The sequence below is a fragment of the Streptomyces diacarni genome (assembly GCF_003323715.1).
GTDB classification, from domain to species: domain Bacteria; phylum Actinomycetota; class Actinomycetes; order Streptomycetales; family Streptomycetaceae; genus Streptomyces; species Streptomyces diacarni.
Genome location: NZ_QOIN01000057.1, coordinates 1 through 57671, shown reverse-complemented (window position 1 = coordinate 57671; position 57671 = coordinate 1). Strand labels below are relative to the sequence as shown.

The window sequence follows — 57671 nt, the reverse complement described above, 5'->3', positions numbered from 1 at the left end:
ACCCGCGGAGCCCGACCCGTTGTCGTTGATGCCGGGCCCCTCGGGCACGGAATCCAGGTGGGCGCCGAGCATCACCGTATGGTCCGCGTCACCGCCCCGGGTCTCCGCGAGGACGTTGTGCGTCGTGCGCTGCTCCTGGAACTCGCGCACCTCCAGATTGACGGTGACCCCGCCCTTCCCTGCCTGCCGTGCCAGCGCCTCACCGTCGGCCCGGGTGATGCCGCCGGTCGGGATGCGGGCGTCGTCGGGGCTGCCGAGGGTTCCGTTGAGCGCGCCGTCCTCGTTGTTGTAGATGACGGCACCGACCGCTCCGGCCTCCGCGGCCACCGCCTGCTTCTGCGCGAACGAGCACGAGCCGCGCTGGATCAGCGCGATCCGCCCCTCGAACGTGCCCTGCGCGTAGTCGGCCGCGTCGCAACCGCTGGAGCCGTCCGCGTCCACGGGTACCGCCGCCACGGGCGCCTCCACGCCCCCTTCCGGCGTGCTCTTCGTGTACGTCATCAGCGTGAGCGGGACATCGTGCTGCGCGGGTCCGAGCACCGTCAGTTTCTCGGCGAGGGTCTCGCGGAACGTGAACTCGAACTCCTGGAACGCCACCTTGTAGCCGGCCGCCTTCAGCAGGGCGCCCGCGTACGCGGCCGAACGGTCGTGCCCCCGGGAACCGGCGCCCCAGTTGCCGTCGCTGACCCTCGCGAGCGCGCTGAGGGCCGTCAGGTGCCGGCGCGCCCCCTTCGCACCGGTGCGGTGCACCAGCTTCCTGGCGAGCTTGTCGCCCTCCTTCGCCGCGTCCGAGTGCGGATGCGGACGGGAATGGGGACGCGGGGGCTGGTGCGGGGTGGCACCCGCCGGGGTGGAGGCGAGGAGGAGCGGGGTCGCGAGGGCTGCCGCCGCGACGGCGGCGACCGTGTTACTGGCGCATCTCTTGCGGAAGAGGCCGAGGGACGAGCGGGAACGGAGCGGTACGGACACAGTCGTGGTCCTTTCGGGGAACGGCTGTTCGGCGTGTGGTGCTCCATGTCCGTGGGGCGTCCGGCATACGGACGCGCGGACTCGGTGAGAGGGAAGCTAGCGGGCGCCGGGCCCGGAGGGAACGCCCGTACGGGCACGCGGCGTGTGGGCCCGCCGCGTGGGGGAACACCGCTGGGGCGCCTGGGGCACGCTCCGGCTTTCGAGGCCCGGGGGCACATGGGGAAAGCGCCCCGTACGCACTCCTGCTCCGGGCGCCCGCGGGCCGGGTGCCCGCGGGCCGGCGGGTCGGCTGCGTGCGTGCGGCCCGTGTACCCGCAGACCGGGTGTCTGCGGGCTGGGTGCTCGCGCTCCCGCGTACCTGCGCTCCGGGTACCCGCCGACCGGGCACATGCGCTCCGGGCGCTCGCGTGCCGCGCGCTCATGCACTGAGTGAGCGCGCGCTCGCGTATCGGGTGAGCGCGCGCTCGCGCATCGAGTGGTCGGGAACGGTGGGTGAGGGGGGCGCGTTGGTAGCGTGTAGCGTCCGATACGGCCCGTGTGCTGTCCGCGTCGCCCTCCCCCAGCCCCCGGCCGGGAGGTGCCCCCAACTCGCGCCCCTGATCAGGAGCCCTCCGTGACCAACCTCGCCCTAGGACCCAGCTGGCTGGATCCGGACTTCCTGATCAACACGTTCGGCCCGGTCGGGATCCTGGCGATCGTCTTCGCGGAGTCGGGCCTGCTCATCGGCTTCTTCCTGCCCGGCGACTCGCTGCTGTTCACCACGGGCCTCCTGATCGTGACCGACCAGCTGGACATGCCGCTGTGGCTGATGTGCCTGCTGATCGTGCTGGCCGCGGTGCTCGGTGACCAGGCGGGCTATCTGTTCGGGAAAAAGGTCGGCCCCGCGCTGTTCAGGCGGCCGGATTCCCGGCTGTTCAAGCAGGAGAACGTCGAGAAGGCCCACGAGTTCTTCGAGAAGCACGGCCCCAAGTCGCTGGTGCTGGCTCGTTTCGTGCCGGTCGTCCGCACGTTCACGCCGATCATCGCGGGCGTGAGCGGGATGCGGTACGGGTCGTTCGTCCTCTTCAACGTCATCGGCGGCACCCTGTGGGGAGCCGGCGTGACCCTGCTGGGCGCCGCGCTCGGCCAGATCGACTTCGTCCACGAGCACATCGAGCTGATCCTCGTCGGCATCGTGCTGCTGTCGGTCGTCCCGATCGTGATCGAGTACCTGCGCAACCGCGGTAAGGGCTCCGCGAGGAACGACGCGTCCTCCGCCGCGCCCGCGCCCGACGAGGCGCACCCCCAGACGCCGGGCGCGCCCACCGGTGACCACGGCCACGGTCACGGCCACCCTGGTCCGGGCTACGGTCCCGGCCCCGCTCAGCACCCCGGCAACCACAACGCGCACGGTGCGTACGCGCCGGAGCCGGGCGCTGCCCAGCCGGGTTACGGGGCGGGTCGTCCTGGGGCCGGGCCCCAGGACCCGAACGCTCCCTACGGTCACGGTCCTGGCCGGCCTCAGCAGCCTTACGGTCCGGGCGCGGGCAACCCGCCGGGGGCCTACGGTCCCGGCCCGGGGTACGGCGCGCCCGGCAGCCCTGGCGCCCCGGGGGCTCCCGGAGCGCCTGGTTCCTACGGGCAGCAGGGACACCGTCAGGGCCCCAACGACGAAATCGGCGCGCCCTACGGCGACGGTGCCCCGGTGTACCCGGGCCCGCACGACGGCGCGGCGCCGCAGGACCCGTACGGGCGGGGCGGCACACCCCAGGCCCCCGCCGCCGGTGACCCGTACGGCGGGGACGGCGGACCGCACGGCCCCTCCGCGCCGCCTCAGGACCCGTCGGGACCGCCCCGGGATCCGTCGGCGCCGTCGGAGGACCCGTCGGGTTCGCAGAACCGTCCGGGCCGCGGCCGCCACGCCCGTCGCTAGAAGGTCCGGGCCGGTCTGCCGTTGGAGGGTTCCGGGCCGGCCCGTCGCCTGTCGCCAGGGGTTTCGAGCCGGCCTGCCGCTGTCGCCTCGGGCCACAGCGGTTCGTGTGGTGCGAGCAAAGTACCGGGCCCCGGCACCGCGATCGCGGTGCCGGGGCCCGTGCGCTGTGGGCGTCGCGCGTGCCGGTCAGGCGGGGGGTTCCGCGTAGGACGGCCGGTCCGAAGCGGTCCCGTTCCCCGAGGACTCCTGGGAGGCCGCGGAGGTCGGGGCGGTGTCGGAGGGGGGCTCCTTCGTGGTGGAGGGACTTGCCGGGATGCGTGAGGTCTGGCCGGTGAGCAGGGGGGAGAGTACGGCCAGGATGAGGACGTACCCGGCGATGAAGGGGGCGAGGCGGTCGTCGAGGCCGGCGGCCGCGGCCATGGCCGCGAGGATGAGGGAGAACTCGCCACGGGCCAGCAGCGTGGTGGCGACGTTGGCCGCCGGCCGTGCTCCGAACGCGTAGATGCGGGCGGTGCACACGCCCGAGAGGACGTTCATCGCCAGGGTCAGGGCCACTGCCAGGAGGACGGGCACGAGGACCGTGGGCAGGTCGCCGGGGTCGATGGACAGGCCGAAGCCGAAGAAGAAGATGGCGCCGAAGGCGTCTCTCAGCGGGTGGACGAGTTCGCGGATGCGGTCGCCCGAGGCGGTGTTGCCGAGCATGAGGCCGACCATGAAGGCGCCGATGGCGTCGGCGACGCCGAACTCCTCCGCGACACCCGCGACCAGCACGGCTGCGCCGAGGAAGGAGATGACGAGGAGTTCGTTGTCCCGGGTGGCGAACAGCCTGTTGATCACGCGGTTGCCGAAGCGGGCCGCGAGCCCGAGTACCAGGAGGAAGGCGAACGCCTTGGCGATCTGGAGCAGCGCCGTGCCCGCCTCGTCGGCACCGGTGAGCACGGGCTGGAGCGCCGCCAGGTAGAGGGCGAGGAAGATGTCGTCGACGACGATGATGCCCAGGATGGGTTTGGTCTCGGCATTGCCGAGGCGGCCGAGGTCGACCAGCGTCTTGGTGACGATGGCCGAGGAGGAGATGCCCAGCACTCCGGCGAGTACCAGCGCCTCGGAGGTGCCCCAGCCGAGGGCGAAGCCGAAGCCGAGGCCGGCGCCGACGTTCAGGACGAGGTAGATGCCGCCGGCGAGCGCCATTTTGCGGCCGCCTGCTTTGAGGTCTCCCACGTGGAACTCGAGCCCGAGGTAGAAGAGCAGCAGGACGAGCCCGAGGGTGGAGAGCATTTCCAGCTCGTGCGGGTCGTCGACCAGGACGTAGCCGGGGGTGTGGGGGCCGAGAAGGATCCCGGCGAGGATGAACAGGGGGATCGTCGGCAGTCCGATGCGGTTGCCGAGGCGGGCGAGGACAGCGGCGGCGACGAAGGCGCCGCCCATGGCGAGCAGGGTGTCGGCGTGGCCCATGCTCAGTCCCCCGGGGAGATGAGGGGCGTGCGGGCAACTGCGGGATGGTCGGGCGTCGGCAAGCTGATGGCTCCTCCTGGCGTCCGGCCTCTTGCACATGATCAGGCAAAGAGGTAGTCAAGAAAGCGTTAATAGTTACTTTACCAAACCAATTCCACAGGGTGGCGGGCCGGACGACAGAAGGGCGCGGACCTCCGGTTTCGGAGGCCCGCGCCCGGGGGGAGTCCCTTGCGGCGGGAGAGGGGGAGGAGAGAAGGGAAGAGGAGAGGAGCGGAGGGGAGGGGAGGGGAGGGGAGGGGGGAGCGGCGCGGCAGCGCGCCTGGTTCAGCCGCCGTCCTCCACGCGTTCGCGCCGCCCCTCGCTCCGGCGCGCACTCGGCAGCAGCCGTTTCAGCCACGGCCAGGCGAGGAGGACGACGATGATCGCGTAGACGGTCACCGCGAAGGGCGTGTTGACCAGCCCCGTGACGCTGCCGTCGCTGATCTGCAGCGCCCTGCGCAGCTGTTGCTCGGCGTTGGGGCCGAGGATGACGCCGATGATGGCGGGCAGGACGGGCAGCCCGTAGCGGCGCATCATGAGTCCGATGAGGCCGATGATCAGCAGGATGACGAGGTCGATCGCCTCACCGCCCACCGCGTAGGCGCCGACGGCTGCGAAGAAGAGGATGCCCGCGTACAGGTAGGGCCGCGGGACGCGCAGGAGCTTCGACCAGACGGGGGCGAGCGGCAGGTTGAGGACGAGCAGCATCACCATGCCGACGAACAGCGAGGCGATCAGGCCCCACACCAGCTCGGGTTCGCGTTCGAACAGCAGCGGTCCCGGCTGGATGCCGTACTGCTGGAAGGCGGCGAGCATCACGGCCGCGACGGCCGTGGTGGGCAGGCCGAGTGTCAGCATGGAGACCAGCGTGCCCGCGGCCGAGGCGGAGGCCGCCGACTCGGGTCCGGCGACGCCCTCGATGGCGCCCTTGCCGAACTCCTGCTTGTTCTTCGAGAGGCGCTTCTCGGTGATGTAGGAGAGGAACGTGGGGATCTCCGCGCCGCCTGCCGGGATGGCGCCGAAGGGGAAGCCGATGACGGGCCCGCGCAGCCACGGCTTCCAGGTGCGCCGCAGCTCGTGGCGGCCCAGCCACGGGCGGCCGACGGGGATGGCGCCTTGTCCGCCGCGCCGCAGGTGGGCTGCCACCCACAGGGCCTCTCCGATGGCGAAGAGGCCGACGGCGACGATCACCACGTCGATGCCGTCGGAGAGTTGGAGGCTGCCGAACGTCAGCCGCTGCTGGCCCGTCATCTGGTCGAGGCCGACCAGTCCGATGGTCAGTCCGATCAGCAGGGAGGCGAAGCCGCGCACGCGGGAGGAGCCGAGGACGGAGGTGACGGCGATGAAGGCCAGCACCATGATGGCGAAGTAGTCGGGGGCGCCGATGTCCACGGCCAGGTCCGCGACGGTCGGCGCGAGGACGACCAGCAGGGTCGTACCGATCATGCCGCCCGCGAAGTGGCCGACGGCCGCCGCCGCCAGCGCCTGGGAGCCGCGCCCCGATTTGGCCATCGGATTGCCTTCGATGGCGGCGATCACGGCGGCGCTCTCGCCTGGGGTGTTGAGCAGGATCGACGTGGTCGAGCCGCCGAACATGCCGCCGTAGTAGATGCCGGCGAACATGATGAAGGCGGCTGTCGGATCGAGCCCGTAGGTGACGGGCAGCAGCAGGGCGACGGCCATGGCGGGCCCGATGCCGGGCAGGACGCCGATGGCGGTGCCCAACAGGACGCCGGTGGCGGCCCACAGCAGGTTGAGCGGGGTGAGCGCGGTACCGAAACCGTCGATCAGGGAGCTCGCCGAGCTCGCCGAGAGCATGACATCCATCGGTTACACCACTCCCATCAGCGGTCCGCCCGGCAGTTGCACGCCGAGGAGCGTGTGGAAGACGACGTAGGTGGCCACCGAGAGGCCGGCCGCGATCAGGGGGTCGCGGGTGAGCGTGTGGGTGCGGCTGCCCAGCGCGTACGCCGACCCCCAGAACAGCAGTGCCCCGGACAGGGGGAAGCCGAGCGGGTCGATCAGGGCGGCGAACGCGAGGAAGACGCCCGCGAGCAGGGCCACCGTCCGCCAGTCGCCGGGTTCGCTCAGATCCACGTCCTCGCCGCCCTCGGCCTCGCCGCGCCCGCCGCGCAGCACGTCCACCGCGAGCAGCACGGCGACGACCAGCAGCGCGATCCCGACGATCAGCGGGACGGTGCGAGGGCCGACGGGCCCGCGTACGGAGGCGACGGTCTCCATCGTGACCGCGTCCACCAGCACGAGCACGCCGACGGCCAGCAGCAGGGCGCAGACGCCGAGCTCGGAGTAGGCGCGCAGCCCCGTGGGCCGTTCGGCGGGGGGAGGGGGCGCGGCGGAAGCGTCCGCGGGGGGTGGGGTCTCGGGCGTGCTCACCGGCCCAGCTCCTTCAGTACCGTGTCGACGCGCTCGTCCTCGCTCTTGAGGAAGCGGCCGTACTTCTCACCGGGCAGCCAGGCGTCGTCCCAGCCGTTGGTGCGCAGCGACTCCTTCCACTCCTTCGAGTGGCGCAGTTCGCGCACGAAGCGGATCAGCTTGTCGCGCTGTGCTTCGGACAGGCCGGGCGGGGCCATCAAGCCGCGCCAGTTGGTGAACTCCACGTCGAGACCGGACTCCTTGAGGGTGGGCGCGTCGAAGCCCCTGACCCGCTCGGGGCCGGTGACGGCGAGCAGCCGCAGTTCGCCCGACTCGATCTGGTCCCGGTACTCGCCGAGTCCCGAGACACCGAACTTCACCTTGCCGCCGAGGACGGAGGCCAGCAGCTCGCCACCGCCGTCGAACGGCACGTAGTTCACGGATTTCGGGTCGATGCCGGCGGCGCGGGCCATCAGCATCGGCGCCAGATGGTCCGGGCCGCCCGCGGAGGAGCCGCCGCCCACGGGAAGAGCGCCCGGATCCTTCTTCCAGTCGGCCAGCAGCTGGTCGAACGTCTTGTACTTGGACTTCTTCGGGACGACCACGATGTCCGGCTCCTCCGTCAGCCGCGCGATCGGCGTCGCGTCGGCCAGCGTGGAGGGCGCGTGGTTGGTGTGGACGGCTCCGACGACGCCGAGGCCCATGGACATGGCCAGCTTGCCGTTGCCGCGCTCGTTCACCAGGCGGGACAGGCCCACGGTGCCGCCTGCGCCGGGCAGATTGAACACCTCGATGTTGTGGTTGAGCCCGGCGTCCTCGGCGTTCTTGGCCGCGGTACGGGCCGTGATGTCGTAGCCGCCGCCGGGGGTGTTGGGCACCATGAAGCGCAGACCGGGGATGTTCGTGCCGCCCGAGGTGCCGCTGCCGGTCGTGATCAGCGGCGGTACGAGCAGCACGACCACCGCGGCTGCCAGGGGGGAGAGCAGGGCGCGCGTGCGCACGCGGGGACACCGCCTTTCCGGGGCAGTCCGCAGGGACGGGGGTGACCCGCCGCCGGCCCGGTGCTGAGGGGGACGTCCGGACCGGCGGCGGCGGGGGAAGCCCACATGCTGCCCGCCCGCCACGGCGGTGTCTGCCCTTCGGCGGCAAGAAAAGTATTGGTCGTTGTGGTCGTTGTGGTCGCGACCGCGGGATGTCCGCGGCTGCCCGGTTACCGGCTGACTTGTGCGCCGCAGCAGGCGTCGTCCACCGAGGCGTAGGCGGGCAGCCGGTGCTCCAGCTCCAACTGGCGCAGCAGCCTGCCGACCGGCACGTGCGCGCACACCAGCACGAGCGAGCCGTCCCGGGACAGCGCCCTTCCGCGGGCCCGCATCAGGACGCGGACCACGGAGCAGTCCAGGAACGTCACCTTCCGCATGTCCAGCACGACGCGGGGCGGCCCCGGGGGCCCGAACGCCCGCACCAGGTCGGTCTCCAGCTCGGGCAGCGTGGCGATGTCCAGCTCGCCCCTCGCGCGTACGATCCGGAACCGGGTGGGCTCCGGGGCGTCGGGGCGGGGGACGGCGACCATGAATGACCCCTTCCGCTGCGGGTGGCACGGTGGTGCGACACGACGGCGATTTCCTCGGCGATTCCCTCGTTCGGCCGGGGTCCGGGGCCGAACGAGTGCACTCTAGGCACGCCTCGTGGGGGTTGGGGCGTGAGTGCGGATATCGAACCCTTCAGTGCCTTGATCTCACCCTTACGAGTGACATGGGGGTCGGCGGTTTTCCCTGGGCCCTCCCGCGCCTCCTGCGCCCCGCGCATGTCCCGCACGCGGAAGGGGCAGTGCATGAGGGATGCGACAGGGACGGGAACAGGCGCGGGACGCGCGAGAGGCCGAGGCGCTGGCCGCACACTTCGGACTGGAGCCGCTGCCCCGCGAAGGCGGCCGGTTCCGCCGACTGTGGGCAGGACCGCGGCGCGGCGACGGGCGGCCCGAGGGGTCGGCGATCGTGATGCTGCTGACCGCCGCGCAGGACGACTACTGCGCCCTGCACCGGCTGCCCGACGACGAGATCTGGCACCACTACCTCGGCGACCCCCTCGAACTGCTCCTCCTCGCACCCGACGGCACGGCGCGCAGCCCCGTGCTCGGCCCCGACGTGCTCGGCGCAGGACACCACGTGCAGCTCACCGTGGCGGCCGGGACGTGGATGGGCGCGCAGGTCGCGGCGGGCGGCGCCTGGAGTCTCTTCGGCTGCACCATGGCGCCCGGCTACACGGACGCGGGATACGAACACGGGGACGCGGAAGCGCTCGCCCTGCGGTACCCGGAACATGCCGGGGCCATCCGGAGGCTGGGCCGATGACGCGGCGGGACGAGGCGGCGACGACCGGGCCGCGGACCGACCCGGTATCCGGGCCGGGGACCGACCCGGCCTCCGGACGCCGGGCCGACCCGGCATCCGGGCCGCGGACCGTTCTGGTGACCGGTGCTTCCGGGGGCATCGGGCGCGGGATCGCGCACCGCTTCGCCGCCGCGGGCGCGGCCGTCGCCGTGCACTACCGCGGTGACGAGGCAGGCGCCCGCCGGACGGTGGCGTCCATCGAGGCGGCGGGCGGCGTCGCCCGCGCCATCCACGGAGACCTGTCCACCGAGGCGGGCTGCCGCGCGGTCGTCGGGCAGGCGGCGGAGTGGCGGCGCGACGCGGGGCTCGGCGCCGTCGTCAACAACGCCGGCACCCAGCCGGTCACTCACCTGTGCGGGATGTCCGAGCGGGAGTGGCGCGCGGTGCTCGAGCCGAACCTGCTCAGCGTCTTCGGCTGCACCCAGGCCGCCGCACCGCTGCTGGCGGACGCAGGCGGCGGCTCCGTCACCCACATCGCCTCCATCGAGGCGGCCCAGCCCGCGCCGGGCCACGCGCACTACGCCGCCTCCAAGGCCGCGATCGTCGCCCACGCGCGGGCCGCGGCCCAGGAGTACGGCCCGCTCGGAGTGCGGGTGAACACCGTCTCGCCGGGCCTGGTGTGGCGCGAGGGCATCGAGGAGCAGTGGCCCGAAGGGGTGCGGAGGTGGCGCGAGGCCGCACCTGACGGGCGCCTCGGCACGGCCGAGGAGGTGGGCGACGCCTGCGTCTTCCTCGCCTCGGCGGCCGCCCGCTGGATCAACGGGCACGATCTCGTGCTCGACGGCGGGGTGACCGCGCGCCCCTCCTGGTGAGGCCGGCGACTGCGCACGGCCGCTCAGCCCGCGTACTCGCGCAGGTGCCGGGCCGTCAGCGTGTCGGCCTCGGCGATCAGCTGTGCGGGAGGCCCCGAGTAGACGACCTCCCCGCCGTCGTGGCCGCCGCCGGGGCCCAGGTCGATGATCCAGTCCGCGTGGGCCATCACCGCCTGGTGGTGCTCGATGACGACGACCGAGTTGCCGTCCTCCACCAACTGGTCCAGGAGCGCCAGGAGCTGGTCGACATCCGCCATGTGCAGCCCCGTCGTCGGCTCGTCGAGCACGTAGGTGGCGGCCTTCTCCGCCATGTGGATCGCCAGCTTCAGACGCTGCCGCTCCCCGCCGGAGAGCGTGTTGAGCGGCTGGCCCAGGCGCAGGTAGCCGAGCCCGACGTCGGCGAGCCGGCGCAGGACCGTACTCGCCTGCCCCGTCGGGAAGAACTCCCGGGCCTCGGCGACGGACATGGCCAGCACGTCGCTGATGTTCTTGCCGCGCAGCGTGTAGCCCAGCACCTCGGGCGTGTAGCGCTTTCCCTCGCACTCCTCGCAGACGGAGGCGACCCCGGCCATCATCGCCAGGTCGGTGTAGACGAGCCCGATGCCGTTGCAGCGGGGGCAGGCGCCCGCCGAGTTGGCGGAGAACAGCGCGGCCTTGACGCCGTTGGCCTTGGCGAAGGCCGTACGGACCGGGCCCAGCAGGCCCGTGTAGGTGGCCGGGTTGCTGCGCCGGGAGCCGCGGATCGCGGACTGGTCGGCCACCAGCACGCCCTCACGGCCCGCGAGGTAGCCGTGGACGAGCGAGCTCTTGCCCGAGCCCGCCACGCCGGTGACGACGGTGAGGACACCGAGCGGTATGTCCACGTCCACGCCCTTGAGGTTGTGCAGGTCGGCGCCCCGGATCTGCACCGTGCCCTTGGGGGTGCGCACCGACTCGCGGAGCCCGGCGCGGTGGCCGAGGTGGCGCCCGGTGAGCGTGTCGGAGGCGCGCAGGCCCGCCACGTCGCCCTCGTAGCAGATCCGGCCGCCGTCACTGCCCGCGCCGGGGCCGAGGTCCACCACATGGTCGGCGATGGCGATGACCTCCGGCTTGTGCTCGACGACCAGCACCGTGTTGCCCTTGTCGCGCAGCAGGAGCAGCAGGTCGTTCATGCGCCGGATGTCGTGCGGGTGCAGGCCGATGGTGGGTTCGTCGAAGACGTAGGTGACGTCGGTGAGGCTGGAGCCCAGGTGCCGCACCATCTTCACGCGCTGCGCCTCGCCGCCCGAGAGGGTGCCGGCCGGGCGGTCGAGGCTCAGGTAGCCGAGGCCGATGTCGACCAGCGAGTCGAGGGTCTGGCACAGCGTGTCCCGCAGGGGCGCCACGGAGGTGTCGTCGACGCGGCGGACGAACCCGGCCAGGTCGCTGATCTGCATGCGGGCGCAGTCCGCGATGTTCACCCCGTCGATCGTCACCGAGAGGGCGGCCTGGCTGAGCCGGCTGCCGCCGCACGCCGGGCACGGGGCGTAGGCGACGGCCCGGTCGATGAACTCCCGGATGTGGCCCTGCATCGCCTCCCGGTCCTTGGACAGGTAGGTGCGCTGGATGCGGGTGATCACTCCGTCGTAGGTGAGGTTGGAGGTGCCGACCCTGACTTTCGTCGTCGGCTGGTACAGCAGCGCGTGCCACTCCTCCTCGGTGAAGTCGCGCACCTTCTTGTCCGGATCGAAGAACCCGGAGCCCACCACCACCTGCCAGAACCAGGTGTCGACGGCGAATCCCGGCGCGGTGATCGCTCCTTCGCGCACCGACAGCTCGCGGTTCACGACCTGGTCGGTGTCGATGGTCGTCGTCTCGCCCAGCCCCTCGCATTCGGCGCACATGCCCTCGGCGCTGTTGAAGCTGAACGCCGTGGACGTGCCGAGGTGCGGCGTCCCCACGCGGCTGTAGATGATCCGCAGCATCGTGTAGGCGTCGGTGGCCGTCCCGACGGTGGAGCGGGAGTTGGCGCCCATCCGTTCCTGGTCGACGACGATGGAGGCGCTCAGGTTCCGCAGCGCGTCCACGTCGGGGCGGCCCAGGCTCGGCATGAACGACTGCACGAACGCCGTGTACGTCTCGTTGATCAGCCGTTGCGACTCGGCCGCGACCGTCCCGAAGACCAGCGACGACTTGCCCGAGCCCGAGACCCCGGTGAAGACGGTCAGCCTGCGTTTGGGGAGGGCGACGGAGACGTCCGCGAGATTGTTCTCCCGGGCGCCGCGCACCTCGATGACGTCGTGGCTGTCGGCTTTCGTGGCCGGTGCGTTCTCGACGGGCATGGACGGCTCTCCTCGACTCCTGTCCGGGCACGGCGGCGCACGGACACCCCTCCTGAAGCGATCGGCTCTCAGCCTAGGTGCCGGGTACGACAACGGGCGCCGCTCACGCCCCGCAGAGCTTCTCGGGCCCTCACCAACCCGTCAGCAGCACGTGGTTGACGAGCAGGGCCACGGCCGCCTGTGCGGCGAGCCACCAGCGGGCTCCCGCCCGCGGCAGGAGAGCCGCGGCGGGCAGCAGCCAGGTGAGGAAGGGCAGCCAGATGCGCTCCGTCTCGGCCTTGCTCATGCCGGACAGGTCGGCGACGACGACGGTGAGCGCGGCCGCCAGCACGAGTGCGACGAGCCGGCTTCGGCCGTCGGGCCGTTGCCGGACGTCGGGCCGTTGCCGGACGTCGGCCGGGTCCGGGCTCTCGGGGCGGCCGGCTCGCCGCGCCCTCAGGCGACCGATCGTTTCCCGCCCCGTGGCGGCTCCACGCACCAGTGCGCGTCGTACGCCCGCGAGCGCCGCGGGCCCGGCGACGGTGACCGCGCAGGCCAGGTTTCCCCACACCCAGTAGCTGTAGGGGCGGATGCCCGCCGCGCCCTGGTAGTAGCGCTCGGTCAGCAGGTGGTAGGCCTCCCACCAGTTGAAACCGGCCAGAGTGAACGCGGCGGCGACCACGGCGACACCGGCCAGCACGTAGGGCAGGGGCCGCAGCGTGCGTGCCAGCACGAGGACGGTGAGGCCGAGCAGGGCGCACAGGGTGAGCCCGTAGGACAGGTAGCACAGGAGGCCGAAAAGGAGCCCGGAGCCCAGAGCGGCGGCCCAGGGCACGCGGACCGTGCGGGTGGCTGCCAGCGCGAGCAGGGCGAGCGCCCACGCGGCGACGGCGGTGAAGTAGCCGTCCGCCGACACACCGACCCACACGGCGGTGGGTGCCAGCACCAGGAACGGGGCCGCCCTGCGGGCGTGTTCCTCGTCCGTCAGCGCGCGCAGGGCCACCAGGAGGGCCGCGGCGGCTGACGCCCCGACGGTGATGACGAAGGCCGACGCCCAGGGGCCGCCTCCCAGGCCAAGGCGGTCCAGCCCGACGAAGGTGAGGACGGCGCCGGGCGGGTGGCCCGCCACGTGCGGCACCCAGTTGTCGGCAGAGTGCAGCAGGATGTGGTCGGTGAACGTGCGCAGCGCCGCGCCCACGTCGTCGAAGCGGTCGATCTCCTGGAGGTACTCGTAGGCGGAGGTGAGCTGGTTCTCCACCCCTCTGTGCCAGCCGTCCACCAGGGCGAGCGACCAGATCCACGCCATGGAGGCACCCCACGCCGCCGGGGGCAGCCACCGCCACGGCAGCCGTGCCGCCACCGTCCGCCCGTGCACCACGACGGCCGCGGCGATCAGCAGGGCGAAGGGGGTGCCCGGGCCGACGTGGGGGTCGAGTTCGGCGTAGAAGGGCGGCCAGTGCACCCGCAGGGTGCCGTGCTCGCGTTCGATGGCCGATCCGATGACGACGGCAGTGGAGACCAGCGCGACCGCGGCCAGTACGGCCAGCAGGTCGAGCACCGGGCCGCGGCGCCGCGTCTTTCGCCCGTCCGATGCCTCACTGGGCCCGCGTCCGCCGGCGGCCGACCGGTCTGCGGACGATGGTGAAGGGGCGGTCGTTTGCGCGGGGGCGTGCAGGTCCGAGGGAGCGTCCGGGTCCGAGGGAGCGTCCGGGGACGGGGGAGTGTCCGGGGCAGAGGGGGCGGGCGGTTGCGGGGGCGCGCCCGCGTGTCCTTCGCGCTGGCGGGGTGCGCGGCCGTCCGGCCGGTGGCCGGGGCCGTGGGGGCGTGCGGAGAAGGGTTCTGGTGCCACAGGTGCACGTTAGGCCGCCCGGGGGCGCATGCGGGTCATCGGGCGAGGACGTCAGCGTTTCGTCATGCCTTCCCCGCCCCCACGGGACCGCACCGGCGCATACGGTCGCCGCATGGGTGATCACAGCATCGCTGCCGGCCCACCGCCGGACGAGCGGCCTCCTCCGCGCGGCTCCTCGCCGCCGAGGGGAGGCCGCACGGCACCGCGGCTCCCCTCGGACGCCGGCTTCTGGCGCAGCCCGCTGCGCGGCCCGTGGCTCACGGCGCTGCTCGGCGTCGTCCTGCTGGTGGGCATCACCGTGGTGTTCGTCACGGGGCTGCTCTCCTACGCCGCCTACAACCCGGATCTGGCCCCCGCCAACGACCAGACGCCCGAGCGGGGCCTGCTCGGCTTCTACCTGTTCGCCTGGCCCACCGATCCGCACTGGCTCTACCGGCTCACCCAGGGCCTGCACGTCACCGTCGGTGTGGTGCTGGTGCCGGTGCTGTTGGCGAAGCTGTGGTCGGTCGTCCCGAAACTGTTCACCCTGCCGCCGGCCCGTTCGGCCGCGCACGCGCTGGAACGGGTCTCGCTGCTGCTGCTCGTCGGCGGCGTGCTGTTCGAGTTCGTGACCGGGCTGCTGAACGTCCAGCTCGACTACCTCTTCCCCGGCTCGTTCTACCCGCTGCACTTCTACGGGGCGTGGGTGTTCGCCGCCGCCTTCGCGGTGCACGTCGCCCTGCGGCTGCCCAAGGCCGTACGGGTGCTGCGGGCGGGAGCACCGGACGACCTGGCCTCCGGCCGCAGGAGGCGTCCCGCGGCGGCCGTGCGTGAGCCCGACAGGGAGACCGGGCTGGTCGCCCCCGAGCCTGCCGGGCCCACCCTCTCGCGGCGCGGTGCGCTCGGTGTGGTGGGCGGCGGCTCCGTGCTGCTGCTGGGGGTGACGGTCGGCCAGAACCTCGACGGTCCCCTCCGCCGTACGGCTCTGCTGGCGCCGCACGGCGGTACGGAACCCGGAAGCGGGGCCAACGCCTTTCAGATCAACAAGACGGCCGGCGCGGTCGGTGTCACCGCGGAGGAGACCGGCGACGGCTGGCGGCTGACCGTCGAGGGCGCGGACGGGCGCAAACGGCGTTACTCGCGCGCCCAGTTGCTCGCCATGCCGCAGCACACCGCGGCCCTGCCCATCGCCTGCGTGGAGGGCTGGTCCACCTCCGACCAGCACTGGAGCGGCGTACGCCTGCGCGACCTCGCGGAGCTGGCCGGGTACGACCCGAGGGAGGGGCTCCCTGGCGTGTTCGTCTCCTCCCTGCAGCGCTCCGGCGCGTTCCGGCAGGCCGCACTGCGCGACAACCAGGTGCGCGATCCGCGCTCCCTGCTGGCGCTCCGGGTGGGTGGTGAGGAGCTCTCGCTGGACCACGGTTATCCGGCCCGTGTCATCGTTCCGGCCGCCCCGGGCGTGCACAACACCAAGTGGGTGTCCCAGTTGTCCTTCGGAGCCGACCGATGAGCGAACCGCCTAGCGAGTCCCAGAGCGGACCCGAGGACGAACCGGTCGACGGCAGCAGCCCGCCACCGACCGGCGGTACGCCGCCACCGACCGGCGGTACGCCGCCACCGACCGGCGGTACGCCGCCACCGATCGGCGGTCCGTCGGCACCGGCGGAGGGCACCTCGTCCGGCGGCGTCACCCCCTCAACCGGTGACGACTCTCAGAGGCGTCAGGGGCGGGGCCGTGGAAAGCCGTCGGGCCCCGCCGCCGGGGGGCGGATGGAGGCCGGGCCCGCGCGGGGCGCCGGACGGCTGCGCCGTCGCCTCGGCAGCCCGTTGCAGAGCGTCCTGCTGCTGGCGTCGTTCGTGCTCGCCGGTTACGCGGGGACACGGCTGCCGACCGACGACTGGCTGGGCGTCGCCGTCTGGTTCGTCGGCGCGGCTCTGCTGCACGACCTGGTGCTGCTGCCGCTGTACTCGTTCGCCGACCGGCTGCCCCGGCTCGCCGGCCGGTACGTCAACCACCTGCGCGTCCCGGCCCTGTTGTCGCTGCTGCTGCTTCTGGTGTGGCTGCCACTGATCTGGGGGCCGCCCGACCGGTACGCGAAAACCACCGGACGGCCGGAGGGCACCACCCACTACGCACTCCACTGGCTGTGGCTCACCGTCGGGCTCTTCGCCGTCTCCGCACTGTGGCTGGCCGTGCGGACCGCCGGCAAGGCGGTTCAGGAGCGCCGCAGGGCGAGGAACGACCGTTCGCCGGACTCCCACTGAGCGGCCCGGGACCACCCGGCGTGCGCGGCGTACCGCAGGAGCGCCGGCGCGCCCACCCGCGCCCAGGGGAAGGACTGCCCGACAGGCTCGCCGGCGCCCCTCCCGTCGTCGATGCGTACCTCCACCCGCTCGTCCACGTCCACGGGAGCGGCCTCGGCCAGCAGCAGTCCCTCGGGCGCGAGCAGTTCGCCGCACCGCTCCAGCAGCGCGCCGGGACGGCCACCGATGCCGATGTTGCCGTCCAGCAGCAGGACGCTGCCCCAGCGGCCCTCCCCGGGGAGGGCCTCGAAGACGGAACGGCACAGCGCGGTGGCGCCCAGGCCGACCGTGCGGGTGACCGCCTCCTGGCTGACGTCGATACCCAGCGCCCTGCTGCCCAACTCGGACAGCGCCGCCACCAGCCGCCCCGGACCGCAGCCGACATCCAGCACGGAGCCCTCGCACAGCCGCAGCACCGACATGTCGGCGGCGTCCGCGCTCGCGCACCAGCGCTCGACGTCCAAAGGGAGCAGCCAGCCGTCGGACCGCCGCAGGAAGAGCGGCCCGTGTCCGCTGCGCAGCGCGTCGGTGTAGGGATCGGCGCTCCAGCAGGGGCGGATGCCGCAGGCAGCGGCGGACTCCGGGGCACCCGTGGCGGGATCGGAGGGCTGGTCGGACGCGGTCGGCTGGTGCGGCGGCCGGCGGGGTGTCGGGGTCTGCTGCCGGGTCGTGTCGGTGGGCGCCGTCATCGGGTGGCCGTTCCGGGGGAGGGGGAGGTTTCCTGGGACCCTGCGGACGCCGACGAGGACTCCTGTCCGGCACCCTGTCCGGCCTCCTGCGCGCCCGCCTGCCGGGGGACGAGGGGACCGATCCTGGCGACGGCGGCGGCGAACCGGCCCTCCGGGGCCTGAGTCGCCACCTGCACGGCGTCCTGCGCCGTGTCCACGTCGCGCAGTGAAGGGAGGTGACGGACTCGCAGGCCCGCGTCCGTCAGCCGGTCGAGCTGCGCCTGTCCGGTCACCGGGGTGGACATGGGCACGCCCCGCAGGAGCGCGGGCTCCGGACGGGCCAGGCCCAGTGCCCAGAAGCCGCCGTCGGCCGCCGGGCCGAACCACGCGTCGCACTCCTGCCAGCCGTCGGGCCCCAGGACGGGCGCCAGCAGCGCGGGTGTCAGCTGGGGGGTGTCCATGCCGACCAGCAGCGCGGGCCCCTCGCCAACGCCGTCGAACGCGGCGGCCAGCCGCTCGTCCAGCCCGCCCGCGCACTGGGGCACGACGTCGAAGCCGGACGGCAGCCACTCACCGGGCCGCCCGGACAGGACGAGAACGCGGCGCCTGGCGGGCATCGCCGCGACCGCCGCCAACGTGTCGTGCAGCGCGGCCTGCGCGAGCCCGGCCGCCTGCTGGGGGGTGCACGGCGGGCACAGACGTGTCTTGACGCGTCCCGGCACCGGCTCCTTGGCGATGACGAGCAGCGTGGTCTCCCCCTCGCGGGGCGGCTGCGCGTGCGCATCGGTCATCGGGCGGCCCCCTCGGTGGTGAACGGCGGGCGCGACGGGCCAGGACCCGTCGGCGTGCCCGGGCTCGTCGACCCGGACGGACTCGTCGACCCGGACGGGCTCGTCGACCGGGACGGACTCGTCGGGGCCGCCGGCGCGGATGGTGCGGGTGGTTCGGGTGGTGCGTTGAGGACGGCGCGCATGTCGCGTACGGCGTGCCAGGTGCCCCGCCAGGTGCCGGTGACCTTCGACTTGCCGGCGCGAGGCCGGTAGGGCACGTCCCGTTCCTCTACCCGCCACCCGGCGTCGGCGGCCCTGACGACCATCTGGAGCGGGTAGCCGCTGCGCCGGTCGGTCAGACCGAGGGCCAGCAGGTCCGCGCGGCGGGCGGCGCGCATCGGCCCCAGATCGTGCAGGCGCAGTCCGGTCCGGCTGCGCAGCATGCGGGAGAGCGCCAGGTTGCCCGCGCGGGCGTGCGCGGGCCACGCGCCGCGCGTCTGCGGGCGTCTGCGCCCCAGGACGAGATCGCTGCGCCCCTCGCGCACGGCCGCCACGAACGGCTCCAGGAGGGAGGGGTCGAGGGAGGCGTCGCAGTCGCAGAAACAGACGATGTCCGCCTCGGCCGCCGTCAGCCCCGCGTGGCAGGCGGCTCCGAAGCCGCGCCGCTCCTCCCTGACGACCGTGGCGCCCCGCTGCCGTGCGACGGCCGCCGAACCGTCCGTGGAGCCGTTGTCGACGACGATCGCCCGCCAGCCGGACGGGATCCGCTCCAGCACCCAGGGCACGGCCTGTTCCTCGTCGAGACAGGGAAGGACGACATCGACGGCGGGCACGGGCACGGCCTCCTCCGGGTGGTTCGGTCCGGGTGCGGACCCGGTTTCGAGGGCGGACACGGACGTGGGCCCGGACGTCGTCCCCGGGGGCGGGGCGGCGTCCGGCTGGGGATCGGTCACGCGGGACACCCTACGGAGCAGAAAGCGACATTCCGGGCTTCGTGTCCTTACGAAACACGGACATCGCCCGTCTCCGTCAACCGCCCGCCTGCTACGTCCGCCCCTGCGGTGCCACCCTGAGCACATGCAGACACCACCTTCCGGCCACGTCCTGGTGGTCGACGACGACCCGACCGTCGCCGAGGTCGTCGCCGGGTACCTCGATCGGGCCGGTCACACCGTCGACCGTGCCGAGACCGGCCCCGAGGCGCTGGAGAGGGCCGCGGCGCGCCGCCCCGATCTCGTCGTGCTCGACCTGATGCTGCCCGGGATGGACGGCCTGGAGGTCTGCCGCCGGCTGCGGGAGAAGGGTCCGGTGCCCGTCATCATGCTGACCGCGCTCGGCGACGAGAACGACCGCGTCCTCGGCCTGGAGGTGGGTGCGGACGACTACGTGACCAAGCCCTTCAGCCCCCGCGAACTGGTGCTGCGCGTCGAGTCGGTGCTGCGGCGCAGCAGGGGCGCGGGCGGCGGCGCGGGAGAGCCGGCGCGCGCCGGTCAGGCGGGGGTCACCGGTCAGGCGGGGGACACCGGTCAGGCCGCTGCGGCCGTGGAGTCCGCGCGCGCCGAGGCACCTGTGCGGGTCGCGGAGCTGACCGTCGATCCGCGCGCTCGGCTGGCCGCCAAGGGCGACACCGAGCTCAACCTGACCGTACGGGAGTTCGACCTGCTCGCGCACCTGCTGCGGCATCCGGCCCGCGCCTTCACCCGCGAGGAGCTGATGCGCGAGGTGTGGGGCTGGGACTTCGGCGACCTGTCGACCGTCACCGTCCACGTCCGCCGCCTGCGCGCCAAGATCGAGGACGATCCGGCCCGCCCCCGGCTCATCCAGACGGTGTGGGGCGTGGGCTACCGCCTCGCCTCCGGCGACCACCCGGCTACGGATGCCCGCCAGGCCACCGGAGACGCGGCCACCGGACCAGCCCCCCAGGACGCGGCGTCCCGTCAGGCCTCCCAGGACGCGGGCCCCGCCGGAGCCCGGGAGGGCTGAGACGACGTGCACGACATGCTGCTGATCGCCCTGTTCGCCTTCCTCGGCGCCGCCGCCGCGGGGGTGCTCGGCGCGCTGGCGCTGCGCGCGCTGCGGCACCGTTCGCTGATCGTCTCGCTGACGGTCGTCTCCACGGTCACCGTGGTCGCCATGTTCTCCGGAACGCTCGCCGTCGCCTGGGCCATGTTCCTCTCCCGCCACGACCTGTTCGTCATCACGACCGTCGTCGCCATGGCGGCCGTCGTCTCGCTGGCGACCGCGCTGCTGCTCGGCCGCTGGGTCGTCGCGCGCAGCAACGCGCTCACCGCGGCGGCCCGCTCCTTCGGCGACGGCGGCCGCTTCCCCACGCCCCGCGAGGGCGCCGACGACGATCCGGCCGAGCTCGCGGCGCTCACCCGCGAACTCGCCGCCACCAGCGAGAAACTGGCCGCCTCCCGCGACCGCGAGCGCGCTCTGGAGAGCTCACGGCGCGAGTTGGTCGCCTGGATCTCGCACGACCTGCGGACACCGCTCGCGGGTCTGCGCGCCATGTCCGAGGCGCTGGAGGACGGCATGGTGGAGGACACCGGGCGCTGCCTGCGGCAGATCCGTGCCGAGGTCGAGCGGCTCAACTCCATGGTCGGCGACCTGTTCGAGCTGTCCCGCATCCACGCGGGCGCGCTGTCGCTGACGACCCACCAGGTGGCCGTGGACGCACTCGTCGAGGAGGCGCTGGCGGGCGCCGACCCGCTCGCCCGCAAGAGCGGGGTCCGGCTCGTGGGGGACGCGGTGGCCGCCGTCCCCGTCGAGGTGGACCCGGGCGAGATGACCAGGGTCCTGGGCAATCTGCTCGTCAACGCCATCCGCCGCACCCCGGCTGACGGCACGGTGGCGGTGCACGCCCGCGGTACGGACGAGGCGGTCGTCCTCTCGGTGACGGACGGCTGCGGCGGCATCCCCGAGGAGGACCTGCCCCGCGTCTTCGACACCGGCTGGCGGGGCACCCACGCCCGCACGCCGCCGGGCGCGGGGCTCGGGCTCGCCATCGTGCGGGGCATCGTCGAGGCCCACCACGGCTCGGCGGCGGTCCGCAACGTCACCGGCGGCTGCTGCTTCGAGCTGACGATCCCGGTCACCCAGGTCGGCTGACCGGCGGCGGACCCCTCGTGGCTCAACTGCCCGACGAAGCGCGCATCTGGGCCGTCGCGAACTCCTTCATGCCCTCGGCGAACCCGATCCGCGCGCGCCAGCCCAGCTCACGGGCGGCACGCTGCGACGAGGCGGTGATGTGCCGCACGTCACCGAGGCGGAACTCGCCCGTGACGACGGGATCGGGCCCGCCGTAGGCGTCGGCCAGCGCCGCGGCCATCTCGCCGATGGTGTGCGGCTCGTCGCTGCCCACGTTGTAGGCGGCGAACGCCGCGCCGCCGCCGGCACCGTCCTCGCCCGCTCCCGCGGCGCCGGTGTCCGTACCCGCCCGCGCGTCCGAGACGGCGGCAAGGGCCGCGACGTTGGCCGCCGCCACGTCGTGCACGTGCACGAAGTCCCGGCGCTGCGCCCCGTCCTCGTACACGGTCGGCGCCTCGCCGCGCGCGAGAGCGGAGCGGAAGAACGAGGCGACCCCCGCGTACGGGGTGTCACGCGGCATCCCCGGCCCGTAGACGTTGTGGTAGCGCAGCGAGACGGCGCGGCCCCCGGCGGCCCGCGCCCACGCCGCGGCCAGGTGCTCCTGCGCCAGCTTGGTGGTGGCGTAGGTGTTGCGCGGGTCCGTGGGCGCGTCCTCCCCCACGAGCCCCGGCCGCAGCGCCGCCCCGCACTCGGGGCACGGCGGCTCGAACCGCCCCGCGCGCAGAGCGGACACCGCACGCGGCCCTGGCCGCACCTGCGCGTGCTCGTCGCAGACGTAACGGCCCTCCCCGTAGACGACCATCGAACCGGCGAGCACGAACGAGCGCACCCCGGCCGCCTCCATGCCGGACAACAGCACAGCGGTGCCGTGGTCGTTGCAACTGACGTACGCGGGCGCGTCGGAGAAGTCCTTGCCGAGCCCCACCATGGCGGCCTGGTGGCACACCGCGTCCACGCCGCGCAGCGCGCCGGCGACGGTGTCGGGGTCGCGGACGTCGCCGACGAGGCACCGCACGTCCGGCGCGGTGCTGGAAGGCAGCGCACCGCCCTCCTCGTGCGCCGACGGCAACAGGGCGTCGAGCACGACCGCTTCGTGACCCGCCTCCGTCAGGGCGTCGACGATGTGTGAACCGATGAAACCGGCCCCGCCGGTGACAAGAACGCGCATACGCACCACGCTAGGCCCGCGAGGCCGTCAGACGGCGCCGCACCGCTCCTGTGTCACCGGCCCGTAAGAACCAGCGGGCCGCTCACGTGCGCCCGGCCCCCGCCGGCGGTCCCTCCGGCGGCATGCCGGCCTCGCCGTCGCGCAGGAACCCGGTCACCAGGGGCGTCGCCTGGTGGGCGAACTCCTCGAAGTAGGCGTGCCGGGCGCCCGGAATCAGCCGGAGTACGGCGCCCGGGATCCGGCCCGCCAGCAGCGGGGCGTTGGCCGTTGGGTTGAAACGGTCGTCCGTGCCGTGCACGACCAGGGTGGGCGCCGCGATGCGGGTCAGCGCCTCCCACGCGTCGTGCCCGGCGCTCGCCCGCAGATGGCGCCGGCGTGCGTGCCCGGGCATCGAGGGGTCGCCCAACGTGGCGAACGGGCCCGGGTGCCGGGCGGTGTAGCCGGGGGTGTACATCAAGGCGAGCAGCGCCTCGCGGGCCGCCCGCGCGTCCGGCTGCACGAGGGCACGCCGCACCTCAGGACCCCGCTCGACGCCGTGCGGGGCGCCCGGAGAGGTGCAGCCCAGGACGAGCCGGTCGACGCGGGAAGGGTGGTCGGCCGCCAGCCACTGGGCGACCCGGCCGCCCATCGACGTGCCGTACACGTGCGCCCGTTGCACGCCCGCGTGGTCGAGGACGGCCAGCGCGTCCCGGGCGAATCCGGGCGTGCTGTAGGAGTCGGTGTCGGGCCGGTCGCTGCGACCCGTGCCCCGGTAGTCCCAGACCAGGGTGGTGAACGCGGCGGCGAAGTCGGCCCGTACCGGATCCCACCACCCGAGGTCGTTGGACTGCCCGCTCAACAGCAGCAGCGGCGGGCCGCCGGCGCCGTGGACCTCGTAGTGGAGCGCGGCGCCGTCGGCCGCGGTCGCGTAGGGCATGCCGTCACGCTCTCACGGGGGAGGGGCGAGCCGATCCTGAGGGTGCGCCGCAAGGCGGCGGCAGAGGCCTCAGCGACCGTGGGATTCCGGGGGATCGTGGGGGCCCGGGTGGCCGTAGCGGTTGGCCAGGAACTCCTCGAAGGTGCCCGCTCCCGTGGCGTGGTCCGGGGCCAGGTTGCCGCCCCGGCGGAACGCGCGGGCGGTGCGGCCCGGCAGCGGCAGACCGACGACGCGGCGGGACCGGCCGGTGGCCCGCAGCACCTGTGCGGCCGCCTCGCGGGCGTCGAGCACCCGCGGCCCGCCCATGTCCGGCACCCGCCCGGCCGGCTCCCGCCCAACGAGTTCGGCGAGCCGCCCGGCGACCTCGGTGACGTCCACCGGCTGGAACCGGAAGCCCGACGGCGCCACGACGACGGGCATGCGCCGCTGGACGGTGGTCAGCGTCGTGACCAGGTCGTGGAACTGGGTGGCCCGCAGGATCGTCCACGGCAGGCCCGACGTCTCCAACAGCCGCTCGGCGGCGTACTTCCCCTTGTAGTACGGGAACGGGATCCGGTCGACGCCGACGATGGAGATGTAGACCAGGTGTGCGACGTCCGCCTGCCGAGCCGCCTCCGCGAGGCGCGAGAGCACCCGCGCCTCGCGCCACGGGTCGGTGGCGCAGTGCACGACGGCGCGCACGCCCGAGACGGCCTCCGCCAGGCCGACGTCCTTGGTCAGGTCGCACACGGCCCACTCGCAGGGCCGCTCGTCGCCCTCCCGGCGCGGCCTCCTGCTCATCACGCGGACGGGTACGCCGTCGGCCAGCAGCCGGTCGACGAGCGGACGGCCGAGGGTGCCGGTGCCGCCGGTCACGAGGACGGGCCCGGCGGGACGGCGGGCGTTGTCGTGCGAGGGCGAAGGGGAGGGGGAGGGCGGAGAGGGCGCGGGTGTCATCGGGGTGCCTCCGGGTCGGTGCGGGTGCCGTGAGGGTCCGCCCTGGCGGTGAGGGGGCCCACATTGGAGGACCGGACAGCGGCGCGGAACGTGACACCGGCCCCCGCGAACGGCGACAACGGGCCCGGCGAACGGCTCACACGTCGCTCCGCGCGCCTTTACGGACGGTTTCGCCCCGCGAGGCGAGCTGCTGTGCCGCGTACCGCACCTTGTCCGGGTTCGCGATGATCCGCAGGGTCGTGATCCGGCCCTCCACGACGTCCAGCGACAGCACGCCCAACAGACGCCCCGCCGCCAGACCGAGCAGCGCGGGCCCGCCGTTGACCTCGCACGGCACCAGCGCGACCCCGGCCGCGAACCGCTCCAGGCCCCCGGCCAGGTACCGGGCGACCCGGGCCCGGCCGCTGATGGGGCGCCGCGCGGTGTTGACCTTGCCGCCGCCGTCCGCGTACGAGACCACGTCCTCGGCCAGCAGCCGCTCCAGCCGCCTCAGATCGCCCTCGCGCGCCGCGGCCACGAACGTCTCGACCAGCCCGCTCCAGCCGCTCCGGTACGGCATGTCGGGCGCTGCTGAGCCGCCTGGCGGTGCTGAGCCCTCGGGCGCTGCTGAACCGGTCTGCGCCGTTGCGCCCTCGGGCGCTGCTGAAACCGTCTGAGTCGTCCCGTGGACGGCGCGCTTCGCCCGCCGGTACAGCTGACGGGAGTTCGCCTCGGAGACGCCCAGCACCTCGGCGATCTCCCGATGCGGATAGCCGAAGGCCTCGCGGAGTACGAACACGGCACGCTCGGGCGGGGTCAGCCGCTCCAGCAGGACGAGCAGGGCCAGTGAGACGGAGTCGCGCTGCTCGGCCGTCTCCAGCGGCCCGAGCGGGGCCGCCCCGGCCCCGCCCCAGACCGCAGTCCCGCGCTCCGAGACGATCGCGGCCCCCGTCAGCACGGGCTCCGGCAGCCACTGGCCCACGTACTGTTCACGGCGCACGCGGGCGGACGCCAACTCGTTCAGACAGAGCCGGGTGACGACGGTGGCCAGCCACGCGCCGGGCGCCGCGACGGCCTCCTGGTCGGCGCGCTGCCAGCGCAGGTAGGCCTCCTGCAGGACGTCCTCGGCGTCGGTCGCCGAACCCAGCATCCGGTAGGCGATCCCGAACAGCCGCCCCCTGTGTGCCTCGAACCGCGCCACCGCCGCATCCGTCATGGCCTCAGTCGACCACGCCGTACTCCGCGGCCCGCGCACCAGCCCCCGTCACCGTCCGTCCACTCCACGTCACCGTCCGTCCGCTCCACGTCATAGCGGACTGTGCGCTCCACGTCACAGCGGAACATGACGGCGCGAGAGGGCGTGATGGCGCGAGGGGGGGGCACAACGGCGCGAGGGGGCACAACGGCGCGGTCCGGGCCGCGGGGCCCGGACCGCGGGAACGGTCACCACTCCTGGGAGGTGAGCCAGGGACGGATGTGCCGGCGGGCATGGTGGAGACGGGACTTGACGGTGCCCAGAGGGATGCCGAGACGGTCGACGATCTCGGCGTAGTCCATCTGGCACAGATCGCGGTAGACCAGGGGCGCCACCAGGTGGGGGCTCTCCTGCTCCAGGCGTTCGAGCGCTTCGAGCACGTCCACCTTGGAGCCCGCGATCACACTCGTCGTGCGGGGGTCGGGACGGCGCTCGGGTGCACTCGCCTCGTCGGGGGGCGTGGGCTGCTCGGCCGCGCGCCGTTTCAGCTCGCGGTACTTCTGCCGGGAACAGTTCGCCACCACGGTGTGCAGCCAGGTGCTGAAGCGGCTGCGGCCCTCGAAGCGGTGGATGTTCCGTGCGACCTGCAGCAGCGCGTCCTGTGCGGCCTCCTCGGCGTCCTCGCGGTAGAGGAGGAAGCGGCCACAGCGGCGCACGATGTCGGGACGGATCGCGCGGAGCAGCGCGTCGAGGGACGCGCTGTCGCCCTGCGCCGCGAACAGCGCGAGGGTCTCGGTGTCGGGGGATTGGGGGTCGAAGGTTTCGTTATCGTGAGGTGCGGCGCCTGGGGGGACGCCCGTGCCGGCTGGTGTTGCCGGGGCGGCCGGAGTGGCCGGTTCGGCCGGGCCGAAGGGCTGGTTCGCGGCGTCTGCGGAAGCCGGGGGACACATCCAGGCATCATAAGGGGCATGCCCTCACCTGATCAGTTCGGCCGCTACCGGGTCGAGAAGCCCCTCGGATCCGGAGCCTTCGCCGTCGTCTGGCTCGCGCACGACGATCGGCTGGAGGCTCCCGTCGCAGTCAAGGTGATGGCCGAGAACTGGGCCTGCCGTATGGACATCCGCGACCGTTTCCTCGCCGAGGCGCGACTGCTGCGCAAGGCCTCCTCGGGCGGTGTCGTCCAGGTCTTCGACGTCGGCGAGCTGGACGACGAACGCCCCTATTTCGTCATGGAGTACGCGGACCGCGGCACGGTCGCCGACAGACTGGCGGGAGGCCCGCTGCCGGTGTCCGAGGCGCTGTGGCTCACCGCCGAGGCGTCCCGCGGCGTGCGGGCGCTGCACGAGGCGGGGGTCGCGCACCGCGACATCAAGCCGTCGAACGTCCTTCTGGCGAGCGGCGGCGCGCGGGGCAGCGAGCGGGTGCTGGTCGCCGACCTGGGCCTGGCGAAGAACCTCGCGCAGGCCTCGGGCCTGACGGTGGTCGCCGGGTCGGCCGGCTACATGGCGCCCGAGCAGGCGGAACCGTTCGACGGCATCGACGCCCGTGCCGACGTCTACAGCCTGGGCGCCCTCCTCCACCACCTGGTGACCGGGACCGTGCCCGGAGCGCCGGGCCGGGTACCGCCGCTGGGCCGGGTGCGGCCGGGGCTGCCGCCGGAGCTGGAAGAGGTCGTCGGACGCGCCCTGGAGCCCGACCGCGACCGCCGCTGGCCCACCGCGGGCGCCTTCGCGCACGAGCTGGACCGGCTGGCGGAGAGCGTCCGGCACCTGTCCGAGGACCCGGACACGGGCCGCGCCGGCCCTGCGGGCCCTGCGGGTGCTGCGGGCGGTGCTGTCGCGGCGGCCGGTGTGGCCGTCGCGGCCGGCGCGGCCGGCACGGGCGGTGGCGCCGAAGGCGCTCAGGGGCGCCTGGAGGCACCTGAGGAGGCTTCGACGGCCGCCGAGTGGCCGATGGGCGCGCCCGCGTCCCGCGCGGCGCGAGAGGCCGCCTCAGAGCCTCCGACGGCGCCCGTCTCCTCCGCGTCTCCCGCCTCCTCCCAGTCTCCCGCCTCCTCCTCGACCGATCCCGACTCCTCGGCCGATTCCGTGTCATCGGCGGACTCTCCGGGCGGCTCGGCCTCTCCCGCGAACTCCGTGAACTCCGCGAACCCCGCGAGTTCCGTGAACTCCGCGAGCCCCGTGTCCTCGGCGGATCCGGCCTCGTCCGCTCGTTCCGACCCTCCGAGCTGGGCCGCCTCTCCGTCGGCTGCCGCCCCCGCGCCGACCGCTGCCTCCCCGTCGGTTCCCGCGTCCTCGTCGGCTGCGAACCCGTCGGACGCGGTCCCGTCGGACGCGGTGCGGTCGGACGCGGTCCCGTCCGGGGCGGTCGCGGCCGGGGCGTCCCCGGGCGGGCGTGGCTCCCGTGTGGGATACATCTCCCCCGTGACGGAGGCGGATTCGGAGGCCTCCACGGTCGCCGAGGCGCACCCGGCGACCGCCCAAGAGCCCTCGTCGGCCGCCGTCCCACCGTCGGGTGCGGCGCCGCCCCCGGCCTCGCCTCCCACCGCTCGTCGGCGCCGGGGGCGTACGGTCCTCGTCCTCACCGTCGCCGTCGCGGCGCTGGCCGGCGCGGGAGTGGCGGTGGTGAAGCTGAAGCCGGACGAGCCGAAGAAGCCGGACGAGATGCTCGTACACGACGCCAGCGGACGTATCAGTCTGAAAATACCGGCGGAGTGGGCGGGCGAGGTGACACGTGACGGGTGGCGCCCGTCGTCGATCGGCCTGCCGGCCGACCAGGCTCCCGGGATGCTCGTCGCGGAGGACGTGAAGGGCTGGAAGGACCTCACCTCGAAGACGAGCGGGGTCTTCGTCGGTCTCGGCGGCGACAGCAAGAACAGCAAGGACAGCGGGAACAGCGGGAACAGCGACGGCAAGGGAGCCGGCACCGACGGCGCGAACGGCGACGAGCGGGCGAACAGCGCCCGTGCCGACGCCGGGAAGTCCGGTGACACGTTGGCGGACAAGGTCGGGGCGATCAGCCACCGCACCGCCTGCCAGGACGCGGCGAGCCGTGCGTACAAGGGCGAGAACTGGCAGGGACGCATCCGTACCTGGTCCTCCTGCGCCTCCTCGGGGATATCGCTGGAGGAGATCAGCCTGACGCCCCGGCACAAGGGGAAGCCCCCGGTGTACGTGCAGATCCGCTGCGACGAAGACTGCGTGGCCAGGACGGACAAGGTGCTGGGCAGTCTGGAGGTGAGCGGCCCGTCGGAGGGCTGAAGGCGGTCGGCCGGAATCGTCGGCCGGAAATGTCGGCGGGAAATGCCCACGTGTGTCCGTGTTGTTCGCACTCGATTCCGGTCCGCGGACCCGCGGCCAAAAAAAGTTTCCCGAAACCGTGAACTTTCTCGGGGTGCCGGCCATCGAACGGTGTGTACGGCGCAAGAGCCCGGGGTGCACGCTGGTGAGGGACACACGAACGGCATCCCGGGCGGCCGAACGACCGCGAGACGCGTGACCAGGGAGTGACGGCAGCCATGACACAGCGCCAACACGTGACAGGCGAGCGGGTCGTGCACGAGACGACGGGTCCCGCACCCGTTTTTGGAGGCGCCGGACACCGCCCCCGGCGCCGGGTGGCCCGTGTCGCGGCCGGAGCGACGGCGGTGCTGGCCGCGGGGGCACTGCTGGTCGGGTGCGGTGACGGTGACAAGGACGCGGGGGACGGGGCACCGAAGAAGGTCAGCGGCGAGGCAGCGCCCGCCGGGGGCGACTCCGACAAGGACACCGGAGGCGACGGCAAGGGCGGCGACCAGGACAACGGCGGCAAGGGCGACACGGACGGCGCTGCGAAGGGCGGCTCCGACGGGTCCGGTTCCGGATCGGGGGGATCGTCCGACTCGTCCGGTCCCTCTTCGGCGGGTACGTCAGGCGGCGACTCGAACGCCGGCGGAACACACGCGGGCTCCGGCTCCCGCTGCGCCACCGGTGACCTGCGGGCCTCGTTCGGTCCGAACCACCCGGGCGCGGGTCAGGAGAACTACTCCCTCGTGTTCACGAACAAGTCGGACGCCACCTGCACCGTGCGCGGCTTCCCCGGTCTGGCGTTCGTCAACAGCGCGGGCGAGGAGGTCTCCATCGACCCGAACCGGACCGGCGGCCAGGTGCGGACGGTCACACTGGCGCCCGGGAAGAGCGCGTGGGCGCCGCTCTCCTACTCCAACCCCGAGATGACCGACGTCCCGACGGTGAAACCGTCCGCGGCGAAGGTCACCCCGCCCGACGAGCACGCTTCGCTCACCGCACCGTGGTCGGGCGGCGAGGTCACCAAGAGCGGGACGGCGTCCGTCCCGAAGATCGGACCCCTGGCCCCGGGCACCGGCGGCTGAACCACGCGCACGGGGGTGACCGGCGCGGCTGTCCGTGACGGGCTCTCCGTGCGGAGGCCCGCCGCGACGGGGCGGCCGTCGGCCGGCCCCCGAACGCTGTAGCGTCCCCCTGACCACGGGACGCTGCCGCGTTCGAGGGCCGGCGGGAACCGAAGGACCGCCCCGTACCGACGGACGGCGCCCGGCTCCACGGGAGGGTGCCGGGCGCCGTCCGTCCTTGCCCCCGCCGCCCGGGGCCCCGGTGTCGAAGGGCCGCGCGGGACGCCCGTTCGCCGTACGCACGGGTGCGGCATGGCCGGGCCCGTGCTACCGCTCCCGGACGCCGCGCGCGGACAGTCATCCCCAGTCACCCGACCCGACCACGCCCGAGTGGCCCGGCGCCCGCAGGCGGGCCAGATTGAGAGCGTGCAGGAGAGACGGACAGGCGGACGGACGAGTCGAGGAACGGGCCGGAGACGGAGCTGGGAGGACGAGAGCGCGGCGGCGGCACCGGCGGACGGGTACCAGGGCGGCGTGGGGCGGCTGCGGCGCCTGGCGCGGCTGCTCCCGGCCGCGCTGTTCGCCCTGGGACTCGTCCTGGAACTGGCCACGCCGCCGAACGTGACCATCTCGGCACCTTTCGCCGCCACGCCACTGGCCGCGGCCGCCCTGCTGTCGTTCCGCGCCACCGTCGTCGCCGGTGTCGCCTCCTCCGGCACCGTCGTCCTGCTGACCTGGCTGCACGACGAGGTAGGCCCCGACATCGAACCCGAGGCCCGTTCCATCACCATCGCGACCGTCTCCGCGCTCGCCGTGGGCGTCAACTACGTGCTGCGTCGCAGCGGCGAGCAGTTGGCCTCCGCCCGTGTCGTCGCCGAGGCCGTACAGCTCGCGGTCCTGCCCACGCCGCCCACCCGTACGGGCGGTCTGGTGTTCGCCACCCGCTACCGCGCCGCACAGACGGACGCCCGCATCGGTGGCGACTTCTACGCCGTCGAGGAGACCCCGTACGGCGTACGGCTGCTCCTCGGCGACGTACGCGGCAAAGGGCTCGGCGCGGTCGAGGCCGTCGTCATCGTGGTGGGCGCCTTCCGCGAGGCGGCCGAACGGGAAGAGACACTCGCCGACGTCGCGGCCCGCCTCGACCGCGCCCTCCAGCGGGAAGGACGCCGGCAACTGGGCACCGCGCGGTTCGAGGGCTTCACCACCGCGGTACTCGTGGAGATCCCCACCCACCCGCCCCCTCCGGGCGACTCCGGCACGCCGCAGGGAACAGCCCCGCAGAACGCCGCATCCGGCCCCGTACTGCGCCTCGTCAACCGCGGCCACCCCGGCCCCGTCCTGCTCCACCAGGGCCGCACGACGCTCCTGGAACCGGACGAACCCGCGCTCCCGCTCGGCATGACGGAGCTGGGCGTGTGGCCCGACGAGATCGACGAGGTGCCCTTCCCGCCGGGCAGCCAACTCCTCCTCTACACCGACGGCCTGTCCGAGGCCCGCAACGCCGACGGCGTGTTCTACGACCCCGCCGGACGGCTGTCCCGCAGCTACTTCGCCGACCCCGAGGAACTGCTGGAAACCATCCTCATCGACGTCGCCGACCACACGGGCGGCGAGGCGGTCGACGACATGGCGCTGCTGGCTGTCGCCCACGAGACCCGACGGAGCACGTAATCCCGCCCCACGGGGAGCGGCAATTGTGGGGAACGGCTTGGAAACACGGGTGCTGTTCTATTACCGTCCGATAACGCGGCACGGTCGTCACTGTCGTCACGGAAGACGGCACCGTACGCCGACGCCGAATCCCGCACACGGGGCACCAGCCGGCCCAACTCACCGGCCAGGCCCCGCGGGAACCGGGGAACCACCCCTTCTCGTCAGCATGTCGGGAAGGACGGGGTGAATCGGGCGCCCCGCACGGGACGCCCGTAGGAGACCTTCCTGCTCCGAACCCGTCAGCTAACCCGGTAGGCGAGAAGGAAGGAAAGGAGAGCGCCCACCGTGGCGTCCACATCCCAGGGCCCTGCCCCCGAGGCCGTCGGGTACGGCCCGCAGCCCGGCACCGTCGGCTCCCCCGTTCCCACCCCCGCGCCGGCCCCTCACGGCGGCCCGCAGCCGTACGGTGGCCCGCAGCCGTACGGCGGCCCGCAGCCGAACGGCGGTCCTCAGCCGTACGGGGGCCCGCTCCCGTACGGCGGCGCGCATCCGCATGGTGCTCCGTATCCGTACGGTGCTCCGTATCCGCACGGCGCTCCGGGCCCGCACGGCGCTGCGCAACCGCACGGCACTGAGCATCCCTACGGCGAGTCCAAGGCCGGCGCGGGCGAGTCCTCCGACGGGATCGGCCCGCAGGACGAGGGGATCCGCACCGAGGAGTGGAACCCCACCGAGGAGGCCACCCGCTCACTGCGCGGCAAGCACCGGGTCGCCCGGCAGCGGACCGGCGGTGTGGCGCGCGGCGGGGCCGTTCTCGGCGTCGGCATGATCGCCGCCGTGGGCGCGGGCGGCATGGCCACGGCACACGACAAGGACCCCGGCTCCATATCCGTACCCGACCTCGGCGCCGCCGCCGACACCGCGCGGGACCTGACCGGCCACCTGCCCGACGCCGAGGACATCCCCGGCCTCGGAGCGTTCGTCTCCGACGACGCGGACGGCACAGACGGTGCCCAGCGAACGGACGGCGCCCAGGCGGCACACGGAGCCGACGCGGCCGACGCGGCCGACACGGGCGGCGGCGCCGGCGAGGCACTCCGGGCCCGCATCCTCGCGCAGGCCGAGCGGCACCACTCCGCGACGGACGCACAAGCCCGCGAGGACGCGGCACGCCAGGCCGCGAGCGCCGCCGCGGAGCAGGCCGCGAAGCGGGCCGCCGCCGAGGAGCGCGCGCGAGCCGAGGCCCACGACGAACGCCGGCGCGCGGCCGCGGAGGCGAAGGCCGCCGAGGCGAAGGCCAAGGCGGCGGCCGAACGCCGGGCCAAGCTCGCCCGCAGCTATGTCGCGCCGGTCGCCTCCTACCAGCTGAGTGCCGGCTTCGGCCAGTCCGGCGGCAGATGGCAGAACGACCACACAGGCCAGGACTTCGCCGCCCCCAACGGCACGCCCGTCAAGGCGATCCACACCGGCACCGTCAAGGAGGCCGGCTGGGCCGGCTCGTACGGCTACCGCGTCGTCCTCGAACCGGACGACGGCACGGAACTGTGGTTCTGCCACCTCTCGTCCATGACCAAGTCGGCAGGCGACAAGGTGAGCACCGGCGACGTCATCGGACGCGTCGGCTCCACCGGCAACTCCTCGGGGCCGCACCTGCACGTCGAGGTCCGCCCGGACGGCGACGCCCCGGTGGACCCGCTGACGTGGCTGCGCGACAAGGGCGTCAACGTCTGACCCGCCTCTGACGACGGGGCCCCGCACGCGCCCGCGGGGCTCCCCGCGAGCACGTGGGGGGCGCCTGACGGAACTGTCGCCCCCCACAGCCGCGCGGGGGAAGTCTCGCGCGCTGTACCCGCACCGGAGGGAGACGGCGCGCTACGGTCGCGGCATGCAGATGAACGCCGGCAAGAAGATCGGTCAGCTGTCCGTCGCGCCGCTCGCACTCGGCGGCAACGTCTTCGGCTGGACCGCGGACACGGACACGTCCTTCGCCGTGCTGGACGCCTACACCGAAGGCGGCGGCAACCACATCGACACGGCCGACGGGTACTCCGCCTGGGTGGAGGGCAACTCGGGCGGCGAGTCCGAGACGGTGATCGGCCAGTGGCTCGCGGCGCGCGGCCCCGCGGTCCGCGACGACGTCGTCGTCGCCACCAAGGTCGCCCGGCACCCCGACCGCATGGGACTGGACCCGCAGAACATCAAGGCCGCCTGTGAGGACTCGCTGCGCCGCCTGCAGACCGACCGCATCGACCTGTACTACACGCACTTCGACGACGAGTCGGTCGAGGTCTCCGAGATCCTCCAGGCGCTGGACGACCTGGTCAAGGCCGGCAAGGTCCGCGAGATCGCGGCCTCGAACATCTCCCCCGAACGCCTGGCCGCCTCCCTCGCCTTCAGCGACCGCGAAGGAACCGCCCGGTACGTCGCACTCCAGCCGCACTACAACCTGGTCTCCCGCGACACGTACGAGGGAGAGCTCGAAACCCTCGCCCGGCGCGAGTCCCTGGCCGTGCTCCCGTACTACGCGCTGGCCGCCGGCTTCCTCACCGGCAAGTACCAGCCCGGCGAACAGCCGCCCGAGGGCGCACGGTCAGGCCAGGCGGCCAAGCTCCTGGCCACCGAGCGCGGCCAACGCGTCCTGGCGGCCCTCTCCACGGTCGCGGGCGCCCACCAGGCCCCCGAGGCCACCGTCGCCCTCGCCTGGCTCCTGGCCCAGCCCACCGTCACCTCCCCCATCGCCAGCGCCCGCACCGTCGACCAACTCCCGGCCCTCATGGCCGTCGCCGACCTCCAACTCACCCACGACGAGGTCCGCCTCCTGACGGACGCCTCCTCGTAACCCCGTCCCCCGTTCAACCGCCGCCTCCCTCCGGGCTCGCTCCTTCTCGGGAACGATCCGCGGTCGCTCAGCGCACCGGATACCCCGGCCACGTCGCGGCGGGGTACGGGCGGCTCAGGGCTAGGGCGGCGCTGGTGGTGGGGGGGCCGGACAGGGGGTGGTTGGCGCGGAGGGAGTGGAGGAGTTGGTGCTCGCGGGCGGCGAAGTCGGGGGCCGTGGCGCCGTTGGTGGCGCGGGAGCGGAGGAGGGCGAGTGAGGTGGCGTCGTGCTGGTAGGTGGCCAGGGTGCGGGCCGCGGCGGGGCCGTGGCTGCGGCGGGCCATCGCGCGGGCCATCGAGCGGGCCCGCATGGACGAGAGCGACCAGGGCTCCGGCTCGCTGAACCAGCCCGCCGCCGCGTACGCGGGCAGCGTCTCGCGGACGATCCGCAGCTCGTGCAGGCGTGACCAGACGGCCAGCCATGTCAGGGCGCCGAACACCGGGAGCATGAAAAGGCCGTACACGGCCAGGAACGTGTAGTTGGCGAAGGACGCCGAGCCGTTCCATATCGCGTGCAGCAGCACTGCAGTGCACCAGCCCAGCAGCGGCAGCACCGTACGCAGGACGCGGCGCCGCCGTGGCAGGGCCGCGACCATGCCGAAGGCTATGCCGGTCATCGCCGTGAACAGCGGGTGGGCGAACGGCGCGAAGATGATGCGGATGAGGAACGTGCCGGCGGTCGCCGAACCGGCCAGGCCGTCGGGGCCCAGTGCGGCGTCCTGGTCGAACGCGGTACCGAGATAGAGGATGTTCTCGGTGAAGGCGAAACCGGCCGCTGTGATGCCCGCCGCCGCTATGCCGGACACGACGCTGTCGAGGTGACGACGGCGGAAGAGGAAGAGCAGCAGGACGGCCGCCGCCTTGGTGGTCTCTTCGACGACCGGCGCGATCACGGTGGCGCCGAGGGTGTCGGCCTCGTGCGGCGAGTCGACGACGACGGAAGAGGCCAGCCAGTCGGTGGCGAAGCCGTTGGCCAGGATGGCGACCAGTGTCGCCGCGCAGGCCCCCCAGGCGAAGGCGAACAGGTGGGTGCGCCACGGCGCGGGCAGCGGTGCGCTCAGCCAGCGGAACGCGGCCAGCAGCAGTGGGACGGGGAAGAGGGCGAGTCCGAACCCGACGAGCAGGCCCGTCGTCCCCGTCTGTTCCCGTACCAGCGCGAGGATCATCAGGCCGCACAGCGTCAGCAGCACGATCAGCGCGGTGGCGCGTAGCGTCCTGCGGTGTCGTTGCCACCAGGACGGCACCGGGTGTGTCGGCACGGCGGAGTACGGGAGTCCGAGTCCGGACCCGGTCCCGACGTGGGGGGCGTACGGGGCCGGCGGCCCCTGGGCGGCGGCGTGGGGCTGTCCCGCCGGGGCGTCCTGCGGCTGGGCAGGGCGCGCCGAGGGGACGGGCGCGGGCGGGCCCGCGGGCTGCCCGGACGTCATCGGATTCGGCGGCGCGCCTGGAGCGCCGGCTGCCTCGTCATGCACGCATCGACAGTAACCAGTTTGGGTGACATGTGCTGCGGCCCTGCGGCAACGACGCAGCAACGGCGGCCCGGGTGCGCGGGACGGCGCGGACAGTCCCCCGCGGGCCGTGGCGGCCTGCTCAGCGGCGTCGGAACACCAGGTCGCGCACCGCGTGCCCCTTGGTCAGGCCCTGCCCCTCGAAACGGGTCAGCGGGCGGTGTGCGGGGCGGGGCGCGTAGCCGCCGTCGGGCCGGGTGTTCTCGTACTCGGGATGCGCGGACAGGACGTCCAGCATCTGCTCGGCGTACTCCTCCCAGTCCGTGGCGCAGTGCACGAGGGCGCCAGGACGCAGCGGCCCTGCGGCCAGGTCGAGGAACTCGGGCTGCACCAGTCGCCGCTTGTGGTGGCGGGCCTTCGGCCACGGGTCGGGGAAGTAGATCCGCAGGCCGGAGAGCGAGTCCTGGGCGAGCATCTCGCGGAGCAGGATGATGGCGTCGCCGTTGCCGACCCGCACGTTGTCCAGGCCCTGCTCGTCGGCGAGGCGGAGCAGGTTGCCCTGGCCGGGTGTGTGGACGTCGACGGCGAGGATGCCCGTGGCCGGGTCGGCGGCGGCCATCTCGGTCGTGGCCTCGCCCATGCCGAAGCCGATCTCCAAGACGATGGGCAGGTCGGGGTCGCCGAAGAGTTTGCCGAGGTCGAGCTGGCGCATCCCGTCCACGTCGAAGCCCCATCGGGGCCAGAGCTGCTCCAACGCGGTCCGCTGGCCCTTGGTGACGCGGCTGCGGCGGGGCTGGAAGCTGCGGATACGACGCTCGTGGTGCGACCCGGCGGGGTCGGGTGAGGGCCCGGCGCCGGGCGGGAACATCCGGGCCATGGGCCGGGGCTCACGCTCCGCGTGGGAGCTGTCAGAGCCCTGAGAGCCCTGGGATCCGTCGGATCCGTCGTGGGCGCCGTGGGTGGCATCGGTGGGGGTGGTATCGGCAGGGGCGGCCTCGTGGTCGAGGTCCCGGCGGGCGAGATCCTCGCGGGCGAGGCCGTCGTTCGGAGAGAAGTTTTTGCTTTCGGACACGATGCTTCGATTTTACGTGCAGCTGTACCGCGGCGGCGTCGCCCGTCGACCGGGAGGGGAGGGCCTCTTTCGCAACCGTCACCGGTCAAACCGGTGACGGTTGCGAAAAGGGTCACCGGAGGCGGCGGCCGGTGACGGGCCTGTCCGGTGTGTGGTCGACGGCGGACTGTCGGTGACCGGGCGGGGATCAGGCGTCGGCCAGTACCGCCGACGCCCGGCGGGCGATCTCTCTGCCGATCGGGAGGGAGGCCGTCGCGGCCGGCGAGGGGGCGTTGAGGACGTGGACGGTGTGCGGGCCCTCCGCGAAGAGGAAGTCGTCGACGAGGCTGCCGTCCCGCAGCACGGCTTGGGCCCGTACTCCGGCGGGCGCGGGGCGCAGGTCGGCCTCCGTCACGTCGGGCAGCATGCGCCGCACGGCGGCGGTGAAGGAGGGCCGGGAGAGGGAGCGGCGGATCTCGCCGGCGCCGTAGCGCCAGTGGCGGCGGGCTATCCGCCAGGCACCGGGGTGTGCGGCCAGTCCGGCCAGCTCGGCGGGGCGTACGGCGGACCATGTGTAGCCCTCGCGGGCGAGCGCGGGCACGGCGTTCGGGCCGACGTGCACGCCACCGTGCACTCCTCGGGTGAGGTGGACGCCGAGGAAGGGGAAGGCCGGGTCGGGCACCGGGTAGACGAGACCGCGCACCAGGTGTTCGCGCTCGTGGACCAGCTCGGCGTACTCGCCGCGGAAGGGGAAGATCCTGGCGTGCGGGGTGTCTCCGGCGAGGCGGGCGATGCTGTCGCAGTGGAGTCCGGCGCAGTTGACGAGTGCGCGTGCCCGCAGCACTGTCCCGTCCGCGGTCCGTACGGCGACGCCGCGGCCCGGGCGGCGGTCGATCACCGTGACCTGTCCGGCGGCGCCGTACCGCACTTCGGCGTCCGCGTCGCGCACCAGGCGGGCGAGATGCCGGGTGACGGCCAGGTAGTCGCACACACCCGTCGTGCCGACGTGGATGGCGGCCAAGCCCCGCACATGGGGCTCGTGTGCGGAAATCTGGGCCGGGCCGAGTTCCCTGACGGGGATGCCGTGCTGGCGGCCGCGCTGGATGAGGGCGTGCAGCCGGGGGAGTTCCTCGTGTTCGGTGGCGACGATCAGCTTGCCGGTGACCTCGTGCGGAATCCCGTGCTCCGCGCAGAACTTGACCATCTCGGCAGCGCCCCGCAGCGCGAACCGCGCCTTGAGCGAGCCGGGCGGGTAGTAGATGCCGCTGTGGATCACCCCGCTGTTCCGCCCCGTCTGGTGCCGGGCCGGGCCCGGTTCCTTCTCCAGGACGGTGACCCGGGTTCCGGGCGCTCGGCGGGTGAGGGCGTAGGCGGTGGACAGCCCGACGACGCCGGCGCCGATCACCAGCACGTCGCAGTCGAGCCGGCCGGCGCCCTTGCCGACGGCTGAGCGGTCGAGTCTTCTGGACGTCGAGGTCACGCCCACCATCATGAACCCCACACCTGACAGCTCGCTGCGGCACCCGTCACCCCGACGATCAAGAGATCCCTCCCGGTTCCTCTCCGGCCCCCGGCCGCCCCGCGCTCCGCAGCGCGCGCACCCGTCGAGCAGGCGGCCGACCGAGCAAGGCCGTGACCGAGCAAGGCCGTGACCGAGCAAGGCGGTGGCCGAGCAAGGCCGTGACCGAGCATGGCGGCCTGCCGAGCAGGGCGGGCGGCGCTCGTGCGACTGCGTCGCTCACTCAACGGAGCTGATGGCCGCGATCACGCAGGGGCCATCAGCAGCGGCCGGGCCCTCTCGCGCAGTTCGGCGACGCGCGGCTCGTCCCCGTACGGCTCCAGGCGGTGCAGCAGGTCGCGCACGTACTCCGTCGTACGGGCGGAGGAGATGCGCCCGGCGACCTCCACGGCGCGCGTACCGGCCGCGCAGGCGGCGTCGAGGTTGCCGGACTCGAGCTCCGCGACCGCCGAGACGACCAGGCGCAGCCCGTGCGAGCGCACGAACTCCTCCTTCGGCTGCGACAGCGCCTTCTCCGTGAAGCGGCGCACCTGGCGCGGTGCCTTCAGGTCGCGGTAGCACTCGGCGGCGTCCGCCGCGAGGCGGTCGTAGGAGTAGAAGTCCAGCCAGGAGGGGTCCGGGTCGCCTTCCCTGGAGCGCTCCAGCCAGCTCTCGGCCGCGGCCAGCGCGGCGGCGCACGCCTGTGCGTCGTTGGCCTTGGCGTGGGCGCGTGCCTCGACGAGTTGGAAGAAGCTCATTGTGCGGGCCGTCGCCAGCCCGCGGTTGCGCTCCAGAGCGGCCTGGGCGAGGTCGACGCCCTCGTCGGCGAAGCCGCGGTAGGTGGCCTGGAGCGACATGGAGGCGAGTACGTAGCCGCCCAACGGGACGTCGGCGGCGGCACGGGCGAGCCGCAGCGCCTGGATGTAGTAGCGCTGGGCCGCCTCCTGCTGGCCGGTGTCGAAGGCCATCCAGCCGGCCAGTCGGGTCAGTTCGGCGGTGGCACCGAAGAGGGAGCGTCCGACCTCGTCGGTGTAGGCGCCCAGCAGCAGGGGCGCGGCGTCCACCCGCAGGCACTCGGGGACCATGGACGAACGCCAGTCCCCGCCGCCGTACTTGGAGTCCCACCGGCGGGCCTCGTCCGCGGCCTCGCGCAGCTTGGAGACGTCGGTGTGTCCGACGCGCAGCGGCGCAGTGGCGCCCTCCTGGTCGGCGCCTGACCCGTGTCCGTTTCCCGGCCCCGAGTCGACCGCGGTGAGGGCGCCGTTCGCCGCGTCCGTTCTGGTGACCTCCGTTCTGGACCCGTCGGCAGCGGACGGGGCCACCCCCTCGAGCAGTTCGATATGGCGGGCGACCGAACTGTCGGCCGGGGTTATGAGCCAGCGCGAGGCGGGGGTGGCGTAAGCGCTGACCGCGAACGATCCGGCGAGGGACTGCCAGATGCTGCCGCCACCGCGCCGGCCGGCCAGGTCGAGCCGGTAGAGATCGGTGGCCGACTTGACGGCGGCCCCCACGTCGCGCGGGAAGGCGAGGCCGACCTCCGGGGTCGGGTCGGCGTCCGCGAGGCCGATCTCGTGCAGCGGCACCGGACGGCCGAGCTTGCTGCCGATGGCAGCGGCGATCAAGTGGGGCGCCGCTCCTTGCGGCACCATCCCCTTCGATACCCAGCGGGCCACCGACGTCTTGTCGTACCGGAGCGTGAGGCCCCGTTGGGCGCCGAGGTCGTTGACCCGTCGGGCGAGTCCGGCGTTGCTGATCCCTGCGAGGGCGAGGACGGTGCCGAGTTTCTCATTCGGCCCGCGTGACTCCCTGGACATGCGCACCCCTGACCACACCGACGACCGCCCCGCGGCTGACGCGGGGCCCCCTCCCGTCACTGCGCACTGCGCGGCGCGGAAAGCACTGCCAACACAGCGTAGTTCGCTGCATGCCCACCGTTAAGGGGTGTCAGGGGGGATGGCGGGATCTCTCTCCGTACGCGTGTACGTGCAGGGGTCACGTGCCACCCTCAGCGTGCCCCCGGTCGAGCGGCCGGAATCGTACGCGCCCACCGCCGGTCCGGGTGGTTTCGTGGCGCCGTTTCCCGTGCACCGGCCGTGTGGCCGTGCGCCCGCCCATGCGCCTGCCCTGCCTGCGAGGTCAGCGGTTCCATGGGAGCCGCGTGGGTCGGCCCGCTGCACAGGATCAGTGGGCTGGGGGAACACCGCCGTCCCATTCCCCGCGGGCGGCGGTCCGGGCCGGAAGGCGCGCATGTGCCTTCCGGCCCGGCCGACTCGCCCCCCGTCCGGCCTCGGTGCCGGCTTTCTCTCTCTGCGCTCGCCCTCTGGACCGCTGCGTTCGCCCTCTCGCCCGCGGTGCGGAGCGCCCTTCCACCGCTCGGACAGGCGCAACGACTGCTCGGACAGGCGCATCGTCCGCTCGGACAGCCGCGCAGTTTCTTCCGGCTCCCTGCCGGGACGGTCGCCTGCTCAGCGGGGGTCCACATGCGTGTGCCCCTGTGCCTCCGTGCCCGGCGTACGCGACGGTGCCGCGCGCTCGGCGTGCACGCCTGTCGCGCGTGACCACCGGCGGCACCCGCCCCTCCCGCCGCCATCCGTGCGCCGCCCGTCCGGTGTTGCGTCGCGAGTGCGCCGCGGGGCGTCAAGGCGGCGGCCGTCGTGGTCGGTCGTACGGGCAGATTTGGCCGAATGACATCGGTCGCGTGTGCGGTGCCGGAGGCCGACGCCAGAGGAATATGCGCGCGCGGAGTCCGATCAGCGGGCCGGCACGGGGGCGCGGGAGGACGGAAGAAAAGCCGCGTACTCCACTGAGGTATGCGCCCCTTACACGCCTCCCGTGCGCCACTTACGTGGCACCATAGCCGCAACGGCAGCGGTCTCAGGGCGACGCACACCCGTCCCCCCAGGGGCCGCACGGGGCGGCGGACGCCGGCGGGAGTGCCGGCAAGTGACGTGAAGGCAGGCGGCGATGCGCTGGTTGGTGGGGTGGAGCAGCGCCGCGGCAGCGCCTCAGGGCCGTCGCGGCGGCTCCCGGGCCACCACGAACGGGACCCGCGCGTCCACCGGTTCGAGCGGCCCGTACGACCACGGCCCGTACGACTCCCGCGGCGCGTACGACGCCTACGACCCGTACGACTCCTTCGGCCGCTACGGTCACGCCCCGCACACCGCGCACGTGCCCGACGGCGGTGACGGCATCCTGCAGCCCGTCGGTGCGCAGGTGGTGTGGGGTGACCCGGACCCGCTGTGGGCGGTCGGGGACTGGCGGCCCGACGAGATCCGGGTGGTGGAGGCCCAGCCGGGCAGCCGGCTCGCGGTGTTCGGCTGCTGCGGCGCCAGCGACGACGAACTGCGCCTCGGACTGATCGCCGCGCGAGGCGGAGCGTTTCGTCACCTGACCGCGTGGCCCGGCAGCTACACGGCCGTCGCCTGCGTCGGGCGCCGGCTCACCGTCGCCGCCGACCTGGCCGGTGTGCGGCCCGTTTTCCACACACCGTGGGCGGGCGGTACCGCGTACGCGACGGCCGCGCTGCCGCTCGCCGACCTGGTCGAGGCGGAGCTCGACTTCGGTCACCTCGCCGCGCTGCTCGCCTGCCCCGACGCCCCCGAGGCGCTGGGCGACGGCACCCCCTACCGGGGGGTCAGCCGGGTGCCGCCGGGGCACGCGCTGATCGTGCGGGACGGCGGCAGCCGGGAGATCGCCGGGTACGAATCGTCCACGTCCCTGGTCGTCGGCGCGCCGCCCGTCGACCCGGAGGCGGCCGTCGCGGGCGTCAGGGACGCGCTGGTGAACGCTGTCCGCGCCCGCCTGACCGCGCCCCGCCACGCGTCCGAACACGACACCGACGTACGGGATCCGGGCCCCGTCCCCGGCATGGGCCCGGCCGACCGGCAGCGGGCGCGCGGCGGACCCGCGCCCGGCGTCGGCGCCGACCTGTCCGGCGGGCCCGCCTCCGGCACCCTCGCGCTGCTCGCCGCCGGCCTGCCCGGCACCCCCGGCACGGTCTTCGGTTCCGGTGCGGCGGGCGCGGGCGAGCGGCTGCTGGCCGTCACCTTCAACGACCTCACCACGGGAACGGGCACCGCACACCGCGGCCCCCGCGACCGACGCCCCCACGACCCCGCGGACGCCGGGGACCACACCGCCGAACTGGAGCGGGCGCACGCCATCGCCCAGAACCCGCGGCTGCGCCACCTCGTGGTCACCGGCGGCGAGGAGACGCTGCCGTACGCGGACCTGACCGCAGGTCCGCTCACGGACGAGCCGGGACCCTCTCTCGTCGCGGCCGAACGCCACCGCAGCCGTCTCACGTCGGGCAGCGCGGACCACTTCGTCGGCGCCGGGGCCCGGCAGGTCCTCGACGCGCACCCCGCCCGCCTGGCCGACCTGCTGCTGGACCGGCGCCGCCGCCACCTCGTCCGCCCTGTCGCCGCGCTGGCCCGCGCGGAGGGGCAACGGGGAGAGGGCCAGGTGGCGGGGCGTTCGCTGCTGGTGCCCGTCACCGTCTACCGGGCAGCGCGCAGGCTGGCCCGTACGCCCTACAGGGAAGGGGTGGAGCAGACGGCGGCACTGCTGCGGGACGGCGGGTTCACGGCGTCCGCGTTCGAGCCCTATCCGGACGGCGGGGAGAGCGCCGTGGACGCCTCGGTGGCCGCGCTCACCTGGTGCCGCCCGGGACCGGCGGCCCGCTGGCTGACGGGGGAGGCGCTCGCGGAGGTCTCCCTGCGCCTGGAGTCAGCGGCCCAGGCGCGCCCGACCGTGGAGAGGCCCGGGGAGCGACGGGCCCGCGCCGCCCTCGCCCGGTCCGCCGCCGACCACCGCGTCCTCGAACAGGCCGCCGAGATCCGCAACCAGCGGCTGCACGCCCCCTACTTCGACAACCAGGTCGTGCGCGCCGCCCGGGAGCTCCCCGACGCGCTGCGCGTACGCCCCGGAGCGCGCGCGTCCGTCCTGCGCGCCGCACTCGCCGGGGCGGGCGTCCACGATGTTCCGCCCGGCTGGGGCGCCCCCACGCAGGCCACGCACCACGCGGCCCTCCGCGCGGGCATACGCCTCGCTTCCGAGCGGCTGCTCGAACTGTTCCAGGCACCGCTGCTCGCCGAGGCCGGGCTGGTCGAGGCCCGCGTCGTACGGCAGGCCGTCCAACGGGTGGCCCGAGGCGAACCGCTCCCCGCGGAGGGCATCGCCGACCTGGCCGCCATGGAACTGTGGCTGAGCCGCCTGCTCGCCCGCCGCGGCACCTGCTGGACCGGCGCCGCGGCACCCCGCCACCGCGCCGCGGCGGCGGGCGTCCACCCCGACGCCCGCCACGAACGCAGCCTGCCGCCCACGCCCAGGTGACGGACGGGCCTCCGCCCCGCTCCACCCCCGCTCCGCCCCCTTTCACACCAACCGAAAAAAGGACGCGGACATGACGGCACCGACAGGGACAATAGGCATGTGCGCTATCTGATCCTGGGGGCGAGCGAGGCCCGCGACGACGCCGGGCGTCCCGTCCCGCTCGGCGGGCAGCGCCTGCGCGCGCTGCTCGCCGCCCTCGCGCTGCGCGCCCACAGCCGCGCACCCGCCTCACCCCAGGCGCTCATCGACGACGTGTGGGCCGACGCGTACCCCGACGCCCTGCCGGAGGACGCGCCGGCCGCGCTGCAGGCGCTGGTGGGAAGGTTGCGCCGGGCCCTGGGGAGGGACGCCGTCGAATCGCTCACCGGCGGGTACCGGCTGCGACTCGACCCCGAGCGCGACGAGGTCGATCTCCTCCGCTTCGAACGCCTCGCCACCGAGGGGGAGCGCGCACTGGAGGAGGGCGACGCGGAGCGGGCCGCGCGGATACTCCGCGAAGCTCTCGCTCTGTGGCGCGGCCCCGCGCTGGCCGACCTGCCCGACCGCGTCGCCGTCGCCGCCCGCATGGAGGCCCTGCGGCACGCGGCGCTCCAACGGCGCCTCGCCGCCGATCTCGCCCTGGGCCACGCCGCGCGTGTCCTGCCCGAACTCCGCCAGCTGGCACCGGAACACCCACTCGACGAACCGCTCCAGGTCCTCCACCTCAGAGCCTTGCACGAGAGCGGCCGCACGGCGGAGGCGCTGGCCGGTTACGAATCCGTACGTAGAGGGATAGCGTCCCGCCTCGGCGCCGACCCGGGAGCGGAGTTGCGTGCACTCCACGCGGAACTCCTCCGGGCGAGCACCCCGTCGGGCACGGACACGTCGTCCACGCCTGCCCCTGTTCCCGTCCCCGGCCCCGTCCCCGTCCCTGGCCCTGGCCCTGGCCCTGGCCCTGGCCCTGTCTCCGACGAGGGCACTTCCGGCACGGGCCGGTCCGTCCGGACGGCGCGGACCGGTGAGACCCGCACACCGGTGCCGGCACCGGGGGACCGGGCGGCACCGGGGGACCGGGCGGCCCCCGAGGGCGACCACGCGCACCCGCTCCCGCCACCTCCGGGCCGTGACGCACACCCGCCCCCGCCGGAGAGTGAGGCCGAGCCCGCCCCCACGCGCGGCGCGAGACGCACACCGACGGCGGATGGCGCGAAGCCGACACCGGGCGGCGGGAGACCGACGCCCACCTCGGAGGGGCAGGCGCCCATCCCGGAGGGGCACACGCCCACCGTGGAGGGACAAACACCCCTCCCCGAGGGGCGGGGCCCGGCGCGCCCACCGGGCAACCTCCGGGCACGGCTGACCAGCTTCGTCGGCCGCGAGACGGACATCGCCACCCTCAGCGCCGACCTCGCGGCCTCCCGGCTGGTGACGCTGACCGGCCCCGGCGGCTCCGGCAAGACGCGGCTCGCCGAGCAGGTGGCCGCCACGACGGGGGCGGCCGATCCGACTCCGCACCCCGACGGCACGTGGTTCGTGGAGTTGGCGCCGCTCGACCATCCCACCGCCGTGCCGGGTGCCGTCCTCAGCGCGCTCGGCCGCCGGGTGACCGCGCTGTCCACCGCCGCCACGGAGGGCGCCCGTGCGCTCAATGGTCAGCAGGACGCGACGGCGCTGCTGGTCGAGCACTTGCAGCACCGCACCCCGCTGCTGGTGCTCGACAACTGCGAACACGTCGTTCACGCCGCCGCGACGCTCGCCGAGACGCTTCTCGCCCACTGCCCCGGGCTGACCGTGCTGGCCACCAGCCGCGAACCCCTCGGTGTGCCGGGGGAGGCCGTGCGTCCGGTCGAGCCGCTGCCGCCCGCGCCCGCACACCGCCTCTTCGCGGACCGTGCCGCCGCGGCGCGTCCCGGTTTCCGTCCGAGTGAGGACGCGGAGGCCGTGGCGGAGATCTGCCGCAGGCTCGACGGCCTGCCCCTCGCGATCGAACTGGCGGCCGCACGGCTCCGCTCGCTCACTCCGCGTCAGATCGCGGACCGTCTCGACGACCGCTTCCGCTTGCTGACCAGCGGCAGCCGTACCGTGCTGCCCCGCCAGCAGACGCTGCGGGCCGTCGTGGACTGGTCCTGGGACCTGCTGGACGAGCGCGAGCGCACCACCGTCCGCCGGCTGTCCGTCTTCGCGGGCGGCTGCACCCTCTCCGCCGCCGAACACGTGTGCGCGGACGAGTCGCCGCCGGCGCCCGGCCCGCCACCGAGTGGGCACATTCACCCGGACGACGTACTCGACCTGCTCTCCGCCCTGGTCGACAAGTCGATCCTCGTCGCCGACCAGCCCCCCGCCCTGACCGGCACCGGCGTGCGCTACCGCATGCTGGAGACGATCCACGACTACGCCCGCGAACGCGCCGCCGAACACCCCGAGGAGCGCGACGAGGCCGAGGCCCGGCACACCGCCCAGATCCTCCGCTTCGCCACCGCCGCCGAACCCCGCATCCGCTCGGCCGAACAGCTCTCCTGGCTGCCCCGCGTCGAAGCCGACCTCGACAACATCCGCGCGGCTCTCCACCGCTCCCTGTACCAGCGCGACCACGAGACCGTCGTGGCACTCGTCCGCGCGGCCGGCTGGTTCTGGTGGCTGCGCAACTTCCGTGACGAGGGAGCCCGCTGGGTCGAGGCCGCCCTCACCCTGCTGCCGACCTCGCCCGAGCGACGGGGCGCCGAGAGGCGGGGCGCCGAGAGGCGGGATGACGGGAAGCGGGAGGACGAGAGGCGGGACGAGGACGATGGCGAGGACGAGAACGAGGAGCTGCTGGTCCGCGAACTCCAGCTCCTCGACTACTTCCTGCTGTCGGAACACCGCACCCAGGAACTGGTCACAGAGCCGTATCACCGCGCCGTCGCGGCGCAGCTGGTCGCCACCTTCCGCGAGCCCGGCCCGGCCTCCGCACGCTTCCCCGGAATGCTCTGGCCCTTCGCAGGCTTCCTCCTGGAAGGCGGCCAGGGCGTCGCACCCCTCATGCGTGAGCTCGTCGCGAACTGCCGCCGCTACAGCGGCCCCTGGGAACTCGCCGTCGCGCTGCTCTTCCGCGCCCACATCCGCCTCGACACCCCCGGCGGCCTCCCGCGCCTGAAGGAAGACCTCCCAGAGATCAGCGCCCTCGCCGAAAGCACCGGCGACCGCTGGCTGCTCAGCCAGCTGTGCGGCCTGCGCGCCGAGATCGCCATTCAGGAGGGCTGCTACGAGGACGCCCGCGCCGAGTGCGAGACGGCCATGCGCTACGCGCAGCAGCTCGGCGCCCTCACCGAGATGCCGGTACTCCTCGTGCGCATCGCCGACATCTGGTACCGCCAGGGCGACACGAAGCAGGCCGACCAGCTCGCCCAGCGCGCCCTGGAAGACGGCGACCGCCTCGGCGTCCGCGACGCACCGACCCTCGCCGTCTTCGTCCGCGCCATGGCCGCCGTGGAGGAAGACGACATCGCACGCGCCCGCGAGCTGTACCGGCAAGCCGAGAAATACGCCTCCGTCGGGAGCCTGCCCGCCGTCTTCGAGGTTCCGCTCCGCGTACTCGACGCCCGCATCACAGCGTGCGAGGGCGACGAGCTGATCCCCGAAGCCCTCCGCAAGATCAACGCCGCCCTCCACGCCGGACTGGCGGTGGCCGTCCCCGAGACGGTCACCGGCAACGCCCTGCTGACCGCCGGCTTCATTCTGCTCCGGGCCGGTCGGTCCGCCCTCGCCGTCCAGCTTGCCGACGCGGCCGGCGCGACGCGTGGGGACCTGCCCGCGAGCGTCCCCGAACTGCGCCTCGACGGCACCATCCGCGCCTACTCCGCCGGTGCGGCCGCCGACGCTTCCGGCGCCGACCCCGACGGCACGTCCGACGCCGATCCCGACGGCACGTCCGTCCCCGACTCCGACGGCGCTTCCGACGACGGCCGCGACGGTGCCTTCGACGACGGGCCCGAGGCCGCCGGTGCGCCCCTCACCCTCGCCGAGGCGGCGGCCCGTCTCGACAAGCTGTGCGACCAACTCGCCGCCGAGTCAGGCGCCCCTCCGACGGGCTGACGCTCCACCACCAGCCGCACCGTCCGCTCCCCCGTCGTGGACTCGAGGACGACGCCGCGGTCCGTGACGCGGATGAGGTGCCGTTCAGCCGGCTCCGGCGCAGGAGGAGAGGGCCGGGCCGGGGGAGAAGACGGAGGCGGGGGCGTAGGCGGCTCGGGGTCCGGGCTCCGCGGGGGCTCCGGCTCAGGCGGGGACGGTCGCGGGGCCGGACGCCGTACGGGAGCCGCCTCCGGGGCCGGGCGCCGGGGCACGGCCCGTACGGGATCCGGCCCGGGAGCCGGTGGCCGCCCCGTCGGCTCCCGTGGCTCCGGGCGGGATTCGGGCGGCGCGGGACCGGGCTTCCGAGGCGGCTGGTCCGGCGCCGCGTGCGGCGGCGAGGGACGAGCCCGCGGCTTCTCGACCGGCTCGTCCCCGCCGGTCAACGCATAGGCGAGCACCGCACCCGCCGCCGCGGCCACGCCCAGACCGATGCCGACCTTCGCCGGCGCCCCGAGTCCCTCCGACGCCGCACCACCCGACGCCGCGCCACCGGCCGCGGCCCCTCCCGCCGCCGCACCACCACCGAGCAGCGCGGCGAACGCCTTCGCCCCGCCGGCCGTACCGAACCAGCCGACGAGCGCGACCGGCAGCACCAGCCTGATGTGCTCGTTGAGGTCCTTCACCTCCGAAGCCGCCTGGCTGCAGGCCGGACACTCCTCCAGGTGCCGGGCGAGCCCCCGCTCGGCCCGCATCCGCAGCCCACCGCGCGCGTACGCGCCCAGCCGGTCCGCGTACCGCGCACACTCCCCGCCCTGCGTCAGCGCCTGACTGACGTGCGCCTGCAGATACGCCTGCTTGAGGTGCTCCCGCGCCCGGTGCGCCGCCGTCGCCACCGCGCCGCGCGACGTGCCCAGCAGCACCGCCACGTCCTGCGGCCTGCCGCCCTCGACCGCCGTGTGCCACAGCAGCATCCGGTCGTGCTCCGACAGGCTTTCGAACGCGCGCACCACCAGCGTCTGCTCCGCCTTGTGCATGGCCTGCACGTCGGCGCCCAGATCCAGCGTGTCCACGTCCCGCGCCGCCGAGGCGGCGGCCGCCGACTGCACGAACACCGCGAAGTCGTCCACCAGCCGCTCCCGCCGCCGCGTCCGCGTCCACGCCGCGGCGACGTGCCGTACGGACGTGAGCAGGTACGCGCGCACCGCGGTTCTGGGCCCCTTGCCGCCGCGGACCGCCTGCAGGGTGCGCGCGAAGACCTCACCGGTCAGGTCCTCCGCGGTGTCCGCGTCCCGGCAGCACGTGCGGGCGTAGCGCCGCACGGGCTCGGCGTGCCGCCGGTACAGCTCCTCGTACGCCCCGTCGTCCCCCTTCCGCATCCGCGACAGCAGCTCCGCGTCCGACGCCCCACCGAGCGTCCCGCCGCTGCCCGCCCCGTGGACCCCACGCGGGGCCCCGGGTTTCTGGTCCACGCCGCGTGGCCCGCTCGGCGCCGCGGCCTTGTCCGCGCCGCGGCGTCCGGTCAGTGCCGTGCCCTTCCCCGCGCCGGGCGGCCCGTCGGGGGCGTTGGTTCGCTCCGTACGGTGGGGGCTGCGCGGTCGACCGGCTCTGTCCGCGTCGTGGCGTCCACGCTGTTCGGGGACCTGAGGCGAAGCCGACTGCTGCGGCGGGACCTGCGGGTCGGGATCTGAGCGGGAGCCCGTCTCCGTCTCCTGCTCCGAGCCCCCCGACGCTCCCGTCACCGCCGACGCTTCCGGCTCCCCGGACGCAGGCGACTCCCGGGACGCTTCCGGCTCCCCGGACGCACGCGGTTCCTCCGACGCTTCCGGCTCCCCCGACGCTTCCAGCTTTCCCGGTGCCTCCGGCTCCTCGGGTCCCTCCGGCTCCCGCTGCTCGTCACCAGCCATAGCCGTGACTTCCGTGCACACCCTGCCTGCGGAACATCGCGTCAGCGTGGCACAGCGGTGCCGATGGGGAAGCCGACAAGCTGACGAATCACCCCGCCCGGTGGCCCCTCGCACGTGTGCTCGACGACCGGCCGCGAGGCACCGACCCGGCAAAGCGCTCGCTCACACCGTGCCTCCCACGTGCACTCGGCAAGAGCAGCGCCCGCATGAGGTTCCGAGCGAGCACGCCAACCCACCCAAGGCGCCCCTTGGGAAGCACGCCGCCGAAGGCGCCCCTCGGGAAGAGCCGTTCAGCACGGCCCCCTCGGTACCGCTCAGTGCGTGGCGCGCGAGCGCAGCCCTTCGAGCAGGATGTCGAGGAGCCGGGTGGAGGCCGCTGCCTGATGGGCGGCGTCAGGCAGCGAGGGCGCGGCCGTCGCTATCACCAGCAGAACGTCGCCCACCGTCACGTCCGGCCGGAGTTCGCCGGCCTCCCGGGCTCGCTCGACCAACTGGCCGACGACCTGGAGAAGCTCGACCGCGCCCGGATCCTCCTCCAGCCCCTCGTAACCCACCTCCTGTGCCACGACGGTGGGCGCGGTGCGCTCCACCAGCCGCAGATCCGGCGGTGTGCTTCCGTCCAGTCGCGCGTCCCCGGCGAACTCGGCCTGGGCCGGCGGGCGCTGTGCCGGTACGCGAGGTGCGCTGTCCGTCGCCCAGCCGTCCGCGCGCAGTATCCGTGGCGGCAGCAGCCGTCCGGCACCGGAGGCGACGGAGGTGCGCAGGAAACGGGAGAGCGCCGACCAGGGCTCGTCCTCCTGCCCCAGCGCCGACCGCGCCTGTTCCGTCAGCCGGGCCGTCTCCTCCTCGGCGATCCGCCTCACCAGGACGTCCTTGCTGGGGAAACGGCGGTATACCGTCCCCACCCCGACCCTGGCTCGACGGGCGACGTCCTCCATCGGTGCGCCGTAACCCAGCTCTCCGAAGACCTCGCGGGCCGCGCGCAGCACGTGCTCGAGGTTGCGCTGGGCGTCCACGCGCAGCGGGGCCGTGCGTGGAGTGGCGGCGGCCGCCTGGGCGACGCCTGAGGGGCTCGCGGCGGCGGCGTTGGTGCTGATCGGGCCCTCCGGCACGGCGGAAACGGCCGCCGCGGTGGCATGAGACCCGTGCATACCCTGAATGTGCATATTCGTTCCCCCGGTAAATCCCTGTCTCCCCCCGGAGACCCCCGCGTTCGCGGGGACGGGCTGCGACACATTGGTCCACACGTCGCACCCGCTCTGGGATACGAACATAGTTGAGCCCAGGTCGTGAGAGAAGAGGGCGTTGCCGCGCGGCCTTTCGCCTTCCCCGGCCACGACCGCTTTTCCGCGCCGGCCACCGGCCCACGCGCCCCCTCTTCTTCCCCGGTGACCTGCGTGAACGAAAATCCGCAAGAGATCGGGACACCGGTGAGCGCCCGGCGCACAGCAGTCATACGAATCGTGTGACCTGTGGACAAACGAGGGACTGAGGGTGCGTCATGGTCGAGTGACGAAGGCCACGAAGGACTCTGCGGACCCCACACGCATCCTCGTCGTCGGCGGAGGTTACGTCGGCATGTACACGGCGCTGCGCCTTCAGCGGAAGCTGAAGCAGCGGCTCAGCGAGGCGCCGCGCCCTACCCCTGCCTCTGCCTCTGCCCCCACTCTTGATCCGACGCTGCCTGCTGCGTCTCCGTCACAGCCCCCCTCCCGGTCCCACCCGCTGCCCCACCCCCCGTCCCCGCGCCTGTCCCCGTTTCCGCTGCCGTCCGCCTCGGGAATCACGATCACGATCCTCGATCCCGACCCCTACATGACGTACCAGCCGTTCCTGCCGGAGGCCGCCGCCGGTTCGATCTCGCCGCGTCATGTCGTCGTCCCCCTGCGCCGCGTTCTGCCGCGCTGTCAGGTCATCGTCGGTGAGGCGCGCAGCATCGACCACGAGCGCCGGGTCGCGCACATCACCACCCTCGCCACCGCGGAGGCCGATGCCGCGCGTGCCGCACAGGCAGGCCCGGGTCTCGGGCACGAGCCGTCCACCCTCGAACTCCCCTACACCGAACTGGTGCTGGCACCCGGCTCGGTCTCCCGGACTCTCCCGGTGCCGGGGCTGGCCGAGCACGGCGTCGGGTTCAAGACCGTCGAGGAGGCCATCGGGCTGCGCAACCACGTGCTCGAACAGCTCGACATCGCCTCCTCCACCCGCGACCCGGACGTCCGCGACGCGGCCCTCACCTTCGTCTTCGTCGGCGGCGGTTACGCGGGGGTGGAGGCGCTGGCGGAGCTGGAGGACATGGCCCGCTACGCCTGCCGCTACTACCACAACATCGACCCCGACGACCTGCGCTTCCTCCTGGTGGAGGCCAGCGACCGCATCCTGCCGGAGGTGGGCGAGGAGATGGGCGGATACGCGCTGCGCGAGCTGCGCGCCCGCAACATCGACGTCCGTCTCGGCACGCGCCTCGACTCCTGCGAGGGGCGTGTCGCCGCTCTCAGCGACGGATCCCGTCACCCCACGCGCACTCTCGTGTGGACGGCGGGCGTCAAACCGCATCCCCTCCTGGCGCGTACAGGCCTGCCCCTCACCTCCCGCGGCAGACTCAGGTGCGAGACGACTCTCCGCGTCACCGGCACGGAGCACGCCTGGGCGGCAGGCGACGCGGCAGCCGTACCCGACCTGACGGCGATGGACGAGGCCAGAAGGGCGGCGCACAAGGGCGCCGCAAATGAGGCGCCCGACGAGACCGGTGACAGGGCGCACGACGACACCGTCAGCAGAGCGGCCCTCAGCGGTGTGGCAGGCGCTCCACGCGCCGCGGGAGACGGTGCCGGACCACCCCTCTGCGCGCCCAACGCCCAGCACGCCGTGCGCCAGGCACGCTGCCTCGCGGACAACGTCGCCGCTGTGCTCGAAGGGGCGGAGCCCACTGAGTACCGGCACGCGTACGCCGGCTCGGTCGCCTCCCTCGGACTGCACAAGGGCGTCGCGCACGTGTACGGACGGAAGTTCAAGGGCTACCCTGCCTGGTTCATGCACCGCGCGTACCACCTCAGCCGCGTGCCGACCTTCAACAGAAAGGCCCGCGTGCTGGCCGAATGGGTGCTCTCCGGGCTGTTCAAACGGGAGATCGTCTCGTTGGGCTCCCTGGAGCACCCGCGCGCCGAGTTCGAGATGGCGGCAGGCACCGTACGGCGGCCCGACAAGGACTGACCCTTGCCGGAGCAGCACCGGCAGCACCGAAAAGCACCGGGGTCGCCGCGTCGCAAGTGGCCGCCGCACAGCGGCGTCTGACGAATGTCGGCGCGGTGCGCCACACTGGACGTGTGACCATGGGTGGGCCCGCGTCTGCGAAGAGTGATCCCTGAGCGGCCCCCGAGCGAACACCGCGAACCACATGAGGAATCGGACGACGTGAACTTCACGCGCTGGAGCGCCCGACTGCCCGGCACACAGCGGCGGACCGCCGCCGCCCAGGCGGCGATAAAGGCGCGAGCGCAGTCGTCCGGCCCCGCGCACGCCGACCGTTCCGAGAGCGACAGCGAGGGCGACCGGGAGAGCCACGGAGACGAGGGCCACGGAGACGGAGGCTCCGATGCGTCCGGAGGGACGGGCGCGGAGGCTGAAGGGACGGGCGGAGACGAGGGCGGTGCGCGAGGATCCCGCAGCGACTCGGAACCGGGCCTCCACGCGGACGTGCGCTCGGGCGGGTACGCGGGCGCCCATGTGGCCACGCAATCGCCGCCGGCGGACACGGAGCCGTATCCCCGGGACACGACAGCGGGCGGCGACGCCCGTGCGGACGTGAGCACGCGTACGCGTGCGCAAGGGAGCGCCGAAACGCCCACGGGACCGGGCCGGCAGCCGGCCCCGGACACGCGTGCGGCGGAGACCCCCACCGTCCCCGGCGCCCGCGGCCGTCCCCGCTCCGAGACGGACCCGCTCTCTGCGAGGGGGGACACGGGGGCGCCGAAGGCCAGGGGCGGCACTCGGCCGCCACGGCAGCGCGGCGGCATCGACACGCTGCCCGTGCACGACCTGCTGGGCCAGGTCCCCGCGTTGGCCGCGATCGTCCACGGACCGGAGCACCGCATCGCGTTCGTCAACGACGCGTATACCCGGGTCTTCGGCCCGCGCCCCACCGGGGCAGCGGCGCGCGAGGCGCTGCCCGAACTGGTCGAGCTCGGACTGCTCCCCCTGATGGACCAGGTACGGCGCAGCGGCACGCCCCGTACGGTCAAGTCCCGCAGGGTCCAGCAGCGTCAGACGGGGACGACGTCCGGCGTTCCGGCGGGATGCTCCGGCGGGTCCAAGGGAGGCCCGACCGGTCCCAAGGGAGCCGCGGCAGGTGGCGCCAAGGGAGCCACGCGCCAGGAATCCAGGCGCCGTACGGGTCACTACTACACGTTCACCTGCACACCCATCACGACCTCGGACGACAGCGGGGTGCTGATCTTCGCCGCCGAGGTGACCGACCAGGTCGAGGCCGTCGAACGCCTGCGCGCCAGCGAGCGCCGGCAGCGGGAAGCCGCCGTCACCCTCCAGCGGAGCCTGCTGCCCCAAGAACTCGAACAGCCCGACGACCTGCGGGTGGCGGCCACGTACCAGCCGGGCGGCACGGACGCCGCCGTCGGAGGTGACTGGTACGACGTGATCACGTTGGGCGCCGGTCGCACCGCGCTCGTCATCGGGGACGTCATGGGGCGCGGTGTCAGGGCCGCCGCCGTGATGGGCCAGCTCCGTACGGCTGTGCGGGCCTACGCGCGGTTGGATCTGCCGCCGCACGAGGTGCTGCAACTCCTCGACGACCTCGCCGCCGAGATCGACGCCACCCAGATCGCCACCTGCGTCTACGCGGTCCACGACCCCAGCGAGGGCCACCTCAGCTACGCGTCCGCCGGCCATGTGCCCGTCCTCGTACGCGATCCGGACGGCACCGTCCGACGCGCCACCGACCACACGGGGCCGCCCCTGGGGACCGGTGGCTGGCTGCACACCTCGGGCAGCGTGCCGCTGCCGCCGGGCGCGGCCGCCGTTCTCTACACCGACGGTCTGATCGAACGCCGGGACGCCGACATCGACGAGGGCGTGGCAGCGCTGGAAGCCGCGTTCGCCGGCGCGACCGGGTCGCCCGACATCGTCTGCGACCGTCTGCTGCGCGCCCTGGGCATCACCGAGGACCACGACGACGACGTGGCCGTCCTCGTCTGCCAGCACCCCGAGCGCACCGGCACGGACGCCGAGCTGTTCCACAACGCGGCGCTCGACCTGCTCGGCGGCACGGAGGCCGCCCCCCGCGCCCGCGCCTTCGCCTCCGGCGTGCTGGCCTCCTGGCGTTTTCCGGTGGAGCTCCGCGACCTGGGCGTGCTGGCCGCCAGCGAACTCGTCGCCAACTCCCTCCAGCACGGCACCCCGCCGATGCGGCTGCGGCTCCGCCGTACGGACCGCCGTCTGATCGTCGAGGTCACCGACGGCGACGATCACCTGCCCCGGCGCCGGCGCGCCGAACCGGGTGACGAGTCGGGGCGGGGCATCTCGATCGTCGCGACGATCGCGTCCTCGTGGGGATGCCGCAGAACGCCCGGGGGCGGCAAGTCGGTGTGGTGCGAGTTCGCTCTCCCGAGCACCTGACAGGACCGGAACGAGTCCCGCCCCTCCGGTCGGGGAAGGGGCGGGGCCACCTGGCTGGGCAGGGGGCGCGGCGGCCGGGCGGACAGCCGCCCGGAGCACGGTCACACGGCGCTGGGCACCCGCCCACCCGCACCGCCGGACGACACCGCACCGCCGGGCGCCGCCGCGTCCGTTGACAGCACGGCACTCTCGGACAGCACGCCACTGCCCGACAGCACCGCGGTCTCGGGCGGCAGGGCGCCTTGTGCCGACGTCGCGACCGCACCCTCCGGCACCTCCTCGCCGCTGCCGGAGGGAGAGCCGCCGCGCGCGACGACGACCGACCCCGGCCGGTCGACCCGCTCGGGCAGCCTCCGGCCCAGCAGGAAGGCGAGCCCGACGACGCCGAGGCAGCACAGCACCAGCATGACGATGTACGTCGACCAGGCGCCGGCCGCGGCGATCGCCCCGCCCACGGCGGGTCCGACGGCGAGAGCGAGCTGCTTGACCAGGGCGAAAGCCGAGTTGTACTGGCCCACGAGCCGAGCGGGCGCCAGGTCGGCAACCATCGGGGCGACCGTCGGCGAGAGCATCGTCTCGCCGACGCCGAACAGGGCGTACGTACCGATGAGGAGCGCGGTCGCCACGGCCTGCGCCCCGTGCACGAGCCCGGACGCCCCCGCGGCCAACCACGCGACGGTCCAGATGGCGCCCACCAGAGCGACCACCCGGCTGCGCCTGCGCCCGTCCACCAGCCGCAGGACGACGAACTGCGCGAGCACGATCATCGCCGTGTTCGCCGCCAACGCCGTCCCCAGCGTCGCGGTGGAGATGTGGGTGACCTCGACGGCGTACGCGGACAGCCCCGACTCGAACTGGCCGTAGCACGCGAAGAAGATCACGAACCCCAGGACGCCGAGCAGCACCATCGGACGGTCCCGCAGGAGCACGCCCCACCCGGAGCCCCGCGCGGCACCGGAACCGGCACCGGACGCGGCACCCGCGCCGGAGCCGGCTGCCGCCTCGGCGGGCCGAGCCACCCTGACCGTCACCAGGACGGCGAGCAGGACGAGGAACATCGTCGCCTCGATGGAGAACAGCAGGGTGAAGCTCGCCGGGACGTGCTCGTTCACGAGCATGCCGCCGAGCAGCCCGCCGACGCCCAGCCCGAGGTTGTTGAGGAAGAACTGGGTGGCGAAGGCCCGCGACCGCGTACCCGGTGTCGAGCACCAGACGATCATCGTCGCGAGCGCCGGCTGGAGTACGGCGATGCCCGCGCCCATCACGGCCGAGGCGGCCAGTACGGCGGGCGCGGTGGTCGACAACCCGAATCCCAGGGCACCGAGGGCGGCCGAGACCGCCCCGATGACGACCATCACGAGAGGTCCGCTCCGGTCGATCACGCGGCCCGTGAAGGGCAGCACGATCAGCGCGGCCGCGGCGAACGCGGCGAGCACCGCACCCGCGGTGCCGTCACCGAGATCGCGCACCCGCGCGACGTACACGAAGAGGAATGGCACCGTGAAGCCGTTGCCGAAAGCTGCCAGCGCGTTACCGAGCTGGATCCGCCGCAGCGCGGCGGCCATCGCCGTGGTCACACTCACCTGCCTAGATAGAGAAGGGGATGGGGGGAGGACGGGTGCCGAGCCCGCAGAGTTCGAAGCTAAAGTTCGACACTAAAGAATACACAGGGCAACCGTTTAGGGCGAACGAGTTGCCATGGGACACTGGCCACATGCCGGACCGACAACCGACCCTCGACGAGCAGATCGCGATCTACCAACGCGAGTACCGCGACCTTGACCCCCAGGTGGAGAAGGTGGTCAACGCGCTGAGCCGGCTGGACCGCCGCATGAACGTCGCCTACGGCCGCCAGCTCGCCACCCTTGGACTCAGCAGCCCCGAGTGGGAGGTGCTCAAGGAGCTCGTCATGGCCGGCAGCCCATATCAACTGTGGCCCGGCACCATCGCCAAGCGCCTCGGTCTCACCCCGGCCGCCATGACCCACCGCATCGACCGCATGTTCGGCCAGGACCTCGTCACCCGCGAGCGCGACCCCGACAACCGCGTCCGCGTCATCATCGGACTCACCGACACCGGCCGGGAGAAGTGGCTGGAGGTCATGCGCAAGGCCTCGGTCTTCGAAGAGGACCTCCTCCAGGACCTCTCCACGACGGAGCGCACCCAACTCGGCGACATGCTCACCCGCCTCCTGCGCCGCGTCGAGCACGCCCAGCACGACGCGAGCGGCCGACTCACCGACCTCGACTGACGGCCTCGACCGGCCCCGTCGGAAGGACGTCGACCGGTGCCACGGTGGACGGAGGCGGCGGGCTCGGCGGACGGACGCGACCAGCCACGAGTGGCCGGCCACGGTGGCCAAGCCGGGGTCGCCTCCACGGGAGTTGAGGGGGCACCGGCCCTGGTTGACAGTACGACCAGTGCTCCGTAAGGTTCATCGGGTTGCCGCAAAGCCGTCCTGGTTTCGCGGCGACTCTCTTCGCCACTCCGGCGGGTACCACTTCGAGAGCACGCTCTTCCCTTCGCAGGGGTTTCTTCGGCATGCCGAATTTCTTCTGCGGCCGGCTCAATTTGGAGCCGGAGGGAAAAGGCTCTAAAGTAGAGACCAGCCGGAAGGCGCCCCGCCGACAGGGGAATCCGATTCGGAAGAACGGCACCGGAAACGGGCCGGGAAACGGATCTGATAGAGTCGGAGACACCGAAAGGGCAAACGTCCGGAGAAACCCGTGAGACGGTTTTGAAGGAAGCGTCCGTTCCTTGAGAACTCAACAGCGTGCCAAAAGTCAACGCCAGATATGTTGATACCCCGACC

39 protein-coding genes, 1 pseudogene and 1 riboswitch (1 of these 41 running past the window's edge) are annotated in these 57671 nt (G+C 73.6%); of the genes and pseudogenes, 17 read left to right on the top strand and 23 right to left on the bottom strand.

What is annotated here, in order from left to right; all coding sequences use genetic code 11:
- On the bottom strand, positions 1-969 hold the 5' portion of the coding sequence (locus DTL70_RS28150) for a M28 family metallopeptidase (protein ID WP_114024826.1). 675 nt of this gene lie to the left of the window's left edge; 969 of the gene's 1644 nt are visible here — the first part of the coding sequence; it begins with the start codon at positions 967-969; the stop codon falls past the left edge of the window.
- Positions 970-1582: 613 nt separating this feature from the next.
- Here DTL70_RS28150 and DTL70_RS28145 point away from each other — a divergent pair.
- The gene (locus tag DTL70_RS28145) at positions 1583-2881 is read left to right on the top strand and encodes a DedA family protein (protein ID WP_114024825.1); all 1299 of its coding nucleotides are present in this window, start codon (positions 1583-1585) and stop codon (positions 2879-2881) included.
- Between the two features lie 186 nt (positions 2882-3067).
- Here the strand turns inward: DTL70_RS28145 and DTL70_RS28140 are convergent, their stop codons facing one another.
- The 5 genes from DTL70_RS28140 to DTL70_RS28120 form a co-directional block, all read right to left on the bottom strand.
- Complete coding sequence (locus DTL70_RS28140; RefSeq protein WP_114024843.1) at positions 3068-4306, bottom strand: cation:proton antiporter; 1239 nt, start codon at positions 4304-4306, stop codon at positions 3068-3070.
- Positions 4307-4657: 351 nt separating this feature from the next.
- Positions 4658-6190, bottom strand: coding sequence for a tripartite tricarboxylate transporter permease (locus DTL70_RS28135; protein WP_114024842.1), 1533 nt, complete (start codon positions 6188-6190; stop codon positions 4658-4660).
- 12 nt (positions 6191-6202) lie between these two features.
- On the bottom strand, positions 6203-6766 hold the full coding sequence (locus DTL70_RS28130; protein ID WP_114024824.1) for a tripartite tricarboxylate transporter TctB family protein: 564 nt from the start codon (positions 6764-6766) through the stop codon (positions 6203-6205).
- Complete coding sequence (locus DTL70_RS28125) at positions 6763-7746, bottom strand: Bug family tripartite tricarboxylate transporter substrate binding protein (RefSeq protein ID WP_114024823.1); 984 nt, start codon at positions 7744-7746, stop codon at positions 6763-6765. Before DTL70_RS28125 ends, DTL70_RS28130 begins: the two co-directional genes overlap by 4 nt.
- A gap of 209 nt (positions 7747-7955) precedes the next feature.
- Positions 7956-8315 carry an STAS domain-containing protein gene (locus DTL70_RS28120; RefSeq protein WP_114024822.1) on the bottom strand — a complete coding sequence of 120 codons (360 nt, stop codon included), beginning with the start codon at positions 8313-8315 and terminating at the stop codon, positions 7956-7958.
- Positions 8316-8583: 268 nt separating this feature from the next.
- On the opposite strand from DTL70_RS28120, the gene DTL70_RS28115 reads away from it, so the two are divergent.
- Both DTL70_RS28115 and DTL70_RS28110 read left to right on the top strand, forming a co-directional pair.
- Entirely contained in the window at positions 8584-9096 is a 513-nt protein-coding gene (locus DTL70_RS28115) for a cupin domain-containing protein (protein ID WP_114024821.1), read from the top strand.
- The gene (locus DTL70_RS28110) at positions 9093-9947 is read left to right on the top strand and encodes an SDR family NAD(P)-dependent oxidoreductase (protein WP_114024820.1); all 855 of its coding nucleotides are present in this window, start codon (positions 9093-9095) and stop codon (positions 9945-9947) included. Before DTL70_RS28115 ends, DTL70_RS28110 begins: the two co-directional genes overlap by 4 nt.
- A gap of 23 nt (positions 9948-9970) precedes the next feature.
- Here the strand turns inward: DTL70_RS28110 and DTL70_RS28105 are convergent, their stop codons facing one another.
- Positions 9971-12247 carry an ATP-binding cassette domain-containing protein gene (locus tag DTL70_RS28105; protein WP_114024819.1) on the bottom strand — a complete coding sequence of 759 codons (2277 nt, stop codon included), beginning with the start codon at positions 12245-12247 and terminating at the stop codon, positions 9971-9973.
- Positions 12248-12377: 130 nt separating this feature from the next.
- Positions 12378-13784 (bottom strand): hypothetical protein, encoded by a 1407-nt coding sequence (locus DTL70_RS28100; RefSeq protein WP_245979894.1) that lies wholly within the window; start codon positions 13782-13784, stop codon positions 12378-12380.
- Between the two features lie 403 nt (positions 13785-14187).
- Between DTL70_RS28100 and DTL70_RS28095 the strand changes: the two genes are divergently transcribed.
- A complete protein-coding gene (locus DTL70_RS28095; RefSeq protein WP_114024818.1) occupies positions 14188-15564 on the top strand; it encodes a molybdopterin-dependent oxidoreductase in 1377 nt (458 codons plus the stop codon).
- Positions 15561-16319, top strand: a complete 759-nt coding sequence (locus tag DTL70_RS28085) for a hypothetical protein (protein WP_342776516.1) — start codon at positions 15561-15563, stop codon at positions 16317-16319. The genes DTL70_RS28095 and DTL70_RS28085 overlap by 4 nt, the downstream gene beginning before the upstream one ends.
- Here DTL70_RS28085 and DTL70_RS28080 read toward each other — a convergent pair.
- From DTL70_RS28080 to DTL70_RS28070, 3 genes are all read right to left on the bottom strand, one after another.
- The gene (locus DTL70_RS28080; RefSeq protein WP_425470416.1) at positions 16271-16780 is read right to left on the bottom strand and encodes a class I SAM-dependent methyltransferase; all 510 of its coding nucleotides are present in this window, start codon (positions 16778-16780) and stop codon (positions 16271-16273) included. The genes DTL70_RS28085 and DTL70_RS28080 overlap by 49 nt on opposite strands.
- Before the next feature lie 263 nt (positions 16781-17043).
- On the bottom strand, positions 17044-17817 hold the full coding sequence (locus DTL70_RS28075; RefSeq protein WP_114024814.1) for a TIGR04282 family arsenosugar biosynthesis glycosyltransferase: 774 nt from the start codon (positions 17815-17817) through the stop codon (positions 17044-17046).
- Positions 17814-18629 carry a glycosyltransferase family 2 protein gene (locus tag DTL70_RS28070; protein ID WP_181861119.1) on the bottom strand — a complete coding sequence of 272 codons (816 nt, stop codon included), beginning with the start codon at positions 18627-18629 and terminating at the stop codon, positions 17814-17816. Before DTL70_RS28070 ends, DTL70_RS28075 begins: the two co-directional genes overlap by 4 nt.
- A gap of 244 nt (positions 18630-18873) precedes the next feature.
- Here DTL70_RS28070 and DTL70_RS28065 point away from each other — a divergent pair, with 244 nt between their 5' ends.
- Both DTL70_RS28065 and DTL70_RS28060 read left to right on the top strand, forming a co-directional pair.
- The gene (locus tag DTL70_RS28065) at positions 18874-19779 is read left to right on the top strand and encodes a response regulator transcription factor (RefSeq protein ID WP_114024813.1); all 906 of its coding nucleotides are present in this window, start codon (positions 18874-18876) and stop codon (positions 19777-19779) included.
- 6 nt (positions 19780-19785) lie between these two features.
- The gene (locus tag DTL70_RS28060; protein ID WP_114024812.1) at positions 19786-20907 is read left to right on the top strand and encodes a sensor histidine kinase; all 1122 of its coding nucleotides are present in this window, start codon (positions 19786-19788) and stop codon (positions 20905-20907) included.
- Positions 20908-20929: 22 nt separating this feature from the next.
- On the opposite strand, the gene DTL70_RS28055 is transcribed toward DTL70_RS28060, so the two are convergent.
- The 5 genes from DTL70_RS28055 to DTL70_RS28035 form a co-directional block, all read right to left on the bottom strand.
- Positions 20930-22054, bottom strand: a complete 1125-nt coding sequence (locus DTL70_RS28055; RefSeq protein WP_114024811.1) for an NAD-dependent epimerase/dehydratase family protein — start codon at positions 22052-22054, stop codon at positions 20930-20932.
- Positions 22055-22136: 82 nt separating this feature from the next.
- Positions 22137-22970, bottom strand: a complete 834-nt coding sequence (locus tag DTL70_RS28050; RefSeq protein WP_114024810.1) for an alpha/beta fold hydrolase — start codon at positions 22968-22970, stop codon at positions 22137-22139.
- Between the two features lie 69 nt (positions 22971-23039).
- The gene (locus tag DTL70_RS28045; RefSeq protein ID WP_114024809.1) at positions 23040-23906 is read right to left on the bottom strand and encodes an SDR family oxidoreductase; all 867 of its coding nucleotides are present in this window, start codon (positions 23904-23906) and stop codon (positions 23040-23042) included.
- A gap of 136 nt (positions 23907-24042) precedes the next feature.
- Positions 24043-25101 (bottom strand): sigma-70 family RNA polymerase sigma factor, encoded by a 1059-nt coding sequence (locus tag DTL70_RS28040; protein ID WP_114024808.1) that lies wholly within the window; start codon positions 25099-25101, stop codon positions 24043-24045.
- 227 nt (positions 25102-25328) lie between these two features.
- Positions 25329-26030 carry an RNA polymerase sigma factor gene (locus tag DTL70_RS28035; RefSeq protein WP_114024807.1) on the bottom strand — a complete coding sequence of 234 codons (702 nt, stop codon included), beginning with the start codon at positions 26028-26030 and terminating at the stop codon, positions 25329-25331.
- An 18-nt stretch (positions 26031-26048) separates the two neighbouring features.
- Here DTL70_RS28035 and DTL70_RS35005 point away from each other — a divergent pair, with 18 nt between their 5' ends.
- From DTL70_RS35005 to DTL70_RS28005, 5 genes are all read left to right on the top strand, one after another.
- Complete coding sequence (locus tag DTL70_RS35005) at positions 26049-28340, top strand: serine/threonine-protein kinase (protein ID WP_220183661.1); 2292 nt, start codon at positions 26049-26051, stop codon at positions 28338-28340.
- 257 nt (positions 28341-28597) lie between these two features.
- Complete coding sequence (locus tag DTL70_RS28025; RefSeq protein ID WP_114024806.1) at positions 28598-29449, top strand: DUF4232 domain-containing protein; 852 nt, start codon at positions 28598-28600, stop codon at positions 29447-29449.
- A gap of 405 nt (positions 29450-29854) precedes the next feature.
- On the top strand, positions 29855-31102 hold the full coding sequence (locus DTL70_RS28020) for a PP2C family protein-serine/threonine phosphatase (RefSeq protein WP_245979891.1): 1248 nt from the start codon (positions 29855-29857) through the stop codon (positions 31100-31102).
- Positions 31103-31256: 154 nt separating this feature from the next.
- A riboswitch (cyclic di-AMP (ydaO/yuaA leader) is annotated at positions 31257-31416 on the top strand.
- 13 nt (positions 31417-31429) lie between these two features.
- Entirely contained in the window at positions 31430-32815 is a 1386-nt protein-coding gene (locus DTL70_RS28010) for a M23 family metallopeptidase (RefSeq protein ID WP_245979888.1), read from the top strand.
- Between the two features lie 160 nt (positions 32816-32975).
- A complete protein-coding gene (locus DTL70_RS28005; protein ID WP_114024838.1) occupies positions 32976-33923 on the top strand; it encodes an aldo/keto reductase in 948 nt (315 codons plus the stop codon).
- 67 nt (positions 33924-33990) lie between these two features.
- Here DTL70_RS28005 and DTL70_RS28000 read toward each other — a convergent pair whose 3' ends face one another.
- From DTL70_RS28000 to DTL70_RS27985, 4 genes are all read right to left on the bottom strand, one after another.
- Positions 33991-35433, bottom strand: a complete 1443-nt coding sequence (locus DTL70_RS28000; protein ID WP_245979885.1) for a PrsW family intramembrane metalloprotease — start codon at positions 35431-35433, stop codon at positions 33991-33993.
- Positions 35434-35551: 118 nt separating this feature from the next.
- The gene (gene trmB, locus DTL70_RS27995) at positions 35552-36481 is read right to left on the bottom strand and encodes a tRNA (guanosine(46)-N7)-methyltransferase TrmB (protein WP_245979882.1); all 930 of its coding nucleotides are present in this window, start codon (positions 36479-36481) and stop codon (positions 35552-35554) included.
- A 187-nt stretch (positions 36482-36668) separates the two neighbouring features.
- A complete protein-coding gene (gene lhgO, locus DTL70_RS27990) occupies positions 36669-37952 on the bottom strand; it encodes an L-2-hydroxyglutarate oxidase (RefSeq protein WP_114024835.1) in 1284 nt (427 codons plus the stop codon).
- A 272-nt stretch (positions 37953-38224) separates the two neighbouring features.
- The gene (locus tag DTL70_RS27985; protein WP_114024804.1) at positions 38225-39772 is read right to left on the bottom strand and encodes an NsdA family TPR-like regulatory protein; all 1548 of its coding nucleotides are present in this window, start codon (positions 39770-39772) and stop codon (positions 38225-38227) included.
- A gap of 1150 nt (positions 39773-40922) precedes the next feature.
- On the opposite strand from DTL70_RS27985, the gene DTL70_RS27975 reads away from it, so the two are divergent.
- Positions 40923-43295 carry an asparagine synthase-related protein gene (locus DTL70_RS27975; RefSeq protein WP_245979879.1) on the top strand — a complete coding sequence of 791 codons (2373 nt, stop codon included), beginning with the start codon at positions 40923-40925 and terminating at the stop codon, positions 43293-43295.
- 99 nt (positions 43296-43394) lie between these two features.
- Positions 43395-47345 (top strand): AfsR/SARP family transcriptional regulator, encoded by a 3951-nt coding sequence (locus DTL70_RS27970; RefSeq protein WP_114024802.1) that lies wholly within the window; start codon positions 43395-43397, stop codon positions 47343-47345.
- An 839-nt stretch (positions 47346-48184) separates the two neighbouring features.
- Here the strand turns inward: DTL70_RS27970 and DTL70_RS35185 are convergent.
- Both DTL70_RS35185 and DTL70_RS27960 read right to left on the bottom strand, forming a co-directional pair.
- Positions 48185-48700: pseudogene (locus tag DTL70_RS35185) on the bottom strand (RNA polymerase sigma factor); the annotation flags it as partial.
- Positions 48701-49542: 842 nt separating this feature from the next.
- On the bottom strand, positions 49543-50379 hold the full coding sequence (locus tag DTL70_RS27960; RefSeq protein ID WP_245979878.1) for a TetR/AcrR family transcriptional regulator: 837 nt from the start codon (positions 50377-50379) through the stop codon (positions 49543-49545).
- 427 nt (positions 50380-50806) lie between these two features.
- Here DTL70_RS27960 and DTL70_RS27955 point away from each other — a divergent pair, with 427 nt between their 5' ends.
- Positions 50807-52441: an NAD(P)/FAD-dependent oxidoreductase gene (locus DTL70_RS27955; RefSeq protein ID WP_245979899.1), complete on the top strand. Its 1635-nt coding sequence runs from the start codon at positions 50807-50809 to the stop codon at positions 52439-52441.
- A 201-nt stretch (positions 52442-52642) separates the two neighbouring features.
- Complete coding sequence (locus tag DTL70_RS27950) at positions 52643-54859, top strand: ATP-binding SpoIIE family protein phosphatase (protein ID WP_425470415.1); 2217 nt, start codon at positions 52643-52645, stop codon at positions 54857-54859.
- Positions 54860-54960: 101 nt separating this feature from the next.
- Here DTL70_RS27950 and DTL70_RS27945 read toward each other — a convergent pair whose 3' ends face one another.
- Positions 54961-56424 (bottom strand): MFS transporter, encoded by a 1464-nt coding sequence (locus DTL70_RS27945; protein WP_114024799.1) that lies wholly within the window; start codon positions 56422-56424, stop codon positions 54961-54963.
- A gap of 149 nt (positions 56425-56573) precedes the next feature.
- Between DTL70_RS27945 and DTL70_RS27940 the strand changes: the two genes are divergently transcribed.
- Positions 56574-57110 (top strand): MarR family winged helix-turn-helix transcriptional regulator, encoded by a 537-nt coding sequence (locus DTL70_RS27940; RefSeq protein WP_114024798.1) that lies wholly within the window; start codon positions 56574-56576, stop codon positions 57108-57110.
- Positions 57111-57671 lie beyond the last annotated feature (561 nt).

What these genes read in the sequence shown, in the direction of transcription:
- DTL70_RS28085 (WP_342776516.1), top strand. Translation starts at nt 15,561, where the DNA reads ATGAGCGAACCGCCTAGCGAGTCCCAGAGCGGACCCGAGGACGAACCG.
- DTL70_RS28110 (WP_114024820.1), top strand. Translation starts at nt 9,093, where the DNA reads ATGACGCGGCGGGACGAGGCGGCGACGACCGGGCCGCGGACCGACCCG.
- DTL70_RS28005 (WP_114024838.1), top strand. Translation starts at nt 32,976, where the DNA reads ATGAACGCCGGCAAGAAGATCGGTCAGCTGTCCGTCGCGCCGCTCGCA.
- DTL70_RS28045 (WP_114024809.1), bottom strand. Translation starts at nt 23,906, where the DNA reads ATGACACCCGCGCCCTCTCCGCCCTCCCCCTCCCCTTCGCCCTCGCAC.
- DTL70_RS28095 (WP_114024818.1), top strand. Translation starts at nt 14,188, where the DNA reads ATGGGTGATCACAGCATCGCTGCCGGCCCACCGCCGGACGAGCGGCCT.
- DTL70_RS27960 (WP_245979878.1), bottom strand. Translation starts at nt 50,379, where the DNA reads ATGCACGGGTCTCATGCCACCGCGGCGGCCGTTTCCGCCGTGCCGGAG.
- lhgO (WP_114024835.1), bottom strand. Translation starts at nt 37,952, where the DNA reads ATGATGGTGGGCGTGACCTCGACGTCCAGAAGACTCGACCGCTCAGCC.
- DTL70_RS28105 (WP_114024819.1), bottom strand. Translation starts at nt 12,247, where the DNA reads ATGCCCGTCGAGAACGCACCGGCCACGAAAGCCGACAGCCACGACGTC.
- DTL70_RS28075 (WP_114024814.1), bottom strand. Translation starts at nt 17,817, where the DNA reads ATGACCGATGCGCACGCGCAGCCGCCCCGCGAGGGGGAGACCACGCTG.
- DTL70_RS27945 (WP_114024799.1), bottom strand. Translation starts at nt 56,424, where the DNA reads ATGGCCGCCGCGCTGCGGCGGATCCAGCTCGGTAACGCGCTGGCAGCT.
- DTL70_RS27985 (WP_114024804.1), bottom strand. Translation starts at nt 39,772, where the DNA reads ATGTCCAGGGAGTCACGCGGGCCGAATGAGAAACTCGGCACCGTCCTC.
- DTL70_RS28035 (WP_114024807.1), bottom strand. Translation starts at nt 26,030, where the DNA reads ATGTGTCCCCCGGCTTCCGCAGACGCCGCGAACCAGCCCTTCGGCCCG.
- DTL70_RS27975 (WP_245979879.1), top strand. Translation starts at nt 40,923, where the DNA reads ATGCGCTGGTTGGTGGGGTGGAGCAGCGCCGCGGCAGCGCCTCAGGGC.
- DTL70_RS28135 (WP_114024842.1), bottom strand. Translation starts at nt 6,190, where the DNA reads ATGCTCTCGGCGAGCTCGGCGAGCTCCCTGATCGACGGTTTCGGTACC.
- DTL70_RS28080 (WP_425470416.1), bottom strand. Translation starts at nt 16,780, where the DNA reads ATGTCGGTGCTGCGGCTGTGCGAGGGCTCCGTGCTGGATGTCGGCTGC.
- DTL70_RS28040 (WP_114024808.1), bottom strand. Translation starts at nt 25,101, where the DNA reads ATGACGGATGCGGCGGTGGCGCGGTTCGAGGCACACAGGGGGCGGCTG.
- DTL70_RS28050 (WP_114024810.1), bottom strand. Translation starts at nt 22,970, where the DNA reads ATGCCCTACGCGACCGCGGCCGACGGCGCCGCGCTCCACTACGAGGTC.
- DTL70_RS28025 (WP_114024806.1), top strand. Translation starts at nt 28,598, where the DNA reads ATGACACAGCGCCAACACGTGACAGGCGAGCGGGTCGTGCACGAGACG.
- DTL70_RS28065 (WP_114024813.1), top strand. Translation starts at nt 18,874, where the DNA reads ATGCAGACACCACCTTCCGGCCACGTCCTGGTGGTCGACGACGACCCG.
- DTL70_RS28120 (WP_114024822.1), bottom strand. Translation starts at nt 8,315, where the DNA reads ATGGTCGCCGTCCCCCGCCCCGACGCCCCGGAGCCCACCCGGTTCCGG.
- DTL70_RS27955 (WP_245979899.1), top strand. Translation starts at nt 50,807, where the DNA reads ATGTACACGGCGCTGCGCCTTCAGCGGAAGCTGAAGCAGCGGCTCAGC.
- DTL70_RS27940 (WP_114024798.1), top strand. Translation starts at nt 56,574, where the DNA reads ATGCCGGACCGACAACCGACCCTCGACGAGCAGATCGCGATCTACCAA.
- DTL70_RS35005 (WP_220183661.1), top strand. Translation starts at nt 26,049, where the DNA reads ATGCCCTCACCTGATCAGTTCGGCCGCTACCGGGTCGAGAAGCCCCTC.
- DTL70_RS28115 (WP_114024821.1), top strand. Translation starts at nt 8,584, where the DNA reads ATGCGACAGGGACGGGAACAGGCGCGGGACGCGCGAGAGGCCGAGGCG.
- DTL70_RS28055 (WP_114024811.1), bottom strand. Translation starts at nt 22,054, where the DNA reads ATGCGCGTTCTTGTCACCGGCGGGGCCGGTTTCATCGGTTCACACATC.
- DTL70_RS28140 (WP_114024843.1), bottom strand. Translation starts at nt 4,306, where the DNA reads ATGGGCGGCGCCTTCGTCGCCGCCGCTGTCCTCGCCCGCCTCGGCAAC.